The following is a 57,671-nucleotide window of genomic DNA, read 5'->3' as shown; positions in this document are numbered from 1 at the left end:
ACCTCGGCGCCGACGACACCCGGCGGGTGCTCGCGGCGGCCCTCGGCTGGCTCGACCACCACGCCGACGCCGCGGAGGCCCGCTTCGTCCTCGGCCCGCTGCTCGCCCGCACCGACCTCGGCGCCGACGACGCCCAGCGGGTGCTCGGCGCGGCCCTCGGCTGGCTCGACCTGCACCCCGGTGGCATCGAGGCCGAGTCGGTCCTCTCCCGGCTGCTCCAGCACCCCGGCCTGGACCCCGACGACACCCGGCGGGTGCTCACGGCGGCCCTCGGCTGGCTCGACCTGCACGCCACCGACGTGGATGCCGAGTTCGTCCTGTCCCGGCTGGTCCTGCGGACCGATCTGGACCCCGCCGACGTCCGCCGGGTCAGCCGTGCCACCCTCGCCTGGCTCGACCGGCACACCGGCGCCGAACGGGCCAAGTTCGCCCTCGGCCGGCTGCTCGCGCTGTCCGACCTGACCGAGGCCGACGTGCGACGGCTGGCCGCCGCCGCCCTCGGCTGGCTCGACCTGCACGCCGCCGAAGACGCCGGCTACGTCCTCAGGCCCCTGCTCGCCCGCACCGACCTCACCCCGGACGAGGCACGGGGTGCGGTCACGGCCGCCCTGGTGTGGCTCGGCCACCACGGCGACAGCGACGCCGGCTACGTCCTCAAACCGCTGCTGTCCCGCCCCGACCTGACGGCGGCCGACGCCCAGCAGGCGATCCGCGCCGCGGTGGCCTGGCTCGACCGGTACGAGACCACGTCCGGCGCCGGCTACGTCCTCAACGGCCTGCTCGGCCGCGACGACCTGAACCCCGGCCAGGCCCGGCGGGCGCTCGCGGCGGCCCGCACCTGGCTGGACCGGCACGCCGCCACGTCCGACGCCGGATACGTCCTCGGCCGGCTGCTCGCCCACCCCGACTGCCCGCCGGCCGAGGCCCAGCGGCTGCTGCCCGCCGCGCTCGCCTGGCTCGGCGAGCACGCCACCGGACCCGAGGCCCGGCTCGTCCTCGACGCCCTGGACTCCCGCACCGATCTCGGCACCGACGACACCCGGCGGCTCGCCTCGACCTTCCTCACCTGGCTCGAATCCCACGCCACCACCGCGAAGGCCCAGTACGTCCTCAACACCCTGCTCACCCGCAGCGACCTCACCGCCGACCAGGCACAGCGGGCCGCCACCGCGGCCCTGACCTGGCTGGACGACCATCTCGCCACGCCCGGCGCCGGTTTCGTCCTCGATCCGCTGCTGGCCCGCGGGGACCTGTCGGCCGCGGCGGCGGCCCGGTCGGTCGCGGCGGGCCTCGGCTGGCTCGATCTGCACGCCGCCACCCCGAGCGCCCAGTTCGTGCTGAACGCGCTGCTGGCCCGCACCGACCTCGGCACCGCCGACGTCGGGCGGGCCCTGGCCCACACGGTCGTCTGGCTCGACGGGCACGCGGCCACCGCGGAGGCCCGTTTCGTCCTGGACCCGCTGCTCGCCCGCGCCGACCTCGGTCCGCAGACCGCCCGGCAGACGGCCGAGGCGGCGCTTTCCTGGCTGGACGACCATCTCGCCTCGCCCGGCGCCGGTTTCGTCCTCGATCCGCTGCTGGCCCGCGGGGACCTGTCGGCCGTGGCGGCGGCGCGGGCGGTCACGGCGGCCCTCGGCTGGCTCGACCAGCACGCCACCGCACCGAAGGGCCAGTTCGTCCTCAAGGCGCTGCTCAGCCGGAACGACCTGCGGTCCGCGGACGCCCACCGGTCGGCCCGCACCGCCCTCGCCTGGCTCGACGAACGGGCCTGCGGCCTCGGCGCCGGCTACGTCCTCAAACCGCTGCTGGCCCGGTCCGACCTGACCGGCGAGCACGCCCGGCGCGCCGCCGCGGCCGCGTTCACCTGGCTCGACCAGCACGCCCTCACCATCGACGCCGCCTACGTGCTCGGGCGGCTGCTCGCCCGTACCGACCTCACCGACGAGCACGCCGGGCGCGCGCTGGCCCACGCCTTCGCCTGGCTCGACGCGCACCCGTCCATGGCGGAGGCCCGTTTCGTACTCGCCTCGCTGCTCACCCGCCCCGAGCCGACCGGCGAAGCCGACGGCGGCGAATCCGGCGGCGGCGAATCCAGCGGTGAGCCGGCCGCCCAATCCGGCGGCGGCGAACCCGGCGGTGAGTCGGCCGCTGAACCCGGCGGCGGGCCGGGCGGCGAATCCCGCGGTGAGTCGGCCGCCGAATCCGGCGGCGAGTCCGTCGGCGGGCCGGGCGGCCGGTCCGTCAGTGTGGCCCTCGCCTGGCTGACGGGGCACGGCGGCTCCTTCGGCGCCGGACACGTCCTCGACCCGCTGCTGGTCCGCCGGGACCTGTCGGCCGACGACGCCCGGCGGACCGTCACCACCACCCTGGCCTGGCTCGACCGCTACGCCGCCGCCGCGAGCGTCGCGCACGTCCTGCGACCACTGCTGGAACGCACCGACCTCACCCACCCCCAGGCCCAGCGGTCCGCCGGCCTCGCGCTCCGCTGGCTAGGCCACCACGCCGCCGCCCCACGCGCCCGGTTCGTCCTCGGCCCGCTGCTCGCCCGCCCGGACCTCGCCGCCGAGCACACCCGGTCGGCCCGCCCGCTGGCCCTCGCCTGGCTGGACGGCCACACCACCGCGGCCGGCGCGCCGATCGTCCTCAGACCGCTGCTGTCCGACGACGCCCTCACCCCCGAGGACGCCCGGCGTACGGTCCTGGCCGCCTTCACCTGGCTCGGCGAACACGCCGCCGCCGCACGGGCCCGGTTCGTCCTCGGCCCGCTGCTGGCCCGCACCGACCTGCCTGCCGCGGACGCCCGGCGGGGCATCACCCTCGCCTTCGCCTGGCTGGACGACCACGGGACGACGGAGAAGGCCCGGATGGTCCTGACCGCCCTGCGCACGCGCCCCGACCTGCTGCCCGAGGAGATCCACAGACTGGACGGCCTCGCTGCCGCGCCGGACGCCGCGCCGGACGTTCCGCCGGATGCCATGCGGGATGCGGCGCCGGATGCCCCGCCGGATGTCCCGCCGGACGTCCCACCCGATGCCCGGCCGGACGCCGCCGGATAGGGGCCGGGCAGCGGCCGGGCAGCGGCTGGGCAGCGGCCGGGGCGCGAGCGCGAGCGCCCGGGAACGGGCCAGCGCCCGCAGCGCCGGGACGCGGTCGACGCGCAGCGCGGTCACCGGGTCGTGCAGGTCCTCGCCCGCCCCGGCGCCGGTGTTCCCGCCGGCCCCGGTACGCGTCAGGCCATCCAGAAGAAGACCGCGGTCATCCGCTTCTGCTCCAGCGTGCCGCCCCAGTATCCGGTGGCGCTGTGCACGAGGTTGGCGCGGTACAGGAGCAGCCGGTTGTACCGGTGCGGGACCCGTACGTCCTCCGTGAAGGCGTCCGGCGCCACGAACCGCGTGCCGAGGGCTTCGACGAGGTTGTTGTGCGGGGCCTGGACGACGTTGCCGCCGAGCCGCCCGCCGGGCAGGTACTGCCGGAAGAAGCTCGTCCCGCAGTTCCGGGGCACGGCGGGATTGAGGTAGAGCACGGCGGCGTACCGGCACAGCGCGCGCGAGTCGGTGTGCGGGCGCGGGTCGCTCTCGCCCTCGCCGACGACCTGCACGCAGTTGTGGTTGAGCGTGCCACCGCCGGGCGCCCGCTGCACCCACAGTTCCCTGGCCCCCGTCGCCCGCTTCACCAGCCGCTCGACGCGGGCGAGTTCGGCGGGTTCGAGACCGGGCATGGTCCGCAGCCCCGGCCAGGTCTCCGCCGTGTACGGATAGCCCTTGGCCCAGTCGTCCCGGCCCAGGCAGCGCCGGCGCACGGCGTCGACCCCGGGCAGGACGTCGTCCAGCACCCAGTAGTCCCGCCCCTGGGCGGGCTTGCGGTAGGGCAGGACCGGGAGCGCCCCGGGAACCCGGGACGGAGGCTGTGGGGGCATGCGGCGAATCTAGAACCGCCCCGAGCCCCGACTCTCCCGCGAACAGGTCAACTCTTCTTTGCCAACTCCAGGGGCGCTGCCGGTACTTGCCCGACGGTGCGCTAGGAACCGAGCCAGGCCGTGGTGTCCGGCGGCAGGACGGTGCCGTTCTCCGCGAGCGGGCCGCTGCCGAGCAGCACCTCCCCGGGCGGCAGCCGCACCGGGCCGTCCGACAGGTTCACCACGCACCGCCAGCCCTCCGAGCGGGCGAAGTGCAGGATCCCGGCCGGGTTGTCCGGCGCCCAGGTCAGCGTCTCGCCCTCCAGCAGCTTGCGGCGCAGCCGCAGGGCCGCCCGGTACAGCTCCAGCGTGGAGCCCGCCGTACCGGCCTGGGCCTCCACGGCGTACCCGGCGAAGGAGGCCGGCTGCGGCAGCCAGGCGGCGCCCGGACCGAAGCCGTACGAGGGGCCCGACACCGTCCACGGCAGCGGCACCCGGCAGCCGTCGCGGCCCTTGCGGGTGTGGCCCGTCTGTTCCCAGACCGGGTCCTGGAGCACCGCCTCGGGCAGGTCGGCGGCCTCGGGCAGGCCCAGTTCCTCACCCTGGTAGAGGTACGAGGAGCCGGGCAGCGCCAGCATGAGCAGGGTCGCCGCCCGTGCCCGGCGCACGCCCGCCGCCTCGTCCACCGCGGGCGCACGGCCGCCGGACAGCAGCCAGGCGTCGAGGTCCGTGCCGGGCGGCAGCACCAGCCGGGACGCGTGCCGGATCACGTCGTGGTTGGAGAGGACCCAGGTGGCGGTGGCGCCCGTGGCGCGGGCCGTGGCCAGTTCGTCGGTGATGAGCCGGCGCAGCGCGTCCGCGTCCCAGCGTGCCTCCAGGTACTCGAAGTTGAAGGCTTGGCCGAGTTCGTCGGCGCGGGCGTACAGGGCGCGGCGGGCGCCCGGCACCCAGGCTTCGGCGACGGCGGTGCGCGGCGGGGTGTAGGCGTCGAAGATCTTGCGCCAGTCGCGGTAGATCTCGTGGACCTCGTCCCGGTCCCAGTAGGGGTGCGAGCCGGGCGGCACCCGGTGCAGGGACTCCTCCCCGGTGGCGCCCACGTCGCCGATGTCCCGCAGCGGCTCGGTCAGGTCCTTGGCCAGAGCGTGGGCGACGTCGACGCGGAAGCCGTCGACGCCGCGGTCGGACCAGAACCGCAGGGTCCTGCGGAAGTCGGCGCGGACCTCCTCGTCGCCCCAGTCGAGGTCGGGCTGCTCGGGGGCGAAGAGGTGGAGGTACCAGTCGCCGTCGGCCACCCGCCGCCAGGCGCTGCCGCCGAACACCGACTGCCAGTCGGTGGGCGGGAGTTCGCCGTGCGCGCCGCGGCCCGTACGGAAGACGTAGCGGTCGCGGGCGGGCGAGCCGGGGCCCGCGCGCAGGGCTTCCTGGAACCAGGGGTGCTGGTGCGAGGTGTGGTTGGGGACGATGTCGACGATCACCTTCAGGCCCAGGCGGTGGGCCTCGGCGACCATGGCGTCGAAGTCGTCCAGGGTGCCCAGGCGCGGGTCGACGTCCCGATAATCGGCGACGTCGTAGCCGCCGTCGGCGAGTTCGGAGGGGTAGAAGGGGCTGAGCCACAGGGCGTCCACGCCGAGCGCGCTCAGGTGGGTCAGGCGTCCGGTGATGCCTTTGAGATCGCCGAGGCCGTCACCGTCGGCGTCGGCGAAGCTGCGGGGATAGACCTGGTAGATCACGGCCTGTCGCCACCAGTCGGGGTTCCTGGACGAAATGTCGGTCACACCAGCTCCCTTGTGAGCGGTCTCGGTCGACGGCGGGGGGGTACCAGGAAATCTGTCCACATGGTGGGGAAAGCGAAACTCCGCGCCGGGCCTTCCGCCCTCCGGTGCGCACCGTACGCGCCGTACGCGCCGTACGCGCCGAACGCGCCGAACGCGCCGAACGCGCCGAACGCACGGTGCGCGCCGAGCGCCCCTCCGCCCTGGACCGGACGGGACGCTAGCGCCCGGTGCCTTCGACCGTCTCCAGGTACAGCCGCACGTACCGCTCGACGTCCACGTCCAACGCCACGTCCACCAGGGCCGATTCACGGGTGTCGCCGTGGATCTCCGCCTCGCCGGGGCGGATCCGGCGGTCGACGATCGTCTGGCCGCGGGCGGGACCGGGAGCGAGGGCGACCTCCACCGGCAGCAGGCGGGTGCCGAGGCCGGCCGGGTCGGCGACCGCGCACACCGCGCCCGCGTCGCCGAGCCCGCCGGACGGCTCGTCGCCGTCGGGGCCGCCCGGGACGGCCCCGGCCGGGCGGTGGGCCAGCAGTTCGCCGGCCAGCCGGGCGCCCGGCTCGCTGCTCGCCCGCAGCCGCCGGATGTCGGCGCCGGGGACCAGCACCCGGGTGAACACGTCGAGGCCGTACATGGTGATCGGCACCCCTGCGGTGAGCAGGACCGCCGCCGCCTCCGGGTCGTGCCAGACGTTGAACTCCGCGACGGCCGTGGCGTTCCCGGTACCGGCCGCGCCGCCCATGAACACGATCCGCTCGATGTTGCCGGTGACCTCCGGATGCGTACGCAGCAGCAGCGCGATGTTGGTCAGCGGCGCGGTCGGGATCAGAGTGACCGGGCGGGGCGAGCCCAGGATCTCGCGGCGCAGCAGGGTCACCGCGTCCACGTCGACCGGCCCGCGGGCCGGGGCGGGCAGCCCGAGGTCGCCCATGCCGTCCTGTCCGTGCACGTGCCGGGCCGAGCGGGCGGGTTCGATCAGCGGGCGTTCGGCGCCGCGCCCCACCGGGATGTCCGGGGCGCCCGCCCGCTCCAGCACGGTGAGGGTGTTGCGGACCACGCCGTCCACGTCCGTGTTCCCGGCGACACAGGTGACCGCCCGCAGGTCGAGACCCGGGTGGCGGACGGCGAACAGCAGGGCCAGGGCGTCGTCGACCCCGGTGTCGCAGTCGATGATCACGGGGATGGGGGTGTTCCGGTCGGTCACGGCGGGGCTCCTCCGCTCCTGTTTCGCGGCGCTGCCTGTCTGCGCCGCTTCCCTGCTGCTTCACCGCGCAGCTTTCCTGACTGCCTGCTGCACCGCGCAGCTTCCCTGACTGCCTGCTGCCTGCTGCCTCTGGCTGCCTGCTGCCCGGGGCCCGGGGAACCGTGGGCCCCGCCTCCCGACCCTACGCGCCCCGGCCTCCCGGCCCGGCCGCGCCCGCCCCGCCCGTCACTCCCACAGCACGGTCCCCCGTGCCCCGACCCGGGCGGCGACCCGGTGCAGCAGGTCGTCGACGGGCAGCACGCCCGGCCGCCGCCCGTCCCGCAACCGCAGCGCCGCCAGCCCCCCGTCGGCCTCCCGTGCGCCGATCACGGCCTGGTACGGGACGAGGCGGGCCGCCCGGACGCGGGCGCCGAGAGTGCCGTGCTCGGGGCCCGCGCACTCGGCACGCAGCCCACGCTCCCGCGCCCTGCCCACCAGCTCACGGGCCTGCTCCTGCTGGTCCCCGGCGACCGGCAGCACGACGAGCTGCACCGGCGCCAGCCACGCCGGGAGTGCCCCGCCGTGCTCCTCGACGAGGTGGGCCACGACCCGTTCCACGCTGCCGATGATGCTGCGGTGCACCATCACCGGCCGGTGCCTGGCCCCGTCGGCGCCGGTGTAGTGCAGGTCGAAACGGACGGGCTGGTGGAAGTCGATCTGGACGGTGGAGAGGGTGGCCTCGCGGCCGGCGCCGTCGACGACCTGGACGTCGATCTTCGGGCCGTAGAAGGCGGCCTCGCCCGGCGCCTCCTCGTGGTCGAGGCCGGACGCGGCGAGGACGTCCCGCAGCAGGGCGGTGGCCCGGCGCCACAGCCGCGGGTCGGCCACGTACTTGCCGCCCTCGCCGGGCAGCGAGAGCCGGTACCGGGCGGCGCTGATGCCGAGGTCGGCGTAGGCGCGGGCGATCAGTTCGAGGGCGCCGCGGGCCTCTTCGGCGGCTTGCTCCAGGGTGCAGAAGATATGGGCGTCGTTGAGGTGGATGGCCCGTACGCGGGTGAGTCCGCCGAGTACGCCGGACAGCTCCGCCCGGTACATGGCGCCCAACTCGGCGATACGGAGGGGCAGTTCACGGTAGCTGTGGGAGCGGGAACGGTAGACGAGGGCGTGGTGCGGGCACAGGCTGGGGCGCAGCACGACCTCCTCGGCGCCGAGCCGCATGGGCGGGTACATGTCGTCGCGGTAGTGGTCCCAGTGACCGGAGATCTCGTACAGCTCGCGCTTGCCGAGCACGGGCGAGTACACGTGCCGGTATCCGGCGCGGCGCTCGGCGTCGCGGACGTACTCCTCCAGGGTGTGCCGGACGACGGCGCCGTCGGGCAGCCAGTACGGCAGTCCCGCGCCCATCAGCGGATCGGTGTCGAACAGCTCCAGCTCACGGCCGAGTCTGCGGTGATCGTGCATGGTCGTCTCCTCCTGGCCTTCTGGCCTCCTGGCCATCTGGCCATCTGGCCTTTCGGCCTTTTGACTTTCGGCTTTCGGCTTTCGGCCTTTTGGCCTTTTGGCCTCTTGGCCTCTTGGCCTCTTGGCCTCTTGGCCTCTTGGCGGAGGGCGAGTGACCACGCGACGAAGCCCCGGGGCACTCGCCCCGGGGCTTCGGACAGATCAGGTGTCAGCGCGCCGGGACGGACTCCGGCGTCGTCGTGGCCGACGGCTGCGGCTGGGCGCGCTTCATGGCGGGGACGGTAGCAAGGGGGGCGGAGGGCGGGCGAGCGGTTTTCCGGAACGTGCGCCTCGGCGGCCCGGGTGTCCCGTCCCGGGCCCGTCCCACCTGGGGTGGAGCGGGTACGACCTACTGGCCTCCGGCCTCGCTCGGGGCTCGTGGTCCACACGGGGTCCGCTGGCTCCGATGCCGGGCGCCCTTCCTACCCACGTACTGCGGCCGGTCCCTCCGTTCGTCTCGCCGTCCGCTGGCTACGTGCCAAAGCACTCCGCCTCGCCCAGCTACTGTCCCCGGGGCCATACTCTTCTGGGAAGCACTGCTCGCCATCGCAGGGCCGGCCATGCACGCACGGTGGCCGACTCTGCATTGTCAGACACGCGAACGCCCCCAGCGGTGGGACTGTTGGAGGTGCGGAGGAGCGGGGAAGCTCAGGCGAACAGGAGGGTGGGCTCGGCGAGAATGTCCCTGCCGAGTTCGCTCTTGTAGATCAGGTCGATGCTGCCGAAGCGGGCTTCGGTGTAGTCAAAGCCGAACGCGGCTGTCGCTGCGCGCACCGCATGCTCGGAGGAGCCTTCGATTTCCAGGAAGGTGGGCAGGTCGGGCCAGGTGTCAAGGTCATAAGTGACGCCGTCGAGCTGCCACTCTTCCCGGTAGTTCTGCTGGTAGCGCATCTGGCGAAGGCCGAGGGCCTTGAGGAGTTCGGCGGTCTTCTCCAGGTCGTTGACCTCGACCTCGATTTCCGTGGTGCCGTTGATCTGGCTGGCGTCGGTGACCTGCTTCAGCGTCAGAGTGGTCTTGCCTCCCTCGTCACGCAGCCGCAGCCACTGCTGCCCTTGAACGGCGTCGTTCTCGAAGATCAAGCGCGTGAACATGGTCTTGGGGAACACCTGCTCCGCGCCGGCACCCTTCAGACGGTCGCGCAGGGCATCCACGTCGACGCCCAGGAACTTGGCCTCGTACTCATGCTGTGCCATCTCTCTCCCTCTGGTCGTGGTCTATGCAGTGAGGTCGTGGTAGTCCTGCTCGCGCAGCTTCCTGATCTCGCTGCACACGTTGCTGGTGATGAACTCTTCAAGCGGCAGACACAGGTCCATGCGCTGGATGCATACGCCAACGTGGAACGCTCCACGAGGGTCACGGTAGAGCCGTACGCCGTAGTAGCCCTCGTGGCAATCAGTGCCCTGGTTAAACCGGCAGCCGACACACGTCTCTGGTAGCCGCAGCGATCGTATGTGCTTCACGAACAGCGTGCGTGCGTTGGGGAGTTGGTAACCGATTCTGAATCCCGACGTGCCAGCGATCAGCCTCACCTCGGTCGGCCGGGCTTGCAGTTCCTCCAGTTGTTGTTATAGGCGTCCGGGGCCGTTGACTTCAACTCGCCCGTCGTGTCGTGCGATTGTCTCGCGCACGTGTACGGCAACGCGGCCGATCATCCCGATCAGGTGCGCCGGTATCCGTCGAACATGACGGACGCGGAGTGGACGGCCGTGCGGCCGTTGTTGCCGGTGCCGGCCTGGCTTCAGGGGCGGGGCGGACGGCTCGGGGGCTACTGTCATCGGCAACTGCTGGATGCGATCCGTTACCTGGTCGCGGGCGGGATCTCGTGGCGGGCGCTGCCTGTGGACTTCTCCGGCTGGGGCCGGGTTTACGCCTTCTTCCGGCGCTGGCGCGAGCACGGGCTGACCGCCGAGTTCCACGACCGGCTGCGCGGGAAGGTCCGTGAGTATGAGGGACGTGAGGCCGAGCCCACGGCGGGGATCATCGACGCGCAGTCGGTGCGGGCCACCGCGACGGTGCCCCCTTGAAGAACGGGGGAAGTGTGTCGAATTGATGTGAACCGCGGGGGGCAGGAAGGTCGTAGTAGTGGTGGCCGGCTCGGGGTGCCGGTGCCCGGCTCAGTCCTTGAATGAGGTGGTTTTTTTATGGCTCCATCAACGCCCGAACCTTCAGACTCGGCGAAGCAGCCGGAGAAACGGCGCCGACTTCCTGACGGTAAGGCTACCGACGGCCCTACTTCGCCGCCCCGTAATAAGCGGTCAAAGACGTCCAGTGCTTGGTGGGAGGGGCTGTCGCAAGAGGAGCAGGAGGCGCGAACCCAGCGACTAGGCGAAAGTTACCGTGCTTGGCTGGGGACGCTGACGTCAGAGCAGAGGCAGGAGCAAAACCGGCAACAGTCCGAAAGAGCCCGTGCGCGCTGGGGCTCATTGTCGCAGGAGGAGCAGCAGGCGCGAGTCCAGAAACAGTCCGATGGGCTGCGTACTTATTGGGCGGGGGTAAAAGCAGAGGAGAGGAAGGCGCGAAACCAAAGAATTTCCCAAACGCGGCGTGCTCGGCCGGAACCTCCCGTGGACGTAGCGGCTGCGAATCAAACCGCGAATGCCCTGCTGGGTTCGCGCGGGCGCAAGTACGCCTGGATGAACCCGGGCTCCGCTGCCTCCAGTTCTACACAGCCGGCGGCCTCCGATGGCGGCCAGTCGGCTCCCCGCCGGTCTGCCAGCCCGGTTCGCGAGCCGGACAACGCCCGCAGCCGACGCCGCTGAGCCAGAAGCCCCACGTCAAGGCCGTCACAAGCCGACCCTGAATCTCCTCGCCTGCCAGATGGAGACAACCCTCGGGGTGACTGAAGCACAGCAGAAACCGACTCCGGCCCACCATGCGGACCGGGTGCCCGGCGGTGAGCGCAGCGAGCCGCATCCCCCTCATGCCTCGCCGTGAGCGGGATGCGGCTCACCCGGACGGCCCGCCGGGCTGGTGGCCGGGCCCGACAGGTGATCCCTTGGGGAAAACGATCAAAGGATCGTACGAGGTCGAGCGACGGCGGAAGACGGAACTCGGACTCGCACCCGAACCCGGCAGCCCCAGGAGCCCGCGATGTCCCTGCCCCCGGCCCGCCTCCGCGCCGCCTCAGGTCTCGCCCTCACCGTCGCCGTGCTGCTCACCGCCTCCGGATGTCTCACCGGGGAATCCGGCCGGGCGGCGGCCCCCGCGTCCACGCGGCCCCCGGCCAAGCCGCCCGCCCCGACCGGGACGTCCGGCCTCACCGCCGCCCAGGCACAGGCCGCGCTGATCACCGTGGCGGACCTGGGCGTGCCGTGGACGCAGACGCAGGGCGCCGCGACCTGGCGGGACGGGATGCTGAAGGCGGAGACCGACGAGCCCGACTGCCAACGCCTGCTGGAGGCGCTGTACACCGACGAACTGTTGGGTGACGCGACCGGCATGCACGCGGTGACCGCGCTCGACGACGGGGACGAGGGGGCGCAACTGCGCTACCAGGTCGCCACCCGCGGCCCGGCCGACGTGGAGCGCACCCTGTCCTGGCTGAACGGGCTGCCGGAGACCTGCGGCGAGTTCACCGCGTCCACCACGGCGGTGGGGTCGCAGGACGTCCAGGTCTCGGCGATCGACCTGCCGCAGGTCGGCGACGCCCGGCAGGGCCTGCGGATCACCCTGACCGGCGAGGCCGCGACGGACTCCGATTCCGAGGACGAGTCCGAGGACGCCGAGTCCACCACCCTCACCCTGGACGTGGCTGCCGTACGGGTCGGCGAGGACACGATCGTCCTCTCCAACGGCTCCCTCGGCGACGTGTCGGCGGACGCCACCAGCCAGGCCCTGGAACTCGGCGCCCAGCGGCTCACCCAGGTGCGGAAGGACGGGCGGCTGCAAGCCTGACACCGGGCCGCCGCGGACCGCTCACAGCGGCGGCTGCGCCGGGGCGGGTCCGAGGGTGGTGGTGCCCGGGGCCGTACGGTGGCCGAGTCCGGTGCGGTAGGCGTCCAGCGCGGCCTCCACCCGTCCGGTGCGGCGCAGCAGGTCGCCGAGGAGGCGGCACAGGTCGGCGAGGTCACCGGCGGCCCCGGCCCGCTCCAGCAGGCTCAGCGCGCGTACGTAGTGTTCCTCGGCGGTCTCCGTGTCCCGGGCGTCCTCGGCGATGATGCCGAGCAGCCGGTGCGCGGCGGCCGAGTGGACGGCGCCGCGTTCCGAGGAGAGGTCGCCCAGCACCTCGTGCAGCAGCTCGGCCGCTTCCTCCGACTTGCCGCGCCGGTGCAGCACGTCGGCGAGTTCGACGGCGGCCTGGCTGCTGTAGAGGGCGGCGCGCTTGGCGGACAGCATCGCCAGCGCCTGCCGCAGCTCGCCCTCGGCGCGTTCCAGTTCGCCGTCCTGGGCGTAGACGTAGCCGCGCATCCAGTGGCAGTTGGCGAGTTCGGTACGGATCTGGAGCTGGCGGTACAGCTCGGCGGCCTTGGCCAGTGAGGCGTCGGCCTCGGCGACCCGGCCCTCGGCGAGCAGGGTGCGGGCGACCGAACGGTGCATCCGGGCGATGAGCGCGGGGTCGGCGACCTGCGGCGCGAGGGCGAGGGCGAACTCGGCGGCCTGGGCGGCGCGGGCGTGGGCGCCCATGTCCATGTAGGGCCCGATGACGCTCGCGTAGAGCAGCAGCAGGGCGTCGGGATCGTGCAACCCGCCCCGGTTCAGCTCGTCCAGGGCGGATTCCAGCAGGTAGACGGCGTAGCGGAGTTCACCGGCCAGGTAGTGCGCGACGGCTCGCCCGCGCACGGCGGGGACCCGAACCGGCAGCGGCTCCCCGGCCCGGCGGTTCTCGGCCCGCTCGAAGTACTCGCGCGCCTCGGTCAGGTCACCGGTGTCCAGGGCGCACTCGCCGAGGCCGAGCAGCGCGGTGGCCTGCTCGTCGACCAGGCCGTACGTCTCGGCCTCGGTGAGCAGCGCGCCGTACCGGCCGGCGGCTTCCTCGGCCGCCCCGGTGGCCAGGGTGCGCTGCGCCCCGGTGAGCCGCAGTCGCAGGTCGGTCGCGAGGTGCGCGGGGCGCCCGGCGGCCAGTTCCTCGAAGGCGACGCCGAGCCGCCCGGCGATGTGCCGCAGCGCCTCGTCGGAGGCGCGCACCCGCCCCGCTTCCAGTGTGGAGATGTAGGCCGGCGTGTAGGCGGGTTCGGCCAGCTGCCGCTGGGTCAGGCCGCGCGCGGTGCGCAGCCGCTGCACGCGTCGTCCTACTGTCTCCGGGTCGTCTCGTTCCAGCATCCCGCCGTTCCCCCAACTCCCCGAGCACCCTTGCCGTCAGGCTCCGACAGCCCCTAGGTTAAACGGCGGATTAAGCATGCTTAATAGGTCGCTGTTGTTGCGAGGTAGCCGTGCTCGGACGTTCATCCGCGCGTTACGGACGCCCCACCGCATTCCCCCACCTCCGGCTCCGTTCGTTCTGGAGAACCGCCACCGCCCGGGGCCTGGCCGCCGCCCTGCTGGCGGCGGGCGTCCTGATCACGGTGGCGAACGTCGGCCCGGCGCGGGCCGCCTCGGACGCCCCGTCCCCTGCGGTCGTCCAAGGCGCGGCGCGCTAGGCGCTTCGCCCGCGTCAGTTGGTGAAGATGGCGGCGGCCTCGGTGGCGGACGTGTGCCAGCTGCTGACGACCGGCTTGTCCTCGACGAAGGAGCCGACCTTCAGGGACACCGGGTTCGGGTCGTTCTGCGCGACGCTGACGATGAGGTCCTGGTACTCCACGCCGTCGTTGTTGTTGGTGGTCTTCGGGTTCACGGCGGCGTAGGCGGCGACCCCTGCCTTCAGCGTGATCGGCTGGCCCGCGGACTGCTCGGCGTTCGCGGCCTCCGTGCCGCCCGAGCCGAAGGCCACGACCGGCAACTGGGCCGGGATGACGCAGGTGATACCGGACTTGGCCACGGCCTTGATCAGGAAGTAGCCGCCGGCCTGGGTCTCGCTGGTCGCGCTCCAGGAGATGTCGTTCGTGCCGCACTGCTGCCCGTAGCCGCTCTTGTCCCCGGCGGTGCCGCTGCTGCCCGTACCGGAAGCGTCCGAGGAGCCGCTGCCCGCGGTGCCGCTGCCGGACGAGTCCGAAGCGCCGGAACCGCTGTTCCCGCTGTTGGTCTCCCCGCTCTTGCTCTCGGTGGGCGCACCCGTCGAGTCCTTCTGGTCGGCCGCCGTCGAGGAGCCCGCGGTGGTGCTGGACGCGCTGGCCGACGCCGAGCCGGTGGCGCTGCCCTGGCACGCTGTCATCAGCAGGCCCGCGCTGAGCACGGCGGAGGCGGCAAGGGCGGTACGCAGGCGACGGTTCATGATCGGTTTCCTCCATGGTGACGTTTGCGGGGTGCCGGGTGTGGGGTGCGGGGTGCCGGTTGCTCGGTGCCGCGTGTTGACGACCGTTGTGATGTCGGCGCCCGGCCACGAGTTCGGGCAGTCGCCCGCCCATGACGCTCCTGTCACGCGCCCGTGACAAAACTCCGGCGAACCGCAGGACGAGGCGGAGTGTATGCCACAAAGGGGCACGGCCCGACGGCCGTGCCCCTTCCTGTCCACCGTGGTCAGACGGTGGAGCGCAAGATCACTTGAGGTCGCGCAGAAACGCGGTCCAGACGTCCGCCGCGACGGCGAACGACCCCGCCCCGGGGTTCTTGGAGTCACGAACGGCGACGTGGGCGGGGAGATCGGCGACCTCTACGCAATCGCCGCCGTTGGTGCTGCTGTAACTGGACTTACGCCACGTCACAGGCTTGGTCTGCCGACTGTTCTCCATAACGGTCCTCCATCACGCGAGCGATCAGGGCGGCCGAGTCCTCCGGAGAGAGGGCAGTGGCCTGCAATCGAGCGTAACCGACCGAACGCTCCCTGATTACCTGCGGATTGGCCGTCATGTGCCCCTGGTCGTAGCTCTCGGAGTAGTACAGATCAGGGTCACTGTCGAAGCGCAGGAGGTTGAACGCACCCCTCATACCCGCGTGCGCCCCGACCTCGAACGGCAGCACCTGGAGGTGCACCCACGGCTTGTCCTGGAAGGTCAGCAGATGCGCCAGCTGCTCGCGCATCACCGAACGGCCGCCGACGACCTGCAACAGCGCCGACTCGTCCATGACCACCCACAGTGCGGGCGGCTGCTCCCGCTCCAGGACGCGCTGCCGCTCCATCCGGGCCGCGACCATCTCTTCGACCCGGTCCGGGTAGTCGACGCCCAGCAGGGCCGCTGCATAGCCGGGCGTCTGGAGAAGCCCGTACACCAGCTGGCACTGATACGTCGAGATATACGCCGCCTTCGCCTCCATCTCCGCGTAGGGCTGGAACCAGTGCGGCAGTTGGCTGCGCAGTACCAGCCCCACCAACCGCGAGAAGGACCCGTCCGTCATCAGGGCCGCGTCCACCCGTTCGGCGAACTCCCGCGTCGGCACCTTCAGCGTGGTCTCGATCTGGCCGACCAGTGAGCCGGTGCAGAAGATGGCCCCGCCCAGCTCCTTCTGTGTGAGCCCCGCTTCCTCGCGTTTTCTGCGCAGCTCGTAGCCGAAGTAGTCCAACGGCGAGGCGCCGGGGTCGAGTTGACGGATATGCACCATGTTGGAGACACCTCCAAGCCGACGCCGCGCGTCGTCACGTCCTTGTGTCCGATCGGTTGCCCAGAGTAGTCACCCGACTGCCCTCCAGTGGCGTGAACGGGGAAAATGCCTACGCTGCTTGCATGACCGCCGCTGCGAGCGCTCCCGGGCCCTCCCCCGCCGCCCGGCTCACCCGCGACCTCACCGCCGACCTCCCCGTCCCCGCCCTGGAGGACTTCTACCGGGACCTGCACCGGCACCCCGAGCTGTCCCTGGCGGAGCGCCGGACCGCCAGGAAGCTGGCCGGACGGCTGCGGGCGGCCGGGTTCGAGACGGCCGAGGGGGTCGGCGGCACCGGGGTGGTCGGTGTGCTGCGCAACGGGGAGGGGCCGACCGTGCTGCTGCGGGCGGACCTGGACGCGCTGCCCGTCCAGGAGGAGACCGGGCTGCCGTACGCGTCCCGGCACGACGGCGTGATGCACGCCTGCGGGCACGATCTGCACGTCACCTGGCTGGCCGGGGCCGCCGCCGCACTGGCCGCCGGGCGGGAGACGTGGGCGGGGACGGTGGTGGCGGTCGGGCAGCCCGCCGAGGAGAACGGGCAGGGCGCGGACCGGATGGTGGCCGACGGGCTCTACGAGCGCTTCCCCCGGCCCGACGTCCTGCTGGGGCAGCACGCGGCGCCCGGCATCGCGGGGCTGTACCCGCACGTGCCGGGGCTGGTCCTGTCGGCCGCCACGGACGTCGACATCGTGGTGCACGGGCGCGGCGGACACGGCTCGCGACCGGAGACGACGGTCGACCCGGTGGTGACGGCCGCGTATCTCGTCACCCGGTTGCAGACCGTGGTCTCCCGGGAGATCGCCGCGGGCGAACCGGCCGTACTGACCGTCGGCCGCATAGAGGCGGGCACCCGGCACAACATCATCCCGTCCGAGGCGCGCATCGCCCTGAACCTGCGGACGCAGTCGGAGGAGGTACGGCAGCGGATGCTGGCCGCGATCCGGCGCATCGCGGACGGGGAGTGCCGGGCGGCCGGCTGCCCGCGCGAGCCGGAGGTGACCCTGGGGGACCACTTCCCCGCCACGGTCAACGACGTGGACACCGACCGGCTGGTCGCCGCCGTGCACGGTGCGGTGTTCGGGCCGACGAAGGTGGTCGACACCGGTCCGGCGATGGGCAGCGAGGACTTCGGGCGGCTCGCGGTCGGCTCGATCCCGTACGCGTACTGGTTCGTGACCACCACCCCGGCCGAGGTGTGGGCGCAGGCGCCCGGCACGGACTTCGCGGAGAAGTTCCAGGCGGTGCCGAGCAACCACAGTCCGCGGTTCGCGCCCGACCTCTCCACGGTCACTCCCGGGGTGCAGACCCTGGTGTCGGGGGCGCTGGCGTTTTTGTCAGTGGCATGACTTAGGCTTCCGCACCTAGTCTTCTCACATTCGCCACACACGGCCCACAGGGGAGTCACACAGCAGCCGTGCTCCGTGGCACCCAGATGCCTGCCTTCACCTTCGTTTTCGATCCGGGGGGTTCGAATCAGCGTGCGTATGCGCACCTCTCTCACGGCCGCCACCACCCTTGCGGTCCTCTTCAGCTCGGCGGCGCTCGCCGCCGCTCCGGCGTATGCCGACACCAGCAAGATCCTGCCGGTCAAGTCGACCGGTGACATCGTGGTGGACGGCGTCCACCAGCAGGTCTTCATCAGTGACCCGAGCAACGGCAAGATCGTCGTCACCGACTACTCGGGCACCGTCGTCAACCAGCTCACCACCAACCTCTCCGGCGTGTACGGCCTGGAGCTGTCCGCCGACTCCGGCACGCTCTACGCGGCCGTGCAGGACCTGGACGCCATCGCCGTCATCGACACCGCGACCGACACCGAGACCACCCGCTACCCGGTCGGCGACAAGCCGCTGAGCGTCGCCCTCGCGGGCGGCAAGCTGTGGTTCGGCTACGGCGACGGCGCCGCAGGCAACATCGGCTCCGTCGACCTGGCCGGCGAGCAGCACGAGGTCACCCTCGGTCAGGGCAGCGCGTACTCGGCGCCGATCCTGGACGCGGCACCCGGCTCCGACATCCTGGTCGCGGGCCAGCCCGGCATGAGCCCGTCCGCCATCACCTCGTACGACGTCTCCTCGGGCACCGCCACCAGGCTGGGCGGCACCGACGCCGGCAGCAACCTCCGCGACCTCAAGGTGACCCCGGACGGCAAGGACGTCGTGGTGGCCAGCGGATGGCCGTACTACCACCAGGTGTTCAAGACCGCCGACCTCACCGAGGACGGCAAGTACACCAGCACCGCCTACCCGAACGCGGTGGCCATCGCGCCCGACGGTACGGTCGCGGGCGGCAGCGACGCCTCGTACGACCCGGACGTCTACGTCTTCCGGCCGGGCCGCAGCGAGGCCGTGCGGACGTACGACCTCCCCAGCACCGGCAACTCCAGCGGCTCCGACCTCGTCGCCCCCGCCGGTCTGGCGTTCTCCCCGGACAGCAGCCGCCTGTTCGCGGTGAGCCGCAACAGCGAGGGCGTGTACTCCCTGCGCGAGTACAACACCCCGGCCAAGGCGGTCACCACCATCAAGGTGAACGCCCCGACGTCGGCGCCGCGCGCCAAGCAACTGACCGTCACCGGCAAGGTCACCTCGACGATCGCGCTCCCCGCCGGTGCCAAACTCACCATCACCCGGACCGACCTGGAGTCCCCGACGGGCAAGACCCTGCCCTCGGTGACGGTCAAGGCCGACGGCACCTTCTCCTTCACCGACACCCCGCCCGCCGGCGGCAAGGTGACGTACAAGGCCGCCTACGCGGGCGACGCCGACCACGCGGCCGGCTCCGGCTCGGACGCCGTCAACGTCTCCCGTGTCACGCCGACGCTGACCCTGAACAACAACCGCAAGGTCTTCGCGTACGGCGCCGACGTGAAGTTCACGGCGCACCTCGGGACGACGTACAAGAACCGCAAGGTGGAGATCTGGGCCGACCCGTACGGCGGGGACAAGCCCAACAAGCTGGTGAAGTCCGGCACGGTCAACTCCAGCGGGAACCTGTCCGTCACCCTGGACCTGACCCGGGATGCCAAGGTCACCGCGAAGTTCGCGGGCGACGCCCGCTACGGGTCGCGGACCGTGACGAGCACGGTCGGCGCCAGGGTCAGCGTGTCCTCGTCGCTCAGCGGCCACTACAAGGCCAAGAGCGCGTGGAGCCACACCTACTACTTCTTCCACAAGACCAAGAACCCGCTGTTCACGACGAAGATGTCGTACTACCCGGGCCGCGACGAGCGCATGGACTACCAGGTGTACTACCAGGGCCGGTGGTACTCGGGCGACTCGCAGTACTTCGGGCTCGGCACCTCCGGCGTCGCCAAGATCACCCTGACCGGCAACCACGCGTCGGACGTCGGCTGGCGCTTCCGGGTGCGCTCGGCCTACGTCAAGGGCGGCTCGGGCGACTCGGTGAACTCCACGACGTACGGCGCCTGGAAGTACTTCACCTTCACCAACTGAAGTCTCGCCTGAAACTCCAGTAACTGAAGTCTCGCCTGAAACGTCAGCAACCGCCGAGGCGGCCGGCTCAGCCCTGTGTCTGAAGCTGCTGCAACTGCTGCTGGACATGGTCCAGGGCGCCCTGTCTGCGCCCTGGCACCCGCAGCCGCAACTCCGCCAGCGCGGGCCCGAGTTCACGGGCCCGCGCCGGGTCCTCGATGCGGCCCCACTGGTGGTGGGCCCGGTCCACGGCCGCCTCCACGGCGGGCGCGTCGGTGCTCTGCCCGGCCGCCAGGCGGGCGCTCGCCACGGCCAGCCAGGTGCGGCAACTGCGCACCGCGTCCCCCGCGAACATCGCGAGGTCCGCGCGGACCTCGGTCCAGTGCAGCGCGTCCTCGGCGCCCGGCCCGTACGCCCGTACCGCGGTCTGCTCCCACTCCGCGGCCAGCGCGTCGGCCTCGGCGTGCCGTCCGGCCTGCACGGCGGCGGAGATCGCGGCGTGCGGATCGCCGCCCGTCACGGCCGGCGCCGTCAGCAGGATGTCGCCCGCCATCTCTTCCCCCAGCCGGGCCACCACCTCCTGGTGCAACTGGTCGAGCGGCGGCCGGTGCCCGCTGCGCAACACCGTCGCCACCGCCTTCATGTACGACGGCGCGGCGAGAGTGCGCCGGGCCGGGGGCGGCGCGATCCGGCCGTGCACCGGGTTGCCGCGGCCCGAGTCGAGCGGCGTGGACCGCAGGTACTGCCAGGTCTCGGCGTCCGCGTGCAGATCGACGACGAGGGCGGTCGTGCCGGACGGGCGCAGCCGCAACTCCTCGCGGATCCAGTGCCAGGGGAAGGCCGTGTAGCGGACGGTCGCCGGGGTGGTGCGGGCCAGCGCCAGATGCGGCAGGTGCTGGCGCCGGTCGAGCTGGAGCTGACCGGTGACGAACACGGTCAGCGGGCCGGGGGCCGCCGCGGCTGCGCGCAGCCTGGTCAGCACGGCCTGCGGCTCCAGCGGATCGGCGAGTTCGACCACGTTGGCCGTGTCCGTGCCGGCGAGCACGTCGGGTGCGACGGCCGCGAGAACGGGGAGCACGGAGGCAGCGTCGACCAGGCGCCCCCGGCCCATCGGCGAGGCCGCGAGCAGCAGCACGGTTCCGGGCATCGTCCCTCCCCTGTCGATCACCTACGGCAGCACGATATGCGCTACCGGTGCAAAGAAGGGTCTCAGGGACGCAATCGTCCCCTTACGGGGAGCAGTTCCGGGCGCCAGCCCGCCAGCCGTCGCACCGCGAAAACCGTCGTGTCGTCGCCGAGCCGGTCGCCGGTGTGCCGCAGTGTGCCGTCCCGGACCATCGCCGCCAGCCGCGCCGGATCGGCGGTGCGCGGGTCCTCGGCCACCGCCCTGGCCACCTCCGTCGCCAGCGGATAGAACGCCCCGGTGCCGTCCCTGGCCTCGGTCACCCCGTCGGTCACCAGCAGCAGGGTCTCGTCGGCGGCCAGCGGTACCCGGTGCACCCGCGGCGGTCCGTCCGCGAACTCGCTCATGCCGAGCGGCAGCCCCTCACCGAGCGACAGCAGCCGTACCCCGCCGGCTACCCCGCCGGCGCGAACGGCCAGCGGGGGTTCATGGCCGAAGTTGACGATCCCCACGTAACCCGACTCACGGACGGGGAAGCCGATCAGCAGCGCGGTGGCGAACCGCTCCCCGTCGGCGCCCCGGCCCAGCGCGGCGACATGCCGGCCGTGGCGCTGCATCCGGGTCTCCAGACGGGCGGCGACGTCCGCGAGACCCGGCTCGTGGTACGCGGCCTCCCGGAAGGAGCCGAGCAGCGCGGCGGCCGTGGCCACCGCGCCCAGGCCCTTGCCCTGCACGTCGCCGACCAGGACACGGGAGCCGTAGGGGCCGGGCTGGATGTCGTAGAAGTCGCCGCCGACGCGGGCGTCGGTGTCCGCGGTCAGATACACGGCGGCGTTCTCCAGCCCGGCCCAGGTCGCGGGGAGCTGGCGCAGCACGGTACGGCGGGTGATCTCGACGACGTCCCGCATGTGCAGCATCCGCCGCTCGACGCCCAGCCGGAACGCGCACGCCAGCGTGGCCAGGCCGCCACCGACGGCGACCAGCACGAAATCGGCCAGGCCCGCCCGGTACTGGAGCGGCCAGGCTATGTCCACGAGGAAGTAGGCGAGCAGCGCGACGACGGCGAAGCCGGCCGTGGTCCACACCCCGCAGATCGCGGCGGCGGTCCCGGGCACGAGGACGATCCAGGTGATGATCCGGAACCGCTGGTGGGTGTAGACGTCGCCCAGGATGATCAGGACCAGCAGCAGGAGCGGCAGCAGCCACGCGACGCTGTACCCGCGGATCCGCAGCAGTTGCCGCGGCGGTAGCTCCTCGTCGGTCACGCGCCCGGCCCGCCTTTCATGGGTTTCAGCGAAACATGAGCGGGCACCGACCGCATCCGGGCACCCGGTCCGCACGACTTGCCGGGCCGCCGACCCAGGTGTGCCCTGGACAACAGGGGGTGAAGGAGAAGGAAGGAGAGAGAGGAGGGGTGGGGAGAGGTACGAGGGGTGGAGAGGTACGGGGGGAGAGAGAAACGGGGGCAAAGAGAAACGGGGGGAGAGAAACGGGGGTGGAGAGGAAAGGAGTGCTCTCATGGCTCATGCGGCATCCGCGCCCGGGGACAGGTCCCAGGCGGCGGCCCACGGACCCCAGGCCCGCGAACCCCAGATCCACCGGACACCCGACGTCTTCAGCGGGCGCGCCCACGCACTGGCCCGGCTGGCCTTCCCCGTCCTGCTCGGACTCGTCTACGGCTACTGGGCCGCGGGCAACCGGCGCTTCGGCGGACCCATCACCGGCTGGAACATCCTGTTCGGCTTCGTGACCGCGATCGCCTTCGTCCTGGTGTACCTGGGCGTCCAGGCCCTCGCCCCGCGCCTGCGGCGGGAACTGCACGCGCTGCTGTGGGCCGCCTTCACCGGCATCGCCTTCGGCTTCCTGTTCAGCCAGTCCGCGTCCGCGCCGTCCGTGCTGCGCAGCGCCGGTCTGTCACTGGTCATCGCGGCGGTCGCGTTCATCATCATCTTCTACCGGTACTACACGCACGAGGACGCCCAGGGGCACCGCATCCGCTGAACGGCATGCGCGCCCGCGCATGCCCGCCTCCGCCGCCTCGTCATGCCCGCCTCCGCATGCCCGCCTCGTCATGCCCGCCTCCGCATGCCCGCCTCCGCATGCCCGTATCGGCATGCCCGTATCGGCATGCCCGCATCAGCATCCGCAGGCCCGCATCGGCAACCGCTGAACCACATCCGCTGAGCCACCGAAACACCCCCCATACGCTCCGAACACCACCCGAATGGCGGCTTACCGCTCGCGACCCGCGTCCGAAGGCCGTTGGCTGGCAGAGTGCCCCCACGTCTCAGGAACGCCCTGTCGGCGGCGCTGATCGCACTGTCCTGCCTGCTCGTGCCCTTCGGCGCACTGGCGGCCTGGGCGGCGTACGCACTCGCCGACACCGGCCGGTACGTCACGACGATGGCGCCGCTCGCCGCCGACCCTGACGTGCGCAACGCGGTCGCGGACACCGTCGGCGCCGGAATCATGCGTGAGGTCGACCAGAAACTCGACGTCCGCCCGGTGCGGGGCGCCGTCGGACCCTTCGTGCACGACGCGGTGCACTCCTTCACCCAGACCCGTGCCTTCCGTCTCGCCTGGGAGGAGGGCAACCGGGCCACCCATGACGCGGTGCTGCGCGCCCTGCGCGACGAGGAGACCGAGGACGACTACCTCGACGAACCGGTCACCGTCGACCTCGCGCCCGTCACCGCCCAGGTCAAACGGCAGCTCGCCGAGGACCACATGCCGCTCGCCAACCGGATCCCGGTCGAGCACACCACGTTCGCCGTACTCCCCGCACAGGAACTGGCCCCCCTCCGGAAGGGATTCCACGTGCTCGAAGTCGCCGGCTTCTGGCTCCCCGTCGCGGCCGTCGCCTTCGCCGTCGCCGGGATCGCCCTCGCCGTCCACCGCCGTCGCGCGATCACCGCGACCGCGCTCGGTACGGCCCTGGGCGGCGCCCTGCTCGGCGTCGCCCTCGCCATCGGCCGCCACCTCACCCTCGCCGACGTGCCCGCGGACCTCTCGCAGGCGGCCGTCGGCGCCGTCTACGACGCCCTCACGGCCACCCTGCGCACGGTCTCCTGGCTGCTGATGGGCCTGGGCCTCGCGGTGGCCCTGGTCACCTGGCTGACCCGGAACGTCAGGCTGCCGTCCGCTCGGGCCCGTGACCTGCCGGTCCGCCCGCAGACCCGCTACCCGGAACCCCTGACCCCGTTCGAGGACGAGACCGCCCAGGCCGAAGCGGGGGTCGGCGGACGCTGGCCGCCGGGCGGGCCCACCGCCACACCGGGGGCGTGAGCCCACCGCGAGAGGGGATCACGGAACGTTGCGCACCGTACGCACCGGAGGGCGTGCGCCGGGGCGGCCGGCACGCCCTCCGGTGTGCGGGTCAGACGCCGATGTCGCCGCCGTCCGCGCGCCACACCGCGACCACGGCGGGCCGGGTGATCTTCCCGGGTCCGTCCGGCCAGGCGCTCGCCGGCTTCTCCACCGACGCCCCGTCGATCTCGCCCGGGTGCTGCACGGCGACCAGGACGCGCCGGTCCTGCACGATCGGACCGCAGGTCTCGGCGCCGTTCGGCATGGTCAGGAACTGCTTCAGCTCACCGCGCCGGTCGCCCTTGGTGGCGACGCCGAACAGGCCGTCGTGGGTGCCGAGCGCGTTGCCGTCGGTGGAGATCCACAGGTTGCCGTGCGGGTCGAAGGCCACGTTGTCCGGGCAGGAGATCGGGCTGACCTTGTCCTTCGGGAAGCCCGCGAAGTAGGTGGCCGGGTCGGCCGGGTCACCGGCGACCAGGAACACCGACCAGGCGAAGGACGTGGCGTCCGCGCGGTTGTTCTTCTCGGTGAGTTCGAGGATGTGCCCGTGCTTGTTGTTGGTGCGCGGGTTGGCCTCGTCGGGGGCCGCGTAACCGGCCTTGCCGCGGTTGGTGTTGTTGGTGAGCGCGACGTACACCTTGCCGGACTGCGGCGACGGCTCGATGTCCTCCGGGCGGTCCATCTTGGTGGCGCCCACCTTGTCACCGGCCAGCCGCGTGAAGACCAGGACCTCCTCCGCGGTCATGCCCTCGACGTGCGAGACGGCGCCGTGCTCGGTGGCGGTGACCAGCGGGATCCAGGTCCCGCTGCCGTCGAACTCACCGTCGGCGGGAAGCTTGCCGGTGCCGTCGATGTCGCTCGCGGGCGAGTCGCCGGTGAGCCTCGCGACGTACAGGGTGCCCTCGTCCAGCAGCGAGAGGTTGTGCTCGCGCGCGGAGCGGCTGTTGCCGTGCTTCATCCGCTTGCTGCCGACGAACTTGTAGAAGTAGTCGAAGCGTTCGTCGTCGCCCGTGTACACGACGGGACGGCCGTCCGACGTCATCCGCACGGTCGCCGCCTCGTGCTTGAACCGGCCGAGCGCGGTGTGCTTGCGGGGCGTGGAGGTGGGGTCGTACGGGTCGAACTCGACGACGTACCCGAACCGGTGCACCTCGTTGGGCTCCTGCGCGATGTCGAACCGCTTGTCGAACCGCTCCCACTTGCGTTCGGTGGCGCCGGTGCCGATGCCGTAGCGCGCGTCCGTGGCCCGGCCGGCGTTCGCGAAGTACTGGTTGAAGTTCTCCTCGCCGTGCAGCGTGGTGCCCCACGGGGTGGTGCCGCCGGAGCAGTTGTTGAGGGTGCCGAGCACCTTGCGGCCGGTCGGGTCGGCGGAGGTCTTCAGCAGGCTCGACCCGGCGGCCGGGCCGGTGAGCCTGAACTCGCTGGTCGCGGTGATCCGCCGGTTGAGGTGGTGCCGGCTCACGACGGTGAGCTTCCCGCTCCTGCGGTCCTCCGCCACGACGACGGCCGACAGACCGTGCGCCGCCCAGGCGACCTCGACCTGCTGCCGGGTGGGGTTGGCGGCGTCGTACCCGCGGAACATCAGTACCTCGTCCGTGTACTCGTGGTTGGCCACGAGCAGTTGCCGGTCGTGCTCGCCGGGAACCGGCAGCAGGGCGAGGAAGTCGTTGTTGTACCCGAACTGCCCGGCCTGCGCGGCGGCCGTCTGGTGCTCCGGGTCGAAGGCGGGCGCACCGCGCAGAATCGGTTCTCCCCAACGGATGACGACGTTCTGCTGGTAGTCGTCGGGCACGGTGACGGCGTCGGCGGTGTTCGGGGCGACCGGGCTGAACCGCAGCCCGCGGGCTCCCTGCTGGGGCTTGCCCGGCTTGCCGGGTGCGCCCTGCTTCGCCTCCGCGGCGGCGGCCTGCGGGGCACCGCCGACGACGGCGGAACCGGCCGCGGCGGCCACGGTCACCGCGGCGGCGGCCCGGAGCGCGCCACGACGGCTCAGGGCACCGGCGATGACATCGCCGACGTACTCGTTGGAGCTGGTGTTGGGCACCTCGTGGAAGCAGGCGTCACCACACCGGAAACGGCAGGTCATCGCGGAACGCCCACCCGGATGCGAGCTGATGACCGGTAGCAGATTGCGCACTTTACTCTCCCCTTGCAAACCTTTGGTATGGGCGTGACGGTATGGGGATGCGCGTGCGGATGGTCAGCCGCCGGATGAACGATTGGTGAACCCCGGGGGCTCGAAAGGGCGTTGCGCGGGTGGGTGCGGAAGCGTTGACACGGACGCCGGCGTCCCCCTCGCCCCTTCCCAAGATCACCACCCCGGCCCGCTAACCTTACGTGTCCGTCCTGGCCAGGGATTGACGGGCATAACTCACGCGAAGGGTTGCGCATATGGGCATTCTCACTCTCCTGCGGAACGCATTCGGCCGATCACGCAAGGGGCACGCGGCCGAGGCAGAGGGTGCGGAGCAACTGCCTTCACGGGACGAGGAGCGGGCCGCCGGGCAGGCGGAGCGGGTCCCCGCACAGGAGCCGAAGCCCGAACAGCCTTCCGCGGCTTCTTCTCCCGCCTCTTCCCCCGCATCTCCTCCCACTTCTCCTCCCACTTCTCCTCCCGACTCCTCCCCTGCTCCTTCCACTGCCTCCGCCGCTTCCCCGGTTACGGCCCAGGTCCCGGAACCGCGTCAGCCGGAACCGTCGGAACCTTCGGAGCCGTCGGAACCTTCGGAACACGACCTGGTGGCAGCGGCCTTCGACCACGTCACGGTCCCCCGCCCGGCCCGCCCGGCAGAAGAAACGGAACCGGCCCCCGAGCCGCCGACGGCCGTGGAAACGCCGGTTGTGGAAACGCCGGTCGCGGAAACACCGGTTACGGAAACACCGGTTACGGAAACACCGGTTACGGAGCCCGCGCCGGAGCCCGAGGCAGCGCCCCGGGAAGAACTGGCGACCGAGCCGGAGCCGGAGTCGACGCCGGATCCGGAGCCGGAGCCGACCAACGACGCGGAGACCGCCCCGGCCACGGCCGACGCGGAGGATGCCCCGGCGACGGTCGACGCGGAGGATGCCCCGGCGACGGTCGACGCGCAGGACGTGCAGGACGTGCAGGACGCACAGGACACGCAGGACACGGCAACCGAAGTCACGCAGAACGCGGTCGCCGTGGACAATGCCCCGGTCACCCCCGACGCACAGGACGCGGAAGCCGAAGCCACGCAGGCCACGCAGGCCACGCAGGCGACACAGGAAACGCAGGAAACGGTCGGCGCCGAGGACACTCCGGCCACGGTGGACACGCAGGACACTGAATCCGAGGCGCCGCAGGCCACGGCCGAAGCGGACGACGCAGAGGACACCCCTGCCACGGCCGCCACGGACGATGCCCTGGCCACCCCCGACGCCCAGGCCACGCAGGCCACCCCCGACGCCCAGGCCACAGCCGACGCGGACGACACCCCGGCGGCGCCGACAACGGAGCCGACGGCCGAGCACGCGCCGATCGCCGAGGCGACCCCGGAGCCCGCCCCGGAGCAGGCACCCGCCCCCGAGCCCGAGGCATCTCAGGCACCGGAACCCGAGCCCGAGGCAGCCCAGGCACCGGAACCCGAGCCTGAACCGACCCCGGAGCCGGAGCCGGCGACCGCATCCCAGGCCGCCGAACCAACGGCCGCCCAGAACGACGTACCGAACGACTCGAACGTCTCGGACCACCCGGAGAACCCGGAGAACCCGGCCGACTCGGACCACCCGGAGAACCCGGAGGGCCTGAAGAACCCGGAGGACCTGAAGAACCCAGAGGACCCGGAGGCCCCGGAGGACCCGGAGGCCCCGGAGCACCCCGCAGCCGCCGACGGCGAGACCGCCCCACTGGCGTCACCCGCACCCGACGACGAACCCGCCACGGGTGATGCGGGTGGACACGGATCCGGCGAGGGCGAAGCCGAGGCGTCCTCCCCCCAAGCCGACGCAGTCACCATCGCCCCGAGCCTGGCCACCGCCTACCGCTCCGCCGCGGAAACCCTCGCCAAGACCGGCCTCACCGGCACCCGGGCGAAGCTCTACCTCGTACTCGACCGCTCCGCCTCCATGCGCCCGTACTACAAGGACGGCTCCGCCCAGGCCATCGCCGAGCAGGCCCTCGCGCTCGCCGCCCACCTCGACCCCCAGGCCCCCGAGGCCCCCGAGGCCCCCGAGGCCACGGTCCACGTCGTGTTCTTCTCCACGGAGGTGGACGGCACCGCCGACCTCACCCTCACCGATTTCGAGAACCGCATCGACGAGGTCCACGCCACCCTCGGCCGGATGGGCCGTACCAGCTACCACGCCGCCGTGGAAGCCGTACTCGCCCACCACGAGAAGTCGGCGAACGCGGACGGCCCCGTGCTGGTGGTCTTCCAGACGGACGGCGCCCCCGACGCCAAGACCCCCGCCACCCAGTCGCTCGCGCAGGCGGCGACGAACCACCCCTCCGTCTTCTTCTCCTTCGTCGCCTTCGGTGAGCACGACAACAAGGCGTTCGACTATCTCCGCAAGCTGAAGACCGGCAACGCGTCCTTCTTCCACGCCGGCCCCACCCCCCGCGAGCTGACGGACACGGAGCTGTACGAAGGCGTACTGGCCACCTGGCGGCCGTAGCCCCGGGACCGGGCCGCCCCGAACCGCCCCGAACCCGCCTGGACCACCCGGGACCGGGCGGCCCCGGAGCCACCCTTCCGCGATCACCCGACGCCGCCCGCCTCCCACCCGTAGAAACGGGAGGCGGGCGGCGTACCCGTGTCGGCTACGATTTCAAGGTTCGTAGACAGACGGAAACGCCCGGAAAACGGTCACCCGTCACCCCGTGTAGCGACTTGGGAGCAGCCCGCGATGGCTCGACACCTCATCACCAGCGCCCTTCCGTACATCAACGGGATCAAGCACCTGGGCAACATGGTGGGGTCCATGCTCCCGGCGGACGTGTACTCCCGCTACCTCCGCCGGCGCGGCCACGACGTCCTGTACATCTGCGCGACCGACGAGCACGGCACCCCCGCGGAGCTGGCCGCCAAGGAGCAGGGCATCCCGGTGGCCGAGTTCTGCGCGCAGGCGCATGACGCCCAGAAAGCGGTCTACGACGGTTTCGGGCTGTCCTTCGACTACTTCGGCCGCAGCTCCAGCGCCCAGAACCGGGAGATCACCCAGCACTTCGCCCGCCGCCTCAACGAGAACGGCTTCATCGAGGAGCGGTCGATCCGCCAGGTCTACTCGCCCGCCGACGGCCGCTTCCTCCCCGACCGCTACGTCGAGGGCACCTGCCCCCACTGCGGCTACGACAAGGCCCGCGGCGACCAGTGCGAGAACTGCACCCGGGTGCTCGACCCGACCGACCTGATCAACCCCCGTTCGGCGATCTCGGGCTCCACGGACCTGGAGGTGCGCGAGACCAAGCACCTCTTCCTCCTCCAGTCGAAGCTGGAGAACGAGGTCCGTGAGTGGGTGGCCCGGCACGACAGGGACTGGCCGCAGCTGGCGTCCTCCATCGCCCACAAGTGGCTGACCGAGGGCCTGCACGACCGCGCGATCACCCGCGACCTGGACTGGGGCGTCCCGGTGCCGGCCGACACCTGGCCGGAGCTGGCGGCGGAGGGCAAGGTCTTCTACGTCTGGTTCGACGCCCCGATCGAGTACCTCGGCGCGACGAAGGAGTGGGCGGACCGGGATCCGGGCAACCGCGACTGGAAGGCGTGGTGGTACGACGTCGACACCGACGTCCGTTACACGGAGTTCATGGCGAAGGACAACGTCCCCTTCCACACGGTGATGTTCCCGGCCACCGAACTCGGCGTCCGCGAGCCGTGGAAGAAGGTCGACTACGTCAAGGCGTTCAACTGGCTGACGTACTACGGCGGCAAGTTCTCCACCTCGCAGAAGCGGGGCGTCTTCACGGACCAGGCCCTGGAGATCCTTCCGGCCGACTACTGGCGCTACTTCCTGATCGCCAACGCCCCCGAGTCGGACGACTCGTCCTTCACCTGGGAGCACTTCACGGCCACGGTGAACAAGGACCTGGCCGACACCCTCGGCAACTTCGTCAACCGTGTGCTCTCCTTCTCGAAGAAGCGCTTCGGCGAACAGGTCCCGGCCGGCGGCGAGCCCGGCGAGGCGGAGGCGAAGCTGGGCGAGGAGATCGCCCGGCTGCTCGCGGAGTACGAGCAGCAGATGGAAGCGCTCCAGTTCCGCAAGGCGGCGTCCGCCCTGCGCGCCCTGTGGTCGGCGGGCAACTCCTACCTGGAGGAGAAGGCCCCCTGGCTGGAGATCAAGACCGACAAGGACGGCGCGGCCCTGTCGCTGCGCACGGCGATGAACCTGATCCACCTGTACGCGGTGGTCTCGGAGCCGATCATCCCGTCGGCGTCGGCCGCCATGCGCTCGGCCTTCTCACTGGCGGACGACACGGCGGCCTGGGTCACCGCGGACGAGGCCCGCTCCCTCACCTCGGTCCCCACGGGCACGCCCTTCACGGTCCCGCCGGTCCTGTTCGCCAAGCTGACGGACGACGACCTGGAGACCTACAAGGAGCGCTTCGGCGGCGAGCCCGCATAACCTCCAGGTATCCGAAGGGGCCCGGTGGGGTCGGTCGTACGACTGACCCCACCGGGCCCCTTCGTCATCGCCGTCACCGTTCAGCACCGTCACCGTTCAGCACCGTCACCGTTCAGCACCGTCACCGTTCGGCACCGGAACACGGCCGACCGCGTTCCGGTGAGACCGGCGCTCTTCCCAAGAAACACGGGAGAAAGAAACCCCACCAAGCCCCACCCCACCCTCCCGCACGCCCGCGCGCAAACTCACTCCCGAGAGTGAATATGTCCAACTCGGCTGGATTCGGGCCCAGTTGCCTGCCCTAGGCTCAGCGCAAGCGACACGGAACGACCGCACCACAGAGCAACCGCTCATCAGAACGACCGGACACATGCGACGGCCCCCGCCGGGACTGGCACCCCACGGCGAGGGCCTGACCACCGAGGAAGAGACAGCTTCCTGATGGACACCGAAAACCCTAGCGCGCCCCCGCACTCCGAGTCCCGTATCCCGGGCAAAAACCACCCGCACCGGCACCGGAACACGCGCCCCGGCGGAGTCGTCCACGACAACGCCCGCCACACCACCCACTTCACGGTGATCGGCAACCACCTGGCCCAGCACCGCGAGCTGTCCCTGCTCGCCATCGGACTGGCATGCCACATCCAGTCCCTCCCCACCGGCGCCCCCGTGGACATCAAGACGCTCGCCGCCCGTTTCCCCGAGGGCCCGACCCGTATCGCCGCCGCCCTCAACGAACTACAGGCCCACGGCTACCTGCGCCGTACCCGCCAACGCGTCGACGGCGGCCGAATCGTCACCCGCACGGTCTCCTGCAACCGGCCCGGACACCGTGGCTCCGCCGCCGACAGCACCGCCGAGCCCTCCGGCAGGCCCCCGCGCCGTCCCGCCCCCGAAAAGCCCACGCCCCGCAAGCCCGCGCCCCGCAAGCTGCTCCCCGCCGTGCCGAAACCCGCTGCCCCCTCGCCCGATCTCCTCCGGACGGCCCTCGCTCTCCTCGCCGGACTCCACCGCGCGGATCCCCGCCTCCTCCTCTCCGCCACCGACGCCGAACACCTCGCGCCCGGCGTCGCCGCCTGGCTGGAGCGCGACCTGCCCCCCGCCGCCGTGCAGCACGCCCTGTCCTCGAACCTCCCCCAGGACCCCCTGCACCGCCCGGCGGCCTTCCTCGCGCACCGTCTCACGGCGCAACTGCCACCCCCTCCCCCGTTCCGCGCCCCCGCGTCGCCACCGGACGTACCACCCCCGTTCCAGACCTGCGACGGCTGCGACCTTGCCTTCCGCTCCCCCACCCCCGGCCGCTGCCGCGACTGCCGACCCGTACCCACGGAGGCCGCCTAGCATGAACGTGACGATCCTTGCCCCCGGGCACAGACGAGGAGCGAGCGCCATGACCATCGCCCCGGACAACGCGCAGCAGGGCGCCTCCCACCGCTATCGGGCCATGCGCGACTGCGTTCAGTCGATGGACGACACCGTGCCCGGCAAATTCGAGGTCACCAGGGAAGGAATCGTCCACGACATGATGGCGCCCGTCGGTCCGCACGAGCTGACCACCCTGCACCTGCGGAAACGCCTTGAGAAAGCGATGCCGGACGAGATCGTGGCCCACACGGGGGAGCCGGACGTCGAGGACGAACCCGAGGGCATCATGCGCCGCCCCGACGTGATGGTGATCGCCTTGGCCGACATGGAGGTGCCGGGGAGTTTTGATCCCCGTACTCTCATCGCCGCCATCGAGGTCGTCTCCCGCTCCAACCCGGAGAACGACTGGGTGGGCAAGGCGCGTGACTACCCCCTGATGGGCATCCCCGTCTACGCGGTCTTCGACCCCCGCACCGGCACCGGTGCCGTCCTCACCGACATCCACCCCACCCCCGACGGCCCCCGCTACGCCACCCGCAAGGACTTCGTCTACGGCGAGGACGTCACCATCGGCGACTGGACCATCTCGACACAGGCTCTGCCCCGCTACCCGGCGCAGGACGGCGAGCAGCGCTGACATCGTCGGCTCGGCGGCCGGACAGGAACGCCTCGGCTGCGGCGGCTCCGGGTACGGAGCGGCGCGCAGGGGCCCCGGAGCCGGCCGCCGACCGGTGTCAGCTGCCCTGGTTCGCGGCCGGGTCGACGCCCAGGGTCAGTTCGGCCCGGACCCCCTTGGTGATCCTCCGCTTGTCGTAGGCGAGGGTGAGCAGGCCGCCCTCGGCGCCGTTCTGCGGGTAGAACCGGTCCTCGGCGAGAGTGGTGCGCGTGATGGTGTTGGCCGCGTACGGAGCCACGGTCTCCGTGCGGAGCACGGCCTCCTCCGCGAAGAACAGCTGGCCCGTGTGGCAGGTGCGGCCGCCCTCGTATCCGCCGTCGGTCCACTCGCCGTCCACGTGCACCTTGACGTGGATGTGGACGCAGCGGCCCTCGTACCAGCCGGGGAAGACGGATGTGAAGGTGGCGGTGCCGTGCCGGTCGGTCCGCCAGGTGCCGCGCAGGTACCGCTCGTCGTCGGTGGGTTCGACATGGCCGCCGCCACCCGGACCGCCGGACGGCGGCGCGCCCGTGGGGGTGCCCGTGGGAGATCCCGTGGGAGATCCCGTGGGCTCGCCCGTGGGTGTGGCGGTGGGGTCCGAGCCGCCGCCACCGCCGCCGCCGTTGCCGACCGACTCGTAACCGGAGTAGATGCCGAGCGCCGTGCAGTGCCAGACGTCGACGGCCGCGTTCGCGACCGGCGCGCAGGTGTCGGCGTCGATCACCTTGAGCGTGAGGGTCAGCGGGATGCCCTCCTGGTCCTCGGTGATGTCCCGGCGGATCTTGTCCGCGTCGATGTAGTACGGCCCCTCGACGACCTCCGAGGTGAGCCGGTAGCACGCGTCCGCGCCACCGCTCGCCGTCGGCGTGGCACCGGTGGCGCTCCCCTCGCCGGTCCGGCCGGCCTGGCCTGCCTTGCCGCTCCCGCCGGTCTCCTCGGCGAACGCCCCGGTCGCCGCCGTGCCGCCGACGGCGACGGCGGCCACGGCCCCCACGCCCACGGCGACCACCTGGCGTCGTGTCGGATTCCGTCGGTGGTCCGGCTCGTGAGCCGGACCCTGGTGCCTGCCCTCATCCATGGCCTCATTGGTCATGAACATGGAAGATAGGAAAGGAACCTGTCAGGACCCTGATAATCACCCGCGATTTCCGGCCCGGTCGGACCGCGCAGCGAAAAGGGCCGGAAACCGGCAGCGGTTTCCGGCCCCCGGGGCCGTGTGACTCCTGTGAGCCCTGTAACTCTTGTGAGCCCTGTAGCTCCTATGGGTCCCGTAACTCCTATGGGTCCCGTAGCTCCTGTGGCTACTTCGGCTGCGGCTTGCGCACCGACAGGTGCAGCTCCCTCAGCCGGGTCTCCTCCAGCTCCGTCGGCGCGCCCATCATCAGGTCCAGCGCGTTGCCGTTGAGCGGGAAGGAGATCGTCTCGCGGATGTTGGGCTCGTCCGCGAGCAGCATGACGATGCGGTCGACGCCCGGGGCGATGCCGCCGTGCGGCGGGGCGCCGAAGCGGAAGGCGCGGAGCATGCCCGCGAACTTCTCCTCCACCGTCTCCCGCGCATAGCCCGCGATCTCGAAAGCCTTGAGCATGATGTCCGGCTCGTGGTTCCGGATGGCACCGGAGGACAGCTCGACGCCGTTGCAGACGATGTCGTACTGCCATCCCAGGATGTCCAGCGGGTCCTGGGTCTCCAGGGCCTCCAGGCCGCCCTGCGGCATGGAGAACGGGTTGTGCGAGAAGTCGATCGCGCCGGTCTCCTCGTCCTTCTCGTACATCGGGAAGTCGACGATCCAGCAGAAGCGGAAGACGTTCTCCTCGAACTGCCCGGCGCGCTTGGCGGCCTCGACCCGCACCGCGCCCATGATCTTCGAGACCTCGTCGAACTCGCCCGCGCCGAAGAACACGGCGTGACCGGCCGCCAGCGAGAGCCGCTTGGTCAGCTCGGTGACGTTCTCCTCGGTGAGGAACTTCGCGATCGGACCGGACAGCGACCCGTCCTCGGCGACCCGCACCCAGGCCAGACCCTTGGCGCCCTGCGCGACGGCGAAGTCGCCGAGCTGGTCGAAGAACTTGCGGGGCTGCGCGGCCACGTCCGGCACCGGCAGGGCCCGCACGTGCTTGCCCGCGAACGCCTTGAACTCCGAGCCCTCGAAGACATCGGTGAGGTCGACCAGTTCCAGCTTGGCGCGCAGGTCCGGCTTGTCGGAGCCGTACTTGAGCATCGCCTCGCGAAACGGGATGCGCGGGAAGGGGGAGGTGACGGGACGGCCGCCGCCGAACTCCTCGAACAGCTCCGTCATCAGCTTCTCGATCGGCTGGAAGACGTCCTCCTGCTCGACGAAGCTCATCTCGACGTCGAGCTGGTAGAACTCGCCCGGCGAGCGGTCCGCGCGGGCGTCCTCGTCCCGGAAGCAGGGCGCGATCTGGAAGTAGCGGTCGAAGCCGGAGATCATCAGCAGCTGCTTGAACTGCTGGGGCGCCTGCGGCAGGGCGTAGAACTTGCCCGGGTGCAGACGCGAGGGGACGACGAAGTCGCGGGCACCCTCGGGGGAGGTGGCGGACAGGATCGGCGTCGCCATCTCGTTGAAGCCCATCGCGACCATCTTCTGCCGGATCGCCGCGATGACCGACGTACGGAGCATGATGTTGCGGTGCATGCGCTCGCGGCGCAGGTCCAGGAAGCGGTACTCCAGCCGCCGCTCCTCGTTGACCCCGTCCTCGGCGTTGATGGTGAAGGGGAGGGGAGCCGCCGCGCCCAGCACCTCGACCGCGCCGACCTCGATCTCGACCTCGCCGGTCGGCAGCTCGGGGTTCACGTTGTCGGTGCCGCGCGAGACGACCTTGCCGTCGACCCGGACCACCGTCTCCTTGGAGAGCCTGTCGAGCGCCTCGTACGACTCCGTGCCGGGACGGGCGACGAGCTGGGTGATGCCGTAGTGATCACGCAGATCGATGAAGAGGATGCCACCCAGGTCGCGCCGATTGTGCAGCCAGCCACTCAGCCGGACGTCGGTGCCGACGTCAGAAGCGCGGAGCTCGCCGCAGGTGTGGGACCTGTACCGATGCATCGTCGTTCATCCAGCCTTCGCGGATCGGGGGAGGGTTTCACGTGAAACCCTCCCCAAGCCTACCGGGCACCCCAAGACCGGCCGCCCCCTGTTTCCGCCTCCCCGACCAGTGGCATCTTTCTGTCAAATCTTCTTAAAGTGGGGCAATGCGTACTGGTGAGCCCTTGCCCACGGTGGACGACGTCCTCGCCGCCGTGGCGACGGGCCTGTGGCACTGGGACACCGCGAGCGGGCTGGTCACCGCGGACGCGGAGGCCGCCCGCCTGCTCGGATGTCCCGCCGAGCCGTCGACCTTCACCGAGGCACAGGTACGGGCCCGGATCCATCCGGTCGACTGGAACGAGGTCGCCGGGATCGTCCAGCTCGCCGCGGCCGAAGGCACGATCGCCGAGGCGCGGATCCGGATCGTGGACGAACAGGGCCACGTCCTGCGCACCGTACGCAGCAGGTCCAAGCCCACGGTCGACCGCGAGCACAGGACGTACGACGCCATCGGCACCCTCCAGGAGGTCGCCGAACCGGTGCCGGGCACCCCGGCGGGGCGCAGCGCGGTACGCGGCGACTGGCGGCGCTCCCGGGAGGCGTTCCTGCTGGACGCGGGCCGGGCGCTCGCCGAGGCGCGGTCCACGCAGGAGGTGCTGCGGGTGGCGGCCGGTCTGTCGATGCCGGGCTTCTCACCGGACGGGCTCGCGGTGTTCGCCGTGGTGGGCGACCACCTGACGATCATCGGCCACCACGGGCAGCACCTGACCGACGAGGCGCCCTTCTACAACATGCCCCTGGACACCGACTACCCGGCCGTGGACGTGGTGCGGACCGGCCGTGCCGTCTATCTGTCCTCGCCCGAGGAGTACAGCTCCCGCTACCCGCTGACCTGGCCGCTCGCCAAGCCGTTCGGGCGGCACTCCTGGGCGTTCCTGCCGCTGACGGCAGGCGGCCGGACGAAGGGTGCCTGGCTGGCGGCCTTCACCTACCCGGTCGCCTTCACGCCCGACGAGCGGTCCGTGCTGACGACGGTGGCCCGGATGCTCGCCCAGGCGCTGTCCCGGGCCGAGGCCGCCGAGTCGGCCCGGGAACTGACCGATGGCCTGCAACGGTCCATGCTGCCCCGGCTGGGCCCGGCGGTGCCCGGCATGACCATGGCCGCCCGCTACGTCCCGACCGGCGGCGGGCTCCAGGTCGGCGGCGACTGGTACGACCTCATCCCGCTGCCCGGCCCCGTCTCCCGGACCCGGCCCGCGGGCGGCAGATACGCGCTGGTCATCGGCGACGTCCAGGGCCATGACGTGACGGCCGCCGGACTCATGGGACAGCTGCGGATCGCGCTGCGCGCCTACGCCGCCGAGGGACACCGTCCCGACGCGGTCCTCACCCGGACCTCCCGCTTCCTGCACGGCATCACCGCCGGCCACGAGCCGCGCTTCGCGACCTGCCTGTACGTGGCGGCGGAACCGGAGTCCGGGGCGCTGGAGGTGGCCCGTGCCGGGCATCCGAACCCGGCGATACGCATGCCGGACGGAACGGTGCTGGAGCGGCCGACCGCGGGCGGGCTGCCGCTGGGCATCGACCCGGACGCCGACTATCCGACGACCCGGTTCGTGCTGGAGCCGGGCGAGACGTTGATGATCTGCACCGACGGCCTGATCGAGACCGGCGGCCACGACCTGGAGAGCGGCTGGAAACGCATCCGGACGATCCTGGAGCAGCACGACGGCGATCTGGAGACACTCGCCGACGCCCTGGTCCAGGGCGTGCACGGCCCCTCCTCGTACCACATGCCCGGCCCGCTGGCCGATCGACGCGAGGACGACATCGCCGTGCTGCTCATGTGCCGGACGGCGCAGAACGCCGTGGACGGCGCCCCGGCCCGGCGATGTCGGGCACGCCGCACCGCGCTGAACGTGGCGCAGGCCGAGCCGCAGCGGGTCGCCGAGGCCCGGCAGCTCCTGCGCGCGCTGCTGCACGACTGGACCTCGGCCGACCAGGTCGACTCCGCGGTGCTGCTGATCTCCGAGACGGTCACCAACGTCCTGCTGCACACCGACACGGACGCGCTGCTGCTCGCCGAGATCAGCGGTGCGCCGGGGCGGCGCCGGCTGCGGGTGGAGGTCACCGACTCCGGCGACGCCCTGCCGCACCGGCGCCGCCCCGGCGAACTGGCCTCCTCCGGCCGCGGCCTGCTCGTGATCGAGCGGCTCGCCGACGCGTGGGGCGTGGACCCACGGGGCGAGGGCAAGTGCGTCTGGTTCGAACTGCACGAGCGAGAGCGGCTGCACGAGCGGAATTGACGGCGAAGGCCCTGCGGGGCGAGGCGAGGCGCGGCGCAGGTACGGGTGCGCGTACGGGTGCGAGCGCGCGTCACGGCGGTGGGGCCGGGTCTACGGTGCTGCCGCGTACCGGTACCTGAGTTCGTGGGCGATGCCGAAGGCGGCGGCGGTCAGCGGCACCGCGAGCAGCATTCCCACGATCCCCGCCACGGACGCCCCCGCGGTGATCGCCAGCAGCACCACCGCCGGGTGCATCTGCACGGTCCGGCTCTGGATGACCGGCTGGAGCACATGCCCCTCCAGCAGTTGCACGGCGAGCACCACCCCCAGCGCCCACAGCGCGATCACGACGCCCCGGTCGGCGAGCGCGACCAGGATCGCCACCGCGCCGGACAGGAACGCGCCGAGGTAGGGGATGTAGGCGCCGACGAAGACGAGCGCGCCCAGTCCGGGCGCGCCCGGCACCCGCAGGACGAGCAGTCCGGCGGTGATGCAGGCGGCGTCGATCAGCGCGATCACCGTGGTCCCGCGCATGAAGCCCTCGACCGCGCCGAAGGCCCGCCGCGCCATCGCCTCCAGGGTGTCCGCGGTGCCTCGCGGCGCGACGGACCGGATGGTCGCGGCGACGCGGTGCGAGTCGCGCAGGAAGAAGAAGACGAGCAGCAGCGCGAGGACGGCCATGGCGATGGACTCGCCGACCACGCTGACCCCGCTGATGACGTTGGAGGCGGCCGTCCCGCCGAACTTGGCCAGCAGTTTCCTCGCGTTGGTGGCGAGATCGTCGACCGAGGTGCCGGCCGCCCCGAGGTGCTGGGCGAGGGACTTGCCGGCCGCCCGCAGCGAGGCGATGATCTGGTCGCCGTTGTCGATGAGCGCGGCGACCACGACGTACACGGCGCCGCCGACCACGGCGACGACCGCGACGCAGGTGAGCCCGGCGGCCAGCGACCGGTGCACCCCGGCCGTCACGAGCCGCCGGTACAGGGGCCGCAGCAGGGCGGTGCCGAGCAGCGCGAGCAGTACGGGAGTGACGGCCGTGCGGAACGCCACGCACAGCCGGATCACTACGTAGACCACACCGGAGACGAGCAGGATCACCACGCACCACGCGGCGAGACGGCGAACGGCTTCCGGAAGCAACTGCACCGGTCCAGCGGATCACGCGCACGCCGGGCTGTCCTGCCGCACCGACCCGGCCGGGTGACACCGCCCGGGGCACCCGCCGGGCGCAGGCTTCGCCCACCCGGCTGCCGCGACGACCCGGGTATCGCGGGTACCCGGCGCTGACGGTGAGGGGGCGCACCCCGACCGCTCGCCCCAACCGCTCGCCCCGACCACTCACCCCGACCGCTCCGCCCGAGAACGACCCGAGGAGACACATGGCTGACAGGAGACGCACGGCCGGCAGGACGACCGTGGTTCTGGTGCACGGCGGCTGGCACGACGAGACCTGCTGGGATCCGCTGCGGGAGGAACTCGACGCCCGCGGCATCCCGTCGACCGCCGTACGGCTGCCGATGACCAGGCTCGACGCGGACGCCGACGTCGTACGCACCGCCATCGAGGCGCAGGACGGCGACGTGATCGTCGTGGCGCACTCCTGGGGCGGCAGCCCGGCGACCCTCGGCGCGTCCGGCCTGCCCCGGGTGAAACACCTCGTCTACCTCGCGGCCTTCATGATCGAGGCGGGTGTGCCGGTGACCCCGCCCGCACGGCGCCGCCCGACCGCGGGCGGGGCCGCGAAGGCGGGCGCGGACGGCACCGTCGCCATCGACGCGTCGCTGGCCAGGCAGGCGTTCTACGACGACGTCAGCGACGGACTGGCGGACCGGATGATCGCGACGCTGCGTCCGATGGCCGCCGCCAGTTTCGAACCGGTCGCCACCGACCGCGCGGCCGCGTGGCGCACCGTCCCGTCGACCTACGCGGTGTGCCTGCGGGACCGGGCGATCCACCCCGAGGACCAGCGGGCCATGGCGGGCGACGCCGGTGAGGTGGTCGAGTTCGACACCGGTCACTCGCCGTTCCTGTCCCGCCCGGACCTGGTGGCCGACCTGATCGCCGACCGCTACGACCGCCTCCGCCGGGGGAACGCCGCGCCGGCCTCGTAGCACCCGGCGGTGCGGTGCGTCGTGGACGTGGATGCGGGCGGGTCCGGTCCCTGATCAGGAACCGGACCCGCCCGCGGACGTGCCGTCGAGCCCTACAGCCCGCCCTCGGACATCCCGTGCACGGCCGGGACCGTGCCCAGCCGGCCCTTCTGGAAGTCCTCGAACGCCTGCTGCAACTCTTCGCGGGTGTTCATGACGAACGGCCCGTAGTGCGCCATCGGCTCACGGATCGGCCGGCCACCGAGGAGGACGACCTCCAGGTCCGGCGTGTTCGAGTCCTGCTTCTCGTCCGCGCGGACGGTCAGCGAGGAACCGGCGCCGAAGACGGCGGTCTGCCCCACGTGGACCGGGCGCCGCTCGGCACCGGCCGTGCCGCGCCCGGCGAGGACGTACGCGAGACCGTTGAAGTCCTCGCGCCACGGCAGTGTGACCTCCGCACCCGGCGCCAGCGTCGCGTGGATCATGGTGATCGGCGTGTGAGTGATACCGGGACCGGCGTGGCCGTCCAGCTCACCGGCGATGACCCGCAGCAGCGCGCCGCCGTCGGGGGTGCTGAGCAGCTGGACGCTGCCGCCGCGGATGTCCTGGTAGCGCGGCGCCATCATCTTGTCCTTGGCCGGCAGGTTCACCCACAGCTGGAGGCCGTGGAAGAGGCCGCCCGACGTGACGAGGTGCTCCGGCGGCGCCTCGATGTGCAGCAGACCGGCACCGGCCGTCATCCACTGGGTGTCACCGTTGGTGATGGTGCCGCCACCGCCGTTGGAGTCCTGATGGTCGAAGATCCCGTCGATGATGTAGGTGACGGTCTCGAAGCCGCGGTGCGGATGCCAGGGGGTGCCCTTGGGCTCACCGGGCGCGTACTCCACCTCGCCCATCTGGTCCATCATGATGAACGGATCCAGGTGGCGGTAGTTGATCCCCGCGAACGCCCGGCGCACCGGGAAACCCTCACCCTCGAAACCGCTCGGCGCGGTCGTCACGGTGAGCACCGGGCGGGCCACGGCGTCTGCGGGCGCGGCCACACGGGGCAGCGTCAACGGGTTCTCGACGGTCACTGCAGGCATGTCGGTACCTCCTTCTGCACTCAGAATAGTTGACCGTTGAACTTCTTGCCACCCCAAACAGAGAAGGCCCGGAGGGAATTCCCTCCGGGCCGCCACTCGCCGGGGAGTGGCCGCGGCACGACCGCAACCACGGGACACGGCACGACCGTGGCCACAGGACGCCGCACGACCGCAACCACGGGACACGACACGACCGTGACCACAGGACACGGAACTACCGTGACCACCTGACGCCACACGACCGTGACCACGGGATGCGGGATCCCGGTCAGCCGTACATCCTGCGCATGGCGAACTCGACCATCTGCTCGACCGCCTTCGCGTCGAAGACCATCCGGTGCTCGCCCTCCATGTCCAGGACGAAGCCGTAGCCGGTCGGCAGCAGGTCGATCACCTCGGCGCCGGTGATCACGAAGTACTTGGACTCCTTGCCCGCGTAGCGGCGCAGTTCCTTCAGCGAGGTGAACATCGGGATCACCGGCTGCTGGGTGTTGTGCAGGGCGAGGAAGCCGGGGTTGTCGCCGCGCGGGCAGTAGACCTTGGACGTGGCGAAGACCTGCTGGAAGTCCTCGGCGGACATCTGGCCGGTGGTGAACGCGCGCACCGCGTCCGCGAGCGAGGGCGGGGACGGCTCCGGGTAGAGCGGCGGCTGCTGGCCGTACCCGCCGGGCATCTGCTGCTGCGGCTGGGCGTACTGCTGCTGCCCGGCGCTCCCGTCCATCGGCTGCCCGTATCCGTACATGGGCGTAAGCGTACCGAGACCACCCGGCCCGGAGGAGGTCCGCGGCGGGTTCTGCGGCCGTTCCCGGCCGCCTCCCCGCGGGGGCCGCGACGGGTGGACGCGCGGGCCCGCGGCGGGTGGACACGCAGGCCCGCGGCAGGGGGACGCGCGGGCCCGCGACAGGGGGACGCGCGGGCCCGCGGCGGGCACGCCCGCGGACCTGGGTGCGCCGTCGTGCGCGCCCCGTCGAATTGAGCCTTCTCACACTTGGCCCAGCCGGGGTTGCTTCTTATTACCGACGGGTAGCATCATCGTAGCTACTAGTTGGTATGTGAACCAGATGCGAGGAGTCAGTGCCTCGCCCAGTCCGATACGGAGCCGTCACCATGGGGCACTACAAGTCGAACCTCCGCGACATCGAATTCAACCTGTTCGAAGTGCTCGGGCGCGACAAGCTGTACGGATCCGGCCCGTTCGCCGAGCTGGACACGGACACCGCCAAGAGCATCCTGGCGGAGCTGACCCGCCTCGCCGAGAACGAGCTGGCCGCGTCCTTCGCGGACGCCGACCGCAACCCGCCGGTCTTCGACCCGGAGACCGGCTCCGCACCGGTCCCGGCCTCGTTCAAGAAGAGCTACCAGGCCCTCATGGACGCGGAGTACTGGCGCCTGGGCCTGCCCGCGGAGATCGGCGGCACCCCGGCGCCCCCGTCGCTGATCTGGTCGTACGCCGAGCTGGTCCTCGGCGCGAACCCGGCGATCTGGATGTACGCCTCCGGCCCGGCGTTCGCCCGCATCCTCTTCGAGGAGGGCACCGAGGAGCAGCAGAAGATCGCCGCGCTCGCGGTCGAGAAGACCTGGGGCTCCACCATGGTGCTCACCGAGCCCGACGCGGGCTCCGACGTCGGCGCCGGCCGGACCAGGGCTCTCCAGCAGGAGGACGGCTCCTGGCACATCGAGGGCGTCAAGCGCTTCATCACCTCCGGTGAGCACGACATGGAGGAGAACATCCTCCACTACGTGCTCGCCCGGCCGGAGGGCGCCGGTCCGGGCACCAAGGGCCTGTCCCTCTTCCTCGTCCCGAAGTACCTCTTCGACTTCGAGACCGGCGAACTGGGCGAGCGCAACGGCGTCTACGCGACGAACGTCGAGCACAAGATGGGCCTCAAGGCGTCCAACACCTGCGAGCTGACCTTCGGCGACCGCCACCCGGCCAAGGGCTGGCTGATCGGCGACAAGCACGACGGCATCCGGCAGATGTTCCGCATCATCGAGTTCGCCCGCATGATGGTCGGCACGAAGGCGATCTCGACCCTGTCCACCGGCTACCTCAACGCCCTCGAATACGCCAAGGAGCGCGTCCAGGGTCCGGACCTCGCCGGTTTCATGGACAAGACCGCGCCCAAGGTCACCATCACCCACCACCCCGACGTGCGCCGCTCGCTGATGACGCAGAAGGCGTACGCGGAGGGCATGCGCGCCCTGGTCCTGCACACCGCCTCCGTGCAGGACGCCATCGCCGTGAAGGAGACACTCGGCGAGGACGCCTCCGTCGAGCACGCGCTCAACGACCTGCTGCTGCCGATCGTCAAGGGCTACGGCTCCGAGAAGGGCTACGAGCAGCTCGCCCAGTCCCTCCAGATCCTCGGCGGCTCCGGCTTCCTTCAGGAGTACCCGATCGAGCAGTACATCCGGGACTCCAAGATCGACACCCTGTACGAGGGCACCACGGCGATCCAGGGCCAGGACTTCTTCTTCCGGAAGATCGTCCGCAACCAGGGCGCCGCGCTGAACTCGCTCGCCGAGGACATCAAGAAGTTCCTGGCCCTCGGCACCGGCGGCGAGGAGCTGGCCGGCGCCCGCGAGTACCTGGCCAAGGCCGCCGTCGAGCTGGAGGCCATCGTCGGTCTGATGCTGACCGACCTCGCGGCCACCGAGCAGGACATCAAGAACATCTACAAGGTCGGCCTGAACACCACCCGGCTGCTGCTCGCCTCCGGCGACGTGATCGTCGGCTACCTGCTGCTGCGCGGTGCCGCGGTGGCCGTCGAGAAACTGGAGACGGCGACCGGCAAGGACAAGGCGTTCTACACGGGCAAGATCGCGGCGGCGAAGTTCTTCGCGGCCGACGTCCTGCCCGGCGTCACCCTGGCCCGCAAGATCGCGGAGAACACCGACCTGGACCTGATGGAGCTGGACGAGGCCGCGTTCTAGCGCGACGGGACGAACGCCGCCCGCCGGGGCACCGGCCGCCGTCCCGGCACCGGGTGTGGGCCTGATCTCCCGACCAGGGAGTCAGGCCCATACACGTAGTTAAGGTGAAGCCATGAGCGAACCGTCCCGCCCGTCTGCCGCCGCTCCACGGAGCGCTTCGAACACCCCCGCCACCCCTGCCACCCCCGCCACCCCCGCCGCCTTCGGCCGCGGCCACACCGACGACCTGATGTCCTTCCTCACGGCGAGCCCGTCGCCGTACCACGCCGTGGCGAACACCGCCGCGCGGCTGGAGAAGGCCGGGTTCCGGCAGGTCGGCGAGACGGACGCCTGGGACGGGACGAGCGGCGGCAAGTACGTGGTGCGCGGCGGGGCGATCGTGGCCTGGTACGTCCCCGAGGGCGCCGCACCGCACACGCCGTTCCGGATCGTCGGCGCGCACACCGACTCACCCAACCTGCGGGTCAAGCCGCTGCCGGACAGCGGCGCGCACGGCTGGCGCCAGGTGGCGGTGGAGATCTACGGCGGCCCGCTGCTGAACTCCTGGCTCGACCGCGACCTCGGCATCGCGGGACGGCTGACGCTGCGGGACGGCTCGACCCGTCTGGTCAACGTCGACCGTCCGCTGCTGCGGGTGCCGCAACTGGCCATCCACCTCGACCGCTCGGTGACCGCGGACGGGCTCAAACTCGACAAGCAGCGCCACCTCCAGCCGGTCTGGGGCCTCAGCGACACCGTGCGCGACGGCGATCTGATCGCCTTCCTGGAACAGGAGTGCGGGCTCGCGGCCGGTGCGGTGACCGGCTGGGACCTGATGACGCATTCCGTGGAACCGGCGGCCTACCTGGGCCGGGACCGCGAACTGGTCGCGGGTCCGCGGATGGACAACCTGCTGTCCGTGCACGCGGGCGCGGCGGCCCTCGCCGCCGTCACCACCTCCGGGAGCGCCCTGCCCCACATCCCGGTCCTCGCCGCCTTCGACCACGAGGAGAACGGCTCCCAGTCGGACACCGGCGCGGACGGGCCGCTGCTCGGTTCGGTACTGGAGCGTTCCGTGTTCGCCCGCGGCGGCAGCTACGAGGACCGCGCCCGGTCCTTCGCCGGCACCGTCTGCCTGTCCTCCGACACGGGCCACGCCGTCCACCCCAACTACGCGGAGCGCCACGACCCGACGCACCACCCGCGCGTCAACGGCGGCCCGCTCCTCAAGGTCAACGTCAACAACCGGTACGCCACGGACGGTTCGGGCCGCGCGATCTTCGCCGCCGCCTGCGACAGGGCCGGTGTGCCCTTCCAGTCCTTCGTCTCCAACAACTCGATGCCGTGCGGCACCACGATCGGGCCCATCACGGCGGCCCGGCACGGCATCAAAACCGTGGACATCGGCGTGGCGATCCTGTCGATGCACAGCGCCCGGGAACTGTGCGGCGCGGACGACCCGTATCTGCTGGCGAACGCGCTGGGGGCGTTCCTGGAGGGGTGACCTTGGCGGGAGCCCTGGCGGGGGCCTCGGCGGGCGCCCTGGCGGGAGTCTCGGCGGGAGCCCTGGCGGGAGTCTCGGCAAGGGGGTGGCCTCGGCGGGGAGACCTCGGTCGGGGAGCCGCACTCTCCGCGATCAGCCCGCTGTGCGCAGAGCGCCTGGCGCCTGGCGCCGGCCGCAGCTCACCCGACCGGTGACCGCCGGCTGTCGGACGCCGGCTGTCGGCTACCGGCCGCCGATTGCCGACCGCCGATTGCCGATTGCCGAGCGCCGTCGCGGCTACGAGGTCGGCGCCTCGTCCATGCCCGCCAGGACCAGCGGCAGCCGGTCCACGCCCGCCTCGGTGAGGCGGACCGGAACGCCCCAGTCCTGCTGGTGCACATGGCAGGCCGGATAGGGGTTCTCGGGATCGTCGTCGCAGGACGCGGCCATCGCGGAGACATGCAGGACGCCCTCCGGCACGGCCGGGTTCAGCTCCAGCGCGCGGGACAGCTCCGGGTCCGCGCCCGCGCCCTTGAGCAGCAGTTCGGGCGGGGTGGCGGAGACCAGGAGCCGGGTCGAGGGGCCGTACCGGGTGTCCAGTTTCTGGCCCGCGGGGGCTTGGAAGACGACGTCCAGCCGGAGTTCGCCGGGCGCGACATCGGTGGCCGCGCGCTGGGTGCGGTGGGCGACGCCCGCCACCCGCACCGCCTCCTCCGGCAGCCGCAGCCGGGTCAGCCGGTGCCGGGCCGACTCCACGACCAGGATGTCCGCGCCGTCCTCGCCGGCCAGGACCGCGTCGCTCGGCTCCCGCAGGTCGGTGGCGAGGGTGGTCACCTCGCCGGTCGCCGGGTCGTAGCGGCGCAGGGCGTGGTTGTAGGTGTCGGCGACCGCCACCGAACCGTCGGGAAGCGCCGCGACACCCAGCGGGTGTTGGAGCAACGCCTGTCCGGCGGCCCCGTCGCGATGGCCGAAGTCGAACAGACCGGTGCCGACCGCGGTGTGCACCTGCCCGTCGAGGTCCACCCAGCGCAGCGCCGAGGTCTCGGAGTCGGCGACCCAGAGCCGGTCCGCGGTCGCGGCGAGCCCGGACGGCTGGGCGAACCACGCCTGCTCGCCCGGCCCGTCGACCAGGCCCTCGTTGGTCGTGCCCGCCGCGACGGCGACGGTGTCCGCGGCCGGGTCGTACACCCACAGCTGGTGCACACCGGCCATGGCGATCCACACCTTGCCGCCGAACAGCGCCACGTCCCAGGGGGAGGACAGATCGACCTCGCGTGCCGGGCCGGTGGCCGCCGAGCCCTGCCACCACTGCTTCCCGGTGCCCGCGAGGGTGGTGACCGCGCCGGAGGCCAGGTCGAGGCGGCGCAGCGCGTGGTTCACGGTGTCCGCGACGACCACGGAGGACTCGTCGAGCAGGGCGAGGCCCTGCGGCTCGTTGAAGGAGGCGGCCCCGGCGGCGCCGTCGGCGAAGCCGCGCGCGCCGGAGCCGATCCGGCGTACGACGGTCTCGGCGTCCTCGGCCAGCTCCACCAGTTGGTGCCGGGTGGTGTCGCTGACCAGGAAGGTCCCGCCGGGCAGCGGCAGCGCCTTGCCGGGGAAGCGGAGCACCGTCGGCTCGGGCTCGGGCGGCACGTACGGTCCGTCGCCTCGGCGCAGGGTCCCCTTGGCCGCGTGCTCGGCCTCCAGTTCCGTCACGAGCCGTTCGATGGCATGCGCATGCCCCTCACCGGCGTGCTGCGCGACGACGTACCCCTCGGGGTCGATGACGACCAGGGTCGGCCAGGCGCGTACGGCGTACTGCTTCCAGGTGGTGAGGTCCGGGTCGTCGAGGACCGGGTGCTCGACGCCGTACCGCTCGACGGCGTCGACGACCGCCTGGTGCTCGGCCTCGTGCACGAACTTCGGCGAGTGCATGCCGATGATCACCACCGTGTCCCGGTGCTTCTCCTCCAGCTCGCGCAGCTCGTCGAGGACGTGCAGACAGTTCACGCAGCAAAATGTCCAGAAATCAACGATTACGATGCGTCCGCGGAGCCCGGTGAGGCTCAGCTCCTTGTCGCCGGTATTGATCCAGCCGCCCTTACCGACCAGTTCGGGGGCGCGGACACGTGCACGCTTGACCATGCTCCAACCCAACCACACCGCCGTCCGCGCTGTTCCCGGCGGTGCGGACCGGCCCGCCGGGCGCACCGGCTCAGCCCGTCGGCCTACCGGCGGCGTTCGGACGGCGTCGCCGGGGAAGCCGTAGGGACATGAGATTCCTCGTACGCGACCGGCTCCTCGGCATCGGTGACGACTACTGGATCGAGGACGAGCACGGCTCCAAGGTGTTCCTCGTCGACGGCAAGGCGATGCGCCTGAGAGACACCTTCGAGCTGAAGGACAGGCAGGGGCGCGTCCTCATCGACATCCGGCAGAAGCTGCTCGCGATCAGGGACACGATGGTCGTCGAGCGGGACGGCGAGCCGCTGGCGACCATCCGGCGCAAGCGGCTGTCCCTGCTGCGCAACCACTACCGGGTGGCCCTGGTGGACGGCACGGAACTCGACGTCAGCGGCAAGGTCCTGGACCGGGAGTTCGTCGTCGAGTACGACGGCGAACTGCTCGCGGTGATCTCCCGGCGGTGGCTGCACCTGCGGGAGACCTACGGCGTCGACGTGGTGCGCGAGGACGCGGACCCGGCCCTGCTGATCGCGGTGACCGTGTGCGTGATCCACCTCGCGGAGAAGGAACGGGAGGACGGTAGACGGGAGGACGGTTAGGGGGCGGGCCGGTCGGGTCAGGTCAGGTCGTCAGGTCCAGGTCAGGTCAGGTCGTCAGGCCAGCGGAGGGCGCCTGGGCGGTTCGAGGCCGAGGACCCGGTCCTTCAGCGCCGGGAACTGCTCCCTGGTCGTGCCCACCTTCGCCGGGTCGATGTCCACGGTGAGGACCTGCTCACCGGCGCCCGCCTCCGCCAGCACCTCGCCCCAGGGGTCCACCACGATCGAGTGACCCGCCTGGGGAACTCCCGCGTGCGTCCCGGCCGTTCCACACGCGAGGACGAACGCCTGGTTCTCGACCGCCCGCGCCTGAGCCAGCAGCGTCCAGTGCGCGCGGCGGCGCTCGGGCCAGCCCGCCGGGATCACCAGGGTCTCGGCGCCGGCGTCCACCAGCGCGCGGAAGAGTTCGGGGAAGCGCAGGTCGTAGCAGGTGGCCAGGCCGAGGACCGTCCGCGGCAGCCGGACCGTCACCGGCTCCCGGCCGGCGCCCATCAGCACGGCCTCGCCCTTGTCGAAGCCGAAGCGGTGGATCTTGCGGTAGGCCGCGGCCAGGTCACCGGAGGGGGAGAAGACGAGAGACGTGTTGTAGAGGGGGCCCTCGGGGTCCCGTTCCGGAACGGAGCCCGCGTGCAGCCAGACGCCCGCGTCGCTCGCCGCCTTCGCCATCACCTCGAAGGTCGGTCCGTCGAGCGGTTCGGCCTCGGCCGCGAACTCCTCGTACGCGAAGGCGCCCGTCGTCCACAGTTCGGGGAGCACGACGAGGTCCGACGCCGACTGCTCCCGTACCAGCGCGGCCACCCGCCGCCGACGGGATTCGACCGGTTCGCCCTCTTCTACGGCGATCTGGATCAGCGAGGCGCGCACACTACCACCGTCCTGGCATTCGAGCCGTCCACACGGGCCTACGATCGTCACACGAAAGCACTGCCGGGGTGCCTCACAGCAGCGTAACTTGGGGGTCCCCCCTGTTCGAGTGAAGCCGATAGCTTGGGGGAGTTCCGAGACACCCGCCGACCGCCACCTCCCACAGGCAACCCCGCCATCCACCACCCGTGTACCGACCGCCGAGGGGTCCCGTTCCCGTGAGTCTGCATCCCACCCTCCAGCCCTACGCCGACGCCTGGACGCACTCCATCGAAGCGATATCCGAGCTGGTGCAGCCCCTTGTCGAGGGCGAGTGGAATCGGCGGACCCCCTGCCCCGGCTGGTCGGTCCGTGACGTCGTGTCGCATGTGATCGGCCTGGACTGCGAGATGCTCGGGGACCCGCGCCCCATCCACTCCCTGCCCCGCGACCTCTTCCACGTCACCAACGAGCACCAGCGCTACATGGAGATGCAGGTCGATGTGCGCCGGCACCACACGGCGCCGGAGATGACCGCCGAGCTGGAGTACACGATCATCCGCCGCAACCGGCAGCTGCGGAACGAGTCCCGGGCACCGGGCGCCATGGTGCGCGGCCCGCTCGGCGCGGAGATCACGCTCGAAGACGCCATGCGGAACCGGGCGTTCGACGTATGGACGCACGAGCAGGATCTGCGCACCGCGCTCGGCCGGCCCGGCAACCTCGACTCGCCGGGCGCCCAGGTCGTCCGGGACGTGTTGCTCGCCGCCCTGCCGAAGATCGTCGCCCATGACGCGGGCGCCCCGCGCAGCTCGGCGATCGTCTTCGACGTGCACGGGCCCATCGAGTTCCTGCGCACCATCCGCGTCGACATCCAGGGCCGCGGCACCCTGGAGACCGCCCCCGCCCTCGGCCCCGCCGCCACCTTCACGCTGGACTGGGAGACCTACTTCCGCCTGGCCTGCGGCCGGATCACCCCCGAGGCGGTCGCGGACCGGGTGAAGACGGAGGGCGACCCCGAGCTGACGACGGCCATCCTGCGCAACTTCGCGGTGACGCCGTAGCCCCTGACGTGCGCACCGGTGACCGTCCGCGTCACCACCCGCGCACCGGTGACCGTCCGCGTCACCACCCGCGCAACCCGCGCACCGGTGGCCCGCCCGCGCCACCACCCGCGCGCCCCGTGGCCGTCCGCGTCACCGCAGATATTCGGTGTCCTCGCGCGGACCCGGCGAAATAACGTGCCCGGCATGACCGACACCCAGCACAGCTGCGATGACGCCCCGGACGACGTCCGTGGGCACGGCGGCGGCCGCCGGGCCGACGGTGATGTCGCCGCCGACGACCAGTCGCCCCGCCCGCCCCGGCTGTCCCGGCTCACCTTCCACGGTCCCCTCTCCGAGGCGCGGGCCGGCCGGATGGTGGCCCGGCTCGCCCGGACGGCACCCGCCACCGTGCTCGACATCGGCTGCGGGTGGGGTGAGTTGCTGCTCCGGGTGCTGGCCGCCGTACCGGACGCCCGTGGCGTCGGGCTCGACCTCCGCGGCGAGGACCTGGCGCGCGGGCGGCGCAACGCCGCGGCGCGGGGGCTCGCGCACCGGGTCGAGTTCATCGAGGAGTCGGCCACGGGGACCGGGCGCGGGCCCGCCGACCTGGTGCTGTGTCTGGGCGCCAGCCAGGCGCTGAGCACGGCCGAACCACCCGCGCACACCGTCGAGTCGCTGCGTGAACTGCGCCGACTGGTCGCGGACGACGGCCGGGTCCTGCTCGGCGAGGGCTTCTGGGAGCGGCCCCCGACGTCCGCGGAGCTGTCGGGCATGTGGCCGGACGCCTCGGCCGACGACCACCACAGCCTCGGCCGGCTCCTCGATCTCGCCGTGGCGGCGGGGTTCCGCCCGGAGTGGACGGAGACCGCGAACACCGACGAATGGGACGAGTTCGAGTCGGCCTACCAGGCGGACACCGAGGTGTGGCTCGCCGCCCACCCGGACCATCCGCCGGCGGCCGAGACCCGGGACCGGCTCGACCGGCACCGCGCCCAGTGGATGGCCTACCGGGGCATCCTGGGGATCGCCTATCTCACCCTCGTACCGGTCTGCTGACCCGCGAGGACGTGGACCCCCAGGAAGGAGGGGGCGTATCGGCGCCGCTCCCGCCTAGGAAAGCTTGATCGTGTCGAGCTGACCGCCGGACGGGGACGAGCAGGAGACGGGAGAGTCCGCGGAGGTCTCGCACCGCCAGATGATGTTCTGGGGGTTCCTCACATCGAACGTGAGGGATGCGTTTCCCCGGAACGCGTTCGAACTGTCGGTGATGGAGTAGATGGCCCCCGTCAGGCCGAGGGTCGGCCAGAACAATTGGCCGTTGCCGTTCAAAACTGTTTGAGTGTCCGGGGAAGGGTCGAAGTCACCGATCTTCTGGGCGAGAGTAATCTTGTAAGCAGTGGTTGTGCTGCCCACGCGAAAGAACGGCAATGCCGGATCGGGAAGGCTGACCTCGTCACCCGTGGAATTGATGCTGTGCTGATTTCCGGCAACGTGTCCGCTTCCGTTCAGGACGTCGCGGCAGGCGTTGATGTTGTTGTGACCCGCATTCTGGATGACGCAGGGTCGGGGGCCGTCAGCCGTACTTTCCGCGCGGGCGGACGCCACTCCGGCGGTTGCCGCGACCACTGTCGCGAGAGCCGTCACGCCGGCACCGATCAGTTTCTTCATCGCCCTGCCTCCAACGTTGCTCGGACCTGGAAATACCCTAGGCGGCCCATTGTCCGGAACGGCATGAATAGGCTGACAGAGGGCATGTCCGGCCACTGAATACACAGGAAGCCGCTGCGACGAATTTCATAGGGTTATGAGCTTTGGGGTCATGAGCTTTAGGGTCATTAAATTCGGGGCACGGGGCGTGAGACACGAGTCATGGGTCATGGCGTCGCGTGCATGAAAGACGGGCTGCGCTGTTCACGGCCGGGCGGTCCGGCTCAGGCAGGAACGTGCACCGTCTCCACCCGGCTGGCGACCAGCCGCTCCCGCTCCCGGCGCGCCGCCCGCCTGCGCAGCCGCAGTATCTGACTCAGGCCGACCGCCTGGAGGACGAACACGACCGAGAAGGCGACGGTGAAGTTGTCGTCGGTGGCGTCGAGCAGGACACCGATGGCGAACAGGGTGGTCATCGAGGCCACGAAGCCGCCCATGTTGGTGATCCCGGACGCCGTGCCCTGCCGCTCCGGCGGGTTGGCGGGCCGGGCGAAGTCGAAACCGATCATCGAGGCGGGGCCGCAGGCGCCCAGCACCGTGCACAGCACCACCAACAGCCACATCGGCGCCCGGTCGGCCGGGTAGAGGAGGGTCGCCGCCCAGACGACGGCGGTCGCGGCGACCGTGCCGAGGGCCAGCGGCAGCCGTGCCGCGTGGTGCCGGGCGACGATCTGACCGTAGACCAGCCCGACCACCATGTTGGACAGGACGACGAGGGTCAGCAGTTCACCGGCGGTGGCACGGCTGAGCCCCTGCGCCTCGACGAGGAAGGGCAGGCCCCACAGCAGCAGGAACACCATCGCGGGGAACTGGGTGGTGAAGTGCACCCACAGGCCCAGCCGGGTCCCGGGCTCCTGCCAGGACGCGGCGATCTGGCGGCGCACATAGGCGGAGCCCCGGTGCGGGAAGGGTTCCGGCTCATGACCCTCCGGATGGTCCTTCAGGAACAGCAGCACCAGTACGAAGGCGACGGCGCCGGCCACGGAGCTGCCCGCGAACGCCGCGGTCCAGCCGACGCTGTGCAGCAGCCGGGCGAGTACCAGCGTGGAGACCAGGTTGCCCGCCATCCCGACCAGTCCCGCGAGCTGGGCGACCATGGGACCGCGGCGGGCCGGGAACCAACGGGTACCCAGCCGCAACACGCTGATGAAGGTCATCGCGTCACCGCAGCCGAGCAGTGCGCGCGCGGCGAGCGCGGTGCCGTACGACGGTGACAGGGCGAAGCCCAGCTGGCCCGCCGTGAACAGCACGGCGCCCATGCCCAGCATCTTCTTGGTGCCGAGCCGGTCGACCAGCAGGCCCACGGGTATCTGCATGCCCGCGTAGACGAGGAGTTGGAGGATCGAGAACGTCGACAGGGCGGAGGCGTTCACATGGAAGCGGTCGGCCGCGTCCAGACCGGCGACACCCAGGGACGTACGGAAGATCACGGCGACGAAGTAGACCGTGACACCTATGCACCAGACCGCTATCGCGCGGCGACCGCCGGGCGGGTCGCCCGGGAGGGTGGCGTTGCTCACCGCACCTCACCCCGGGCGAGGTGCGAGACCCAGCTCACATGCCGGTGCACGATCCCGACGGCCGCCTCCGCGTCCCCCGATCGCAGCGCGTCCAGGATCTCCCCGTGCTCGGCGAGGGTCTTGGCGATCCGGTCCGGGTGGGAGTGCAGCACCGCGACGCCCATCCGCAGCTGGCGGTCGCGGAGCTGGTCGTAGAGGCGGGAGAGGATCTCGTTGCCGCCGCTGCGCACGATCTCGGCGTGGAAGTTGCGGTCGGTGAGCGCGGCGGCGGCCAGGTCACCGGCTGCCGCCTGCTCCTTCTGTCGCGTGAGCAGTTCGGACAGCCGCTCGACCAGACCGGGCGGAGCGGGTACGGCCTTGCGCGCCGCGTACTCCTCCACCAGCAGCCGCGTCTCCACGACGTCGGCGATCTCCTGCGCGGAGACGGGCAGCACCAGGGCGCCCTTCTTCGGGTAGAGCCTGATGAGACCTTCCACTTCGAGCCGCAGCAGCGCCTCGCGCACCGGGGTGCGGGAGACCCCGGTGGCCTCGGCCAGTTCGCCCTCGGTGAGCAGTGTGCCGCCCTCGTAGCGGCGTTCGAGGACGCCCTGTTTGACGTGGGCGTAGACGCGGTCGGCGGCGGGAGGCTGTTTCACGGGAGCGGACGGGGCGGGCACTGAAGGCATGCGCACAGAATAGATACATCACGTACGCATGACACGGCCCGTCCACCATGCGGACCATCGCACCGGCCGCACCGCACGTCCCCGTACACCCCGCCCCGGCACACCCGACCCGGCACACCCGACCCGCGGCAACCGACCCGGACGCCGCACCTCGTACGGCCGCACGGTCACGCCTCGTACGGCCGCACGGTCACGCCCCGTACGACCCGGCGGTCACGCCCCGTACGACCCTGGCGCCGCACCCTCGGACGACCTCACGTCACACCCCGTACAGCCGAGCCAGCCCGGCAGCCGCACCCCGAACGGTCCGGCAGCCGCACCCCGAACGGTCCGGCAGCCGCACCCCGAACGGTCCGGGAGCCGCACCCCGAACGGTCCGGGAGCCGCACCCCTGGGAGCCCCGCAGCCGTACCCGGGAGCGCCCGCGGTCACACCTCGACCGCCCGCCACGCACCCCCTCTTCACAGAAACCACTCAAAAATCTCGGCGTCAGGGCACAACCTTCTGTGCCATCGAGGTGTCATACACGTGCGGCCGTTTATTCGCGCCACTCCAATTGGGCCGCATATCAGGCGTATTCACTACAATCGGGGTACCTAACTTGATAAACGGCACCAAGGGCGTCCGCATGCGCAAAGCCGTCGCTGTCGCCGTCACGTCCGGCGCCATGCTTGCCACCGGAGCCCTCACCGCGGCACCCGCACAGGCCGTCACCGCGCCCTCGATCGTGGCCAAGGGCGGCTACATCATGGACAACTCGAACGGCAAGACGCTGCTCAGCAAGACAGCGGACACCAGGCGTTCGACGGGTTCCACCACGAAGATAATGACCGCCAAGGTCGTGCTCGCGCAGTCGAACCTGAACCTGGACGCGAAGGTCACGATCCAGAAGGCGTACAGCGACTACATCGTGTCGAAGAACGCCTCCTCGGCGCACCTGATCGTCGGTGACAAGGTCACCGTGCGCCAGCTGCTGTACGGCCTCATGCTGCCGTCCGGCTGCGACGCCGCCTACGCGCTCGCCGACAAGTTCGGTTCGGGCTCGACGCGGGACGCGCGCGTGAAGTCGTTCATCGGCAAGATGAACTCGTCCGCCAAGAGCCTCGGCCTGACGAACACGCACTTCGACTCGTTCGACGGCATCGGCAGCGGCTCCAACTACTCGACGCCGCGCGATCTGACGAAGCTCGCCAGCAGCGCGATGAAGAACTCCATGTTCCGCACGGTCGTCAAGACGAAGACGTACACGGCGAAGACGGTCACCAAGACCGGCGGAACCCGCACGATGGGAACGTGGACCAACACGAACACGCTGCTCAACAGCTACAGCGGCACGATCGGCGTGAAGACCGGCTCGGGTCCCGAGGCCAAGTACTGCCTGGTCTTCGCGGCCACCCGGAACGGCAAGACGGTCATCGGCACCGTCCTCGCCTCCACCAGCGCCACCCAGCGCAGCACGGACGCCACCAAGCTCCTCAACTACGGTTTCGCCCGGCTGGGCTGATACGCGACCACCGGACATGGGCTGATGCCCGAGGACCGGACGAAGGGGCCCGCCGCCACCAGCGGCGGGCCTTCGTCGTTCCGGAACCGGCCGGACACGTCACACCCGGGAGACCGGCCGGGTCACGCCCAGGAGATCAGGCGCTTCGGCTCCTCCAGGACGGCCGCCACGTCGGCCAGCACCTTGGAGCCCAGTTCGCCGTCGACCAGGCGGTGGTCGAAGCTCAGGGCCAGGGTGGTGACCTGCCGCGGCTTCACCTTGCCCTTGTGGACCCACGGCTGGAGCTTGATCGCGCCGACCGCGAGGATCGCGGACTCACCGGGGTTGAGGATCGGCGTACCGGTGTCGATGCCGAAGACACCGACGTTGGTGATCGTCACCGTGCCGCCCTGCATCGCGGCCGGAGCGGTCCGTCCCTCGCGGGCCGTCGACACCAGCTCGCCGAGCGCCGCCGCCAGCTGCGGAAGGGTCTTGAGGTGCGCGTCCTTGATGTTCGGGACGATCAGACCGCGCGGGGTGGCCGCCGCGATGCCCACGTTCACATAGTGCTTGAGGACGATCTCCTGGGCCGCCTCGTCCCAGATGGCGTTGATGTCGGGGTTGCGCTTGACGGCGACCAGGAGTGCCCTGACGACCAGCAGCAGCGGATTGACCCGCAGCCCCTCGAACTCCTTGTCCTGGCGCAGCTCCTCCACCAGTTTCATCGTGCGGGTCACGTCCACCGTCACGAACTCCGTGACATGCGGTGCCGTGAACGCCGAGCCGACCATGGCCTGCGCGGTCGCCTTGCGCACGCCCTTGACCGGGATGCGGGTCTCGCGTGCGCCGTCGTAGCTCACCACCGGGGCGGCGGTCGGGGCGGGCGCCGTGGGCAGGGGCGCGGCGGCGGGGACGGGGGCGGGGGCGGGTGCCGTGACGGCCACCGCCGCGTGCACGTCCTCGCGGGTGACGACGCCGTCCGGGCCGGTCGGGGTCACCGTCGCGAGGTCGACGCCCAGGTCCCTCGCGAGCTTGCGCACCGGAGGCTTGGCCAGCGGGCGCGGCGGCACGGCGGGCGCGGCAGGCGCGGCGCCGTGGCCGTTCAGTTCGTTCTGGATGGCCTGGGCGGCCGCCTCCTGCGCGACGGTCTCGGTGCCCTTGCGCGGACGGCGCTTGGTGGCGGACGCCGCGACGCCGTAGCCAACGAGGACCGGTTTGCGGGCCGGTTCCTGCGGCTCCGCCTCGGGTGCGGCGGCCTGCTCCGCCTCCTGCGGGGCGGCGGGGGCCGGCACGACCGCACCGCCCGACACGTCCACCGCGATGATCGCGGTGCCCACGTCGACCGTGCTGCCCTCGGGGAAGCGCAGCTCGCGGACCACACCGTCGTAGGGGATGGGGAGTTCGACGGCCGCCTTGGCGGTCTCGACCTCGCACACCACTTGGCCGTCGGTCACCGTGTCACCCGGCTGGACGTACCACTTCAGGATCTCGGCCTCGGTGAGTCCCTCGCCCACGTCGGGCATCTTGAACTCGCGTACGGACGCGTCCGTCATCGTCGTCACGACCCTCTCCTCAGTACGCCAGGGCACGGTCGACGGCGTCGAGCACCCGGTCCAGGTCCGGAAGGTACGACTCCTCCAGGCGCGCCGGCGGATACGGGGAGTGGTAGCCGCCCACGCGCAGGACCGGGGCCTCCAGGTGGTAGAAGCAACGCTCCGTGATCCGGGCGGCGATCTCCGCGCCCGAGCCGAAGAACACCGGCGCCTCGTGCACCACGACCAGCCGGCGGGTCTTCTCGACCGACGCCTGGATCGAGTCGAAGTCCAGGGGGGACACCGAGCGCAGGTCGAGGACCTCCAGGGACTTGCCCTCCTCGGCGGCGGCCGCGGCGGCCTCGTGGCAGAGCTTCACCATCGGCCCGTACGCGGCGAGGGTCAGATCGGTGCCCTCGCGCGCCACACGGGCCTTGTGCAGCGGGTCCGGGATCGCCTCGGTGTTGACCTCGGCCTTCTCCCAGTAGCGCCGCTTGGGCTCGAAGTAGATCACCGGGTCGTCGCTCTGGATGGCCTGCTGGAGCATCCAGTAGGCGTCCGAGGCGTTCGACGGGGAGACGATCTTCAGGCCCGCCACGTGGGCGAACAGGGCCTCGGGGGATTCGGAGTGGTGCTCGACCGCGCCGATGCCGCCGCCGTAGGGGATGCGGACGACGACGGGGAGCTTGACCTTGCCCAGCGAGCGCGCGTGCATCTTCGCGAGCTGCGTGACGATCTGGTCGTAGGCCGGGAAGACGAAGCCGTCGAACTGGATCTCCACCACCG

The 57,671-nt window shown here is 71.5% G+C and carries 44 protein-coding genes (2 of these 44 cut by a window edge); 20 read left to right on the top strand and 24 right to left on the bottom strand.

Annotation, left to right across the window (positions count from 1 at the left end; genetic code table 11):
* Window positions 1-3,056: the 3' portion of a hypothetical protein gene (locus ACFC09_RS10300; RefSeq protein ID WP_376525555.1), read on the top strand. It extends 2,683 nt beyond the left edge of the window; the window shows 3,056 of its 5,739 coding nt (coding positions 2,684-5,739); its start codon lies beyond the left edge, outside the window; its stop codon occupies window positions 3,054-3,056.
* Between the two features lie 173 nt (window positions 3,057-3,229).
* Here ACFC09_RS10300 and ACFC09_RS10295 read toward each other — a convergent pair whose 3' ends face one another.
* From ACFC09_RS10295 to ACFC09_RS10275, 5 genes are all read right to left on the bottom strand, one after another.
* Window positions 3,230-3,916, bottom strand: a complete 687-nt coding sequence (locus tag ACFC09_RS10295) for a DUF6445 family protein (protein ID WP_376525553.1) — start codon at window positions 3,914-3,916, stop codon at window positions 3,230-3,232.
* 101 nt (window positions 3,917-4,017) lie between these two features.
* A complete protein-coding gene (locus ACFC09_RS10290) occupies window positions 4,018-5,670 on the bottom strand; it encodes a glycoside hydrolase family 13 protein (RefSeq protein ID WP_376525552.1) in 1,653 nt (550 codons plus the stop codon).
* 217 nt (window positions 5,671-5,887) lie between these two features.
* Window positions 5,888-6,874, bottom strand: coding sequence for a nucleoside hydrolase (locus tag ACFC09_RS10285; protein ID WP_376525550.1), 987 nt, complete (start codon window positions 6,872-6,874; stop codon window positions 5,888-5,890).
* A gap of 225 nt (window positions 6,875-7,099) precedes the next feature.
* Entirely contained in the window at window positions 7,100-8,473 is a 1,374-nt protein-coding gene (thrS, locus tag ACFC09_RS10280) for a threonine--tRNA ligase (protein WP_376525548.1), read from the bottom strand.
* Between the two features lie 528 nt (window positions 8,474-9,001).
* Window positions 9,002-9,547: a class IV adenylate cyclase gene (locus ACFC09_RS10275; RefSeq protein ID WP_376525547.1), complete on the bottom strand. Its 546-nt coding sequence runs from the start codon at window positions 9,545-9,547 to the stop codon at window positions 9,002-9,004.
* Window positions 9,548-10,036: 489 nt separating this feature from the next.
* Between ACFC09_RS10275 and ACFC09_RS10270 the strand changes: the two genes are divergently transcribed.
* Together ACFC09_RS10270 and ACFC09_RS10265 are read left to right on the top strand one after the other, a co-directional pair.
* Window positions 10,037-10,378, top strand: coding sequence for a transposase (locus ACFC09_RS10270; RefSeq protein ID WP_376525545.1), 342 nt, complete (start codon window positions 10,037-10,039; stop codon window positions 10,376-10,378).
* Window positions 10,379-11,444: 1,066 nt separating this feature from the next.
* Window positions 11,445-12,248, top strand: coding sequence for a hypothetical protein (locus tag ACFC09_RS10265; RefSeq protein ID WP_376525543.1), 804 nt, complete (start codon window positions 11,445-11,447; stop codon window positions 12,246-12,248).
* 21 nt (window positions 12,249-12,269) lie between these two features.
* On the opposite strand, the gene ACFC09_RS10260 is transcribed toward ACFC09_RS10265, so the two are convergent.
* Complete coding sequence (locus ACFC09_RS10260; protein WP_376525541.1) at window positions 12,270-13,613, bottom strand: tetratricopeptide repeat protein; 1,344 nt, start codon at window positions 13,611-13,613, stop codon at window positions 12,270-12,272.
* 110 nt (window positions 13,614-13,723) lie between these two features.
* Here ACFC09_RS10260 and ACFC09_RS10255 point away from each other — a divergent pair, with 110 nt between their 5' ends.
* A complete protein-coding gene (locus ACFC09_RS10255; RefSeq protein ID WP_376525539.1) occupies window positions 13,724-13,930 on the top strand; it encodes a hypothetical protein in 207 nt (68 codons plus the stop codon).
* A 14-nt stretch (window positions 13,931-13,944) separates the two neighbouring features.
* Here the strand turns inward: ACFC09_RS10255 and ACFC09_RS10250 are convergent, their stop codons facing one another.
* The 3 genes from ACFC09_RS10250 to ACFC09_RS10240 form a co-directional block, all read right to left on the bottom strand.
* Window positions 13,945-14,661, bottom strand: a complete 717-nt coding sequence (locus ACFC09_RS10250; RefSeq protein WP_376525538.1) for a DUF4232 domain-containing protein — start codon at window positions 14,659-14,661, stop codon at window positions 13,945-13,947.
* 265 nt (window positions 14,662-14,926) lie between these two features.
* A complete protein-coding gene (locus tag ACFC09_RS10245) occupies window positions 14,927-15,091 on the bottom strand; it encodes a DUF397 domain-containing protein (RefSeq protein ID WP_376525536.1) in 165 nt (54 codons plus the stop codon).
* A complete protein-coding gene (locus tag ACFC09_RS10240) occupies window positions 15,078-15,926 on the bottom strand; it encodes a Scr1 family TA system antitoxin-like transcriptional regulator (RefSeq protein WP_376525534.1) in 849 nt (282 codons plus the stop codon). Before ACFC09_RS10240 ends, ACFC09_RS10245 begins: the two co-directional genes overlap by 14 nt.
* A 122-nt stretch (window positions 15,927-16,048) precedes the next feature.
* Here ACFC09_RS10240 and ACFC09_RS10235 point away from each other — a divergent pair, with 122 nt between their 5' ends.
* Together ACFC09_RS10235 and ACFC09_RS10230 are read left to right on the top strand one after the other, a co-directional pair.
* A complete protein-coding gene (locus ACFC09_RS10235; RefSeq protein WP_376525533.1) occupies window positions 16,049-17,314 on the top strand; it encodes an amidohydrolase in 1,266 nt (421 codons plus the stop codon).
* A gap of 138 nt (window positions 17,315-17,452) precedes the next feature.
* The gene (locus ACFC09_RS10230; RefSeq protein ID WP_376525531.1) at window positions 17,453-19,417 is read left to right on the top strand and encodes an Ig-like domain repeat protein; all 1,965 of its coding nucleotides are present in this window, start codon (window positions 17,453-17,455) and stop codon (window positions 19,415-19,417) included.
* Window positions 19,418-19,484: 67 nt separating this feature from the next.
* On the opposite strand, the gene ACFC09_RS10225 is transcribed toward ACFC09_RS10230, so the two are convergent.
* Both ACFC09_RS10225 and ACFC09_RS10220 read right to left on the bottom strand, forming a co-directional pair.
* Window positions 19,485-20,543: a hypothetical protein gene (locus ACFC09_RS10225; protein ID WP_376525529.1), complete on the bottom strand. Its 1,059-nt coding sequence runs from the start codon at window positions 20,541-20,543 to the stop codon at window positions 19,485-19,487.
* A gap of 62 nt (window positions 20,544-20,605) precedes the next feature.
* Window positions 20,606-21,784 carry a PP2C family protein-serine/threonine phosphatase gene (locus tag ACFC09_RS10220; protein WP_376525527.1) on the bottom strand — a complete coding sequence of 393 codons (1,179 nt, stop codon included), beginning with the start codon at window positions 21,782-21,784 and terminating at the stop codon, window positions 20,606-20,608.
* Between the two features lie 253 nt (window positions 21,785-22,037).
* On the opposite strand from ACFC09_RS10220, the gene ACFC09_RS10215 reads away from it, so the two are divergent.
* Together ACFC09_RS10215 and ACFC09_RS10210 are read left to right on the top strand one after the other, a co-directional pair.
* Entirely contained in the window at window positions 22,038-22,520 is a 483-nt protein-coding gene (locus ACFC09_RS10215; RefSeq protein WP_376525526.1) for a hypothetical protein, read from the top strand.
* 273 nt (window positions 22,521-22,793) lie between these two features.
* Window positions 22,794-23,804 (top strand): hypothetical protein, encoded by a 1,011-nt coding sequence (locus ACFC09_RS10210; RefSeq protein WP_376525524.1) that lies wholly within the window; start codon window positions 22,794-22,796, stop codon window positions 23,802-23,804.
* Window positions 23,805-23,895: 91 nt separating this feature from the next.
* Here ACFC09_RS10210 and ACFC09_RS10205 read toward each other — a convergent pair whose 3' ends face one another.
* A complete protein-coding gene (locus ACFC09_RS10205; RefSeq protein ID WP_376525522.1) occupies window positions 23,896-25,962 on the bottom strand; it encodes a PhoX family phosphatase in 2,067 nt (688 codons plus the stop codon).
* A 254-nt stretch (window positions 25,963-26,216) separates the two neighbouring features.
* Here ACFC09_RS10205 and ACFC09_RS10200 point away from each other — a divergent pair, with 254 nt between their 5' ends.
* The 4 genes from ACFC09_RS10200 (at window position 26,217) to ACFC09_RS10185 (ending at window position 32,409) form a co-directional block, all read left to right on the top strand.
* On the top strand, window positions 26,217-28,460 hold the full coding sequence (locus ACFC09_RS10200) for a VWA domain-containing protein (RefSeq protein WP_376525520.1): 2,244 nt from the start codon (window positions 26,217-26,219) through the stop codon (window positions 28,458-28,460).
* A gap of 231 nt (window positions 28,461-28,691) precedes the next feature.
* Window positions 28,692-30,407: a methionine--tRNA ligase gene (metG, locus tag ACFC09_RS10195; RefSeq protein WP_376525518.1), complete on the top strand. Its 1,716-nt coding sequence runs from the start codon at window positions 28,692-28,694 to the stop codon at window positions 30,405-30,407.
* 441 nt (window positions 30,408-30,848) lie between these two features.
* The gene (locus ACFC09_RS10190; protein ID WP_376525516.1) at window positions 30,849-31,748 is read left to right on the top strand and encodes a helix-turn-helix domain-containing protein; all 900 of its coding nucleotides are present in this window, start codon (window positions 30,849-30,851) and stop codon (window positions 31,746-31,748) included.
* A 49-nt stretch (window positions 31,749-31,797) separates the two neighbouring features.
* Window positions 31,798-32,409: a Uma2 family endonuclease gene (locus tag ACFC09_RS10185; RefSeq protein WP_376525515.1), complete on the top strand. Its 612-nt coding sequence runs from the start codon at window positions 31,798-31,800 to the stop codon at window positions 32,407-32,409.
* A 97-nt stretch (window positions 32,410-32,506) separates the two neighbouring features.
* On the opposite strand, the gene ACFC09_RS10180 is transcribed toward ACFC09_RS10185, so the two are convergent.
* Window positions 32,507-33,520 carry an intradiol ring-cleavage dioxygenase gene (locus tag ACFC09_RS10180; protein ID WP_376525513.1) on the bottom strand — a complete coding sequence of 338 codons (1,014 nt, stop codon included), beginning with the start codon at window positions 33,518-33,520 and terminating at the stop codon, window positions 32,507-32,509.
* Between the two features lie 208 nt (window positions 33,521-33,728).
* Window positions 33,729-35,492: an aspartate--tRNA ligase gene (aspS, locus tag ACFC09_RS10175; protein WP_376525511.1), complete on the bottom strand. Its 1,764-nt coding sequence runs from the start codon at window positions 35,490-35,492 to the stop codon at window positions 33,729-33,731.
* 146 nt (window positions 35,493-35,638) lie between these two features.
* On the opposite strand from aspS, the gene ACFC09_RS10170 reads away from it, so the two are divergent.
* Window positions 35,639-37,780, top strand: a complete 2,142-nt coding sequence (locus tag ACFC09_RS10170) for a SpoIIE family protein phosphatase (protein WP_376525509.1) — start codon at window positions 35,639-35,641, stop codon at window positions 37,778-37,780.
* Window positions 37,781-37,870: 90 nt separating this feature from the next.
* Here the strand turns inward: ACFC09_RS10170 and ACFC09_RS10165 are convergent, their stop codons facing one another.
* Window positions 37,871-38,905 (bottom strand): AI-2E family transporter, encoded by a 1,035-nt coding sequence (locus ACFC09_RS10165; protein ID WP_376525508.1) that lies wholly within the window; start codon window positions 38,903-38,905, stop codon window positions 37,871-37,873.
* Window positions 38,906-39,138: 233 nt separating this feature from the next.
* On the opposite strand from ACFC09_RS10165, the gene ACFC09_RS10160 reads away from it, so the two are divergent.
* Complete coding sequence (locus ACFC09_RS10160) at window positions 39,139-39,870, top strand: alpha/beta fold hydrolase (protein WP_376525506.1); 732 nt, start codon at window positions 39,139-39,141, stop codon at window positions 39,868-39,870.
* Window positions 39,871-39,962: 92 nt separating this feature from the next.
* On the opposite strand, the gene ACFC09_RS10155 is transcribed toward ACFC09_RS10160, so the two are convergent.
* Both ACFC09_RS10155 and ACFC09_RS10150 read right to left on the bottom strand, forming a co-directional pair.
* Window positions 39,963-40,934, bottom strand: a complete 972-nt coding sequence (locus ACFC09_RS10155; RefSeq protein WP_376525504.1) for a pirin family protein — start codon at window positions 40,932-40,934, stop codon at window positions 39,963-39,965.
* Between the two features lie 268 nt (window positions 40,935-41,202).
* Window positions 41,203-41,676 carry an SseB family protein gene (locus ACFC09_RS10150; RefSeq protein WP_376525502.1) on the bottom strand — a complete coding sequence of 158 codons (474 nt, stop codon included), beginning with the start codon at window positions 41,674-41,676 and terminating at the stop codon, window positions 41,203-41,205.
* Between the two features lie 365 nt (window positions 41,677-42,041).
* Here ACFC09_RS10150 and ACFC09_RS10145 point away from each other — a divergent pair, with 365 nt between their 5' ends.
* Both ACFC09_RS10145 and ACFC09_RS10140 read left to right on the top strand, forming a co-directional pair.
* Entirely contained in the window at window positions 42,042-43,868 is a 1,827-nt protein-coding gene (locus ACFC09_RS10145; RefSeq protein ID WP_376525501.1) for an acyl-CoA dehydrogenase, read from the top strand.
* A 112-nt stretch (window positions 43,869-43,980) separates the two neighbouring features.
* Entirely contained in the window at window positions 43,981-45,351 is a 1,371-nt protein-coding gene (locus tag ACFC09_RS10140) for a M18 family aminopeptidase (RefSeq protein ID WP_376525499.1), read from the top strand.
* Between the two features lie 276 nt (window positions 45,352-45,627).
* Here ACFC09_RS10140 and ACFC09_RS10135 read toward each other — a convergent pair whose 3' ends face one another.
* Window positions 45,628-47,454 (bottom strand): NHL domain-containing thioredoxin family protein, encoded by a 1,827-nt coding sequence (locus tag ACFC09_RS10135; RefSeq protein ID WP_376525497.1) that lies wholly within the window; start codon window positions 47,452-47,454, stop codon window positions 45,628-45,630.
* A gap of 128 nt (window positions 47,455-47,582) precedes the next feature.
* On the opposite strand from ACFC09_RS10135, the gene ACFC09_RS10130 reads away from it, so the two are divergent.
* Window positions 47,583-48,092, top strand: a complete 510-nt coding sequence (locus ACFC09_RS10130; protein ID WP_376525496.1) for an LURP-one-related/scramblase family protein — start codon at window positions 47,583-47,585, stop codon at window positions 48,090-48,092.
* A gap of 54 nt (window positions 48,093-48,146) precedes the next feature.
* Here ACFC09_RS10130 and ACFC09_RS10125 read toward each other — a convergent pair whose 3' ends face one another.
* Window positions 48,147-48,953: a carbon-nitrogen family hydrolase gene (locus ACFC09_RS10125; protein WP_376525494.1), complete on the bottom strand. Its 807-nt coding sequence runs from the start codon at window positions 48,951-48,953 to the stop codon at window positions 48,147-48,149.
* Between the two features lie 218 nt (window positions 48,954-49,171).
* Here ACFC09_RS10125 and ACFC09_RS10120 point away from each other — a divergent pair, with 218 nt between their 5' ends.
* Both ACFC09_RS10120 and ACFC09_RS10115 read left to right on the top strand, forming a co-directional pair.
* Complete coding sequence (locus ACFC09_RS10120; RefSeq protein ID WP_376525493.1) at window positions 49,172-49,996, top strand: maleylpyruvate isomerase family mycothiol-dependent enzyme; 825 nt, start codon at window positions 49,172-49,174, stop codon at window positions 49,994-49,996.
* A 186-nt stretch (window positions 49,997-50,182) separates the two neighbouring features.
* A complete protein-coding gene (locus tag ACFC09_RS10115; RefSeq protein ID WP_376525491.1) occupies window positions 50,183-51,034 on the top strand; it encodes an SAM-dependent methyltransferase in 852 nt (283 codons plus the stop codon).
* A gap of 54 nt (window positions 51,035-51,088) precedes the next feature.
* On the opposite strand, the gene ACFC09_RS10110 is transcribed toward ACFC09_RS10115, so the two are convergent.
* The 3 genes from ACFC09_RS10110 to ACFC09_RS10100 all read right to left on the bottom strand — a co-directional run bounded on the left by ACFC09_RS10110 (window position 51,089) and on the right by ACFC09_RS10100 (window position 53,870).
* A complete protein-coding gene (locus tag ACFC09_RS10110) occupies window positions 51,089-51,646 on the bottom strand; it encodes a hypothetical protein (protein WP_376525490.1) in 558 nt (185 codons plus the stop codon).
* A gap of 263 nt (window positions 51,647-51,909) precedes the next feature.
* Window positions 51,910-53,205 carry a nitrate/nitrite transporter gene (locus ACFC09_RS10105; RefSeq protein ID WP_376525488.1) on the bottom strand — a complete coding sequence of 432 codons (1,296 nt, stop codon included), beginning with the start codon at window positions 53,203-53,205 and terminating at the stop codon, window positions 51,910-51,912.
* Window positions 53,202-53,870: a GntR family transcriptional regulator gene (locus tag ACFC09_RS10100; protein ID WP_376525486.1), complete on the bottom strand. Its 669-nt coding sequence runs from the start codon at window positions 53,868-53,870 to the stop codon at window positions 53,202-53,204. The genes ACFC09_RS10105 and ACFC09_RS10100 overlap by 4 nt, the downstream gene beginning before the upstream one ends.
* Window positions 53,871-54,498: 628 nt before the next feature.
* On the opposite strand from ACFC09_RS10100, the gene ACFC09_RS10095 reads away from it, so the two are divergent.
* Window positions 54,499-55,374: a D-alanyl-D-alanine carboxypeptidase family protein gene (locus ACFC09_RS10095; protein WP_376525485.1), complete on the top strand. Its 876-nt coding sequence runs from the start codon at window positions 54,499-54,501 to the stop codon at window positions 55,372-55,374.
* Window positions 55,375-55,496: 122 nt separating this feature from the next.
* Here ACFC09_RS10095 and ACFC09_RS10090 read toward each other — a convergent pair whose 3' ends face one another.
* Window positions 55,497-56,915, bottom strand: a complete 1,419-nt coding sequence (locus ACFC09_RS10090; RefSeq protein WP_376525483.1) for a dihydrolipoamide acetyltransferase family protein — start codon at window positions 56,913-56,915, stop codon at window positions 55,497-55,499.
* A 10-nt stretch (window positions 56,916-56,925) separates the two neighbouring features.
* Window positions 56,926-57,671, bottom strand: the 3' portion of a protein-coding gene (locus tag ACFC09_RS10085; RefSeq protein ID WP_376525481.1) for an alpha-ketoacid dehydrogenase subunit beta. Its footprint extends 250 nt past the window's final position; 746 of the gene's 996 nt are visible here — the last part of the coding sequence; its start codon lies beyond the right edge, outside the window — the gene reads right to left on this strand; it ends in the stop codon at window positions 56,926-56,928.

This window comes from Streptomyces sp. NPDC056161 (assembly GCF_042268025.1).
In the GTDB taxonomy this organism is placed as follows: domain Bacteria; phylum Actinomycetota; class Actinomycetes; order Streptomycetales; family Streptomycetaceae; genus Streptomyces.
Note: the sequence above shows the minus strand (reverse complement) of the source record. Positions and strands in the feature narration are given on the sequence as shown.

Bases quoted from the DNA above. Each gene is read 5' to 3' on its own strand.
- ACFC09_RS10295 (WP_376525553.1), bottom strand. From the start codon at position 3,916: ATGCCCCCACAGCCTCCGTCCCGGGTTCCCGGGGCGCTCCCGGTCCTG.
- ACFC09_RS10275 (WP_376525547.1), bottom strand. From the start codon at position 9,547: ATGGCACAGCATGAGTACGAGGCCAAGTTCCTGGGCGTCGACGTGGAT.
- ACFC09_RS10270 (WP_376525545.1), top strand. From the start codon at position 10,037: ATGACGGACGCGGAGTGGACGGCCGTGCGGCCGTTGTTGCCGGTGCCG.
- ACFC09_RS10265 (WP_376525543.1), top strand. From the start codon at position 11,445: ATGTCCCTGCCCCCGGCCCGCCTCCGCGCCGCCTCAGGTCTCGCCCTC.
- ACFC09_RS10260 (WP_376525541.1), bottom strand. From the start codon at position 13,613: ATGCTGGAACGAGACGACCCGGAGACAGTAGGACGACGCGTGCAGCGG.
- ACFC09_RS10250 (WP_376525538.1), bottom strand. From the start codon at position 14,661: ATGAACCGTCGCCTGCGTACCGCCCTTGCCGCCTCCGCCGTGCTCAGC.
- ACFC09_RS10240 (WP_376525534.1), bottom strand. From the start codon at position 15,926: ATGGTGCATATCCGTCAACTCGACCCCGGCGCCTCGCCGTTGGACTAC.
- ACFC09_RS10235 (WP_376525533.1), top strand. From the start codon at position 16,049: ATGACCGCCGCTGCGAGCGCTCCCGGGCCCTCCCCCGCCGCCCGGCTC.
- ACFC09_RS10230 (WP_376525531.1), top strand. From the start codon at position 17,453: ATGCGCACCTCTCTCACGGCCGCCACCACCCTTGCGGTCCTCTTCAGC.
- ACFC09_RS10225 (WP_376525529.1), bottom strand. From the start codon at position 20,543: ATGCCCGGAACCGTGCTGCTGCTCGCGGCCTCGCCGATGGGCCGGGGG.
- ACFC09_RS10215 (WP_376525526.1), top strand. From the start codon at position 22,038: ATGGCTCATGCGGCATCCGCGCCCGGGGACAGGTCCCAGGCGGCGGCC.
- ACFC09_RS10200 (WP_376525520.1), top strand. From the start codon at position 26,217: ATGGGCATTCTCACTCTCCTGCGGAACGCATTCGGCCGATCACGCAAG.
- metG (WP_376525518.1), top strand. From the start codon at position 28,692: ATGGCTCGACACCTCATCACCAGCGCCCTTCCGTACATCAACGGGATC.
- ACFC09_RS10190 (WP_376525516.1), top strand. From the start codon at position 30,849: ATGGACACCGAAAACCCTAGCGCGCCCCCGCACTCCGAGTCCCGTATC.
- ACFC09_RS10185 (WP_376525515.1), top strand. From the start codon at position 31,798: ATGACCATCGCCCCGGACAACGCGCAGCAGGGCGCCTCCCACCGCTAT.
- ACFC09_RS10180 (WP_376525513.1), bottom strand. From the start codon at position 33,520: ATGACCAATGAGGCCATGGATGAGGGCAGGCACCAGGGTCCGGCTCAC.
- aspS (WP_376525511.1), bottom strand. From the start codon at position 35,492: ATGCATCGGTACAGGTCCCACACCTGCGGCGAGCTCCGCGCTTCTGAC.
- ACFC09_RS10170 (WP_376525509.1), top strand. From the start codon at position 35,639: ATGCGTACTGGTGAGCCCTTGCCCACGGTGGACGACGTCCTCGCCGCC.
- ACFC09_RS10160 (WP_376525506.1), top strand. From the start codon at position 39,139: ATGGCTGACAGGAGACGCACGGCCGGCAGGACGACCGTGGTTCTGGTG.
- ACFC09_RS10155 (WP_376525504.1), bottom strand. From the start codon at position 40,934: ATGCCTGCAGTGACCGTCGAGAACCCGTTGACGCTGCCCCGTGTGGCC.
- ACFC09_RS10150 (WP_376525502.1), bottom strand. From the start codon at position 41,676: ATGTACGGATACGGGCAGCCGATGGACGGGAGCGCCGGGCAGCAGCAG.
- ACFC09_RS10145 (WP_376525501.1), top strand. From the start codon at position 42,042: ATGGGGCACTACAAGTCGAACCTCCGCGACATCGAATTCAACCTGTTC.
- ACFC09_RS10140 (WP_376525499.1), top strand. From the start codon at position 43,981: ATGAGCGAACCGTCCCGCCCGTCTGCCGCCGCTCCACGGAGCGCTTCG.
- ACFC09_RS10135 (WP_376525497.1), bottom strand. From the start codon at position 47,454: ATGGTCAAGCGTGCACGTGTCCGCGCCCCCGAACTGGTCGGTAAGGGC.
- ACFC09_RS10130 (WP_376525496.1), top strand. From the start codon at position 47,583: ATGAGATTCCTCGTACGCGACCGGCTCCTCGGCATCGGTGACGACTAC.
- ACFC09_RS10115 (WP_376525491.1), top strand. From the start codon at position 50,183: ATGACCGACACCCAGCACAGCTGCGATGACGCCCCGGACGACGTCCGT.
- ACFC09_RS10110 (WP_376525490.1), bottom strand. From the start codon at position 51,646: ATGAAGAAACTGATCGGTGCCGGCGTGACGGCTCTCGCGACAGTGGTC.
- ACFC09_RS10100 (WP_376525486.1), bottom strand. From the start codon at position 53,870: ATGCCTTCAGTGCCCGCCCCGTCCGCTCCCGTGAAACAGCCTCCCGCC.
- ACFC09_RS10095 (WP_376525485.1), top strand. From the start codon at position 54,499: ATGCGCAAAGCCGTCGCTGTCGCCGTCACGTCCGGCGCCATGCTTGCC.